Raw genomic sequence first — 55,156 nt, forward strand, 5'->3', positions numbered from 1 at the left:
GCGCAATGATGGTGTACGAGCCGGTGCCGATGTCGGTCATGTCGGTCTCCACCGTGACCACGCCGCGGTTGTCGAGCCGCACGCGCGCGGCCGACTTCGTGAGCAGGTTGTTGCGGAAGGCCGCCGCGACACCCATGCCCACGAGCCAGCGGCCGTCGCGCTGTTGCCCCGGCGACGCGTTGCGCCGGTTCCAGCCGAAGCGCTCGGCGCCGGTGCGCAGGCACTCGATCAGGCTGCGCTGCGAGTACGGGCGCTCGGGCTTCTCGGGATCGACCTGGGTGTCGTTGAGCACGCGGAACGCGATCGGATCGATTCCGAGCTTCTCGGCCATCTCGTCCATCGCGACCTCGAGCGCCATCAGGCCCGGCGCCTCGCCGGGCGCGCGCATCGCGTTGCCCTCGGGCAGGTCGAGCACCGCGAGCCGCGTGGCCGTGAGCCGGTTCGCGCCGGCATACAGCAGCCGGGTCTGGTTGACCGCCGTCTCGGGCTGCCCACCTTCGAGGTCGCCCGACCAGCCCTCGTGCGCGATGGCCGTGATGCGGCCGTCGCGCCCGGCGCCGATGCGGATGCGCTGCACGGTCGCGGGCCGGTGCGTGGTGTTGTTGATCATCAGCGGCCGCGTCAGCGCCACCTTCACGGGCCGGCGCGCGGCGCGCGCGCCCAGCGCGGCGAGCAGCGCATCGGCGCGCACGAACAGCTTGCCGCCGAAGCCGCCGCCGATGAAGGGCGAGACCAGGCGCACGTTCTCCTTCGGGATGCCCAGCGTCTTGGCGACGTCGCCGACGCCCCAGGCGATCATCTGGTTGGCGGTCCAGATCGTCAGCCGGTCGCCCTGCCACTGCGCGATGGAGGCATGTGGTTCCATCATCGCGTGCGACTCGTCGGGTGTGCTGTAGGTCGCGTCGAGCTGCACCGGCGCCGCGGCGAAGGCACCGGCGAAATCGCCGACCCTGGTCTCCGGCTCGCCCGACATCGGGCTGGCCTTGGGCGGCTTGGCCGACGCCATCTCGGCCGCGAGGTCGAAGCGGCCGGCCGCGCGCGTGTACTCGATGCGCACCAGCTGCGCCGCGGCGCGCGCCTGCTCGAAGCTCTGGGCCACGACCACGGCCACCGCCTGGTGGTAGTGGTCGATCTCGGGCCCGGCCAGCAGCTTGGCCGTGTTGAAGTCGCCCTTGGCGAGCTTGCCGGCATTGCGCGCGGTGACGATCGCCAGCACGCCCGGCGCGGCCTGCGCGGCGCGCAGGTCCATCGAGGCGATGCGGCCCTTGGCGATGCCGGCGCCGATCACGTAGCCGTAGGCCGCGCCGGGCACTTCGGCATGGCGTTCGTAGGCATAGCGCGCGCTGCCGGTGGTCTTGACCGGGCCGTCGATGCGGTCGGTCGGGCGGCCGATGACCTTGAGCTGGTCGATCGCGTTGGTGGTCGCGGGGGTGTCGAATTTCATGATGTTCAGCTCCTCGCCTGCACCAGGGCCGCCGCGAGCGCGCGTTCGGCCAATGGCAACTTGAATGCGTTCTCGTGGTTCGGCCGCGCATCGGCCAGCAGCCGTGCGCTCACCGCGCGCGCGCCCTGCGGCATCGCGGCCTCGGCGGCCTCGATGCGCCACGGCTTGTGCGCCACGCCGCCGAGCGCCACGCGCCCCGTGCCGTCGCGCTGCACGATGGCCGCCACCGACACCAGCGCGAAGGCATAGGAAGCGCGGTCGCGCACCTTGCGGTAGATCTGCGTGCCGCCCACGGGCCGCGGCAAGGTCACGCCGGTGATCAGTTCGTCGCGCTCGAGCGCGGTCTCGATATGCGGCGTGTCGCCGGGCAGCCGGTGGAAGTCGGCGATCGGGATCACGCGCGTGCGCCCGTCGGGCTTCACGGTCTCGACGGCCGCGTCGAGCACGCGCATCGCCACTGCCATGTCGCTCGGATGGGTCGCGATGCAGGCCTGGCTGGCGCCGATCACCGCGAGTTGCCGCGTCACGCCGCCGATCGCGCTGCAGCCGCTGCCGGGGCGGCGCTTGTTGCAGGGCTGGTCGGTGTCGTAGAAGTAGGGACAACGCGTGCGCTGCAGCAGGTTGCCGGCGGTGGTCGCCTTGTTGCGCAACTGGCCCGAGGCGCCGGCCAGCAGCGCGCGCGACAGCACGCCATAGTCGCGGCGCACGCGCTCGTCGGCCGCCAGGTCGGTGTTGCGCACCAGCGCGCCGATGCGCAGGCCGCCGTCGGTGGTCGCCTCGATGCGGTCGAGCTTCAGTGTGTTCACGTCGACCAGGTGCACCGGCGCCTCGATCTGCAGCTTCATCAGGTCGAGCAGGTTGGTGCCGCCCGCGATGAACTTGGCGCCGGGATGGCCGGCCACGGCCGCCGCGGCCTGCGCGGGCGTCTGCGCGCGTTCGTAGGTGAAGGGCTTCATGCGCGGCTCCCTGCCACCTCGGTGATGGCATCGACGATGTTCGAGTAGGCGCCGCATCGACAGATGTTGCCGCTCATGCGCTCGCGCAGTTCGTCGGCCGACAGCAGCGGCCGCGCCGTGAGATCGGCGCTCACGTGGCTGGGCACGCCGCGGCGCACCTCGTCGATGACGCCGACCGCCGAACAGATCTGGCCCGGCGTGCAGTAGCCGCACTGGTAGCCGTCGTGCTTGACGAAGGCGGCCTGCAGCGGATGCATGGCCTGCGGCGTGCCGAGCCCTTCGATGGTCGTGACCTGCGCGCCCTCGTGCATGACCGCGAGCGTGAGGCAGGAATTGATGCGGCGCCCGTCGAGCAGCACGGTGCAGGCGCCGCACTGCCCATGGTCGCAGCCCTTCTTGGTGCCGGTCAGGTGCAGGTGTTCGCGCAGTGCGTCGAGCAGGGTCGTGCGCGTGTCGAGCTCGAGCGCATGCGACTGGCCGTTGACCTGCAGCGAGAGTCTGGTGGGAGGCATGTTCGTGGGCGGTGGTGATGCCGCGGCCGGCGCGGCCGCGGCGGGCAGGTGGGACGAGACCGCGGCGGCGGTGGCGGCGGTCGCGATGAGCGCGTCGCGCCGGGTGATCGATGTCGTGGGGCTTTCCATGGGGACTCCTGTTGTTCGAGGGTCGGGTGCGCGTGGGAACACTCTGATAGCGCGAGCCACCGGGCTTCGCAGTAGGAGAAGGGATGTTGTTGAGTCCCGTGGTGGGCTCGTCGCGCGAGGACGCCGGCGTGGCGAAGCACCATTCTTGGGAACGGCCCGTGGGATCGATTGCGCGTTTCGCGCGTTTTCTTGCCTGATCCAACGAGCTTGCGCCGCTTTGCGGCCGCGCGATGGTGCGCGTGTAAGAAGGCGGCCTTACAGCTTCGGCGCGAGTACGCCGGGCGCCCTACACCGGATCGCGCACGGCCTGCGCATGGCCGAGGAAGGCACGAAGCTGCGAGGGCCGCACCGGCTTGACGATGACCGGCAGGCCCGCCGCCCGTGCCGCGCTCAGGTAGTCGCCGCCCACGTCGCCGGTGACGATCAGCGCGGGCAGTGCCGCTTCGTTCAGCGACGAACGCAATGCCTCGATGGCCTGGATGCCGCCAGCCTGCGAACCCAGGCGCAGGTCGACCACCAGCGCGTTCGGGCGGAAGCCCGCCCGCAGCACCTCCAGCGCGTCCGCGATGCCGCTCGCGGAGCGCACGTCCATGCCCCACGACACGAGCAACCCGCGCAGGGCCTGCAGCGAATCGCGATCGTCGTCGACCACGAGCACGCGAGCCGCCAAGGCGGTCGGCGACGCTGGCACGGGCCGTCCTGCGTCACCCATGCCGTCGCTCGCTCCGGCATCGACCAGCGGCAGATGCAGTTCGAACACGCTGCCCTGCCCGGCCGAGGAACGAACGGCCACGCGAAGATCGAGCAGGTCGCTCAGTCGCTTCACGGTGGCCAGGCCCAGGCCATAGCCCAGCCGCCGGTCGCGCGCGGGATTTCCGGCCTGGTAGAACTCGTCGAAGATCTGCGGCAGGTGCTCGGCGGCGATGCCGATGCCCGTGTCCTCGATGCGCAGCCGCAGCCGGCCGTCGTCGATGCGGCCGTCGACACGCACCTGGCCCGCGTGCGTGTAGCGGATGGCATTCGCCAGCAGGTTGGTGAGTACGCGCGCCAGCAGGGCGCGGTCGCTGTGCACCATGCAGGGCTCGATCGCCGTCTCGAAACGCAGGCCCTTGGCCGCGGCCATCGCCTGGTGCGGGCGGCAGCATTCGCGCACCAATTCGTCGATGGCCAGCGGCGCCCATTGCGGGCTGGCCGAGCCGGCATCGGCGCGCGTGATGTCGAGCAGGTCGTCCACCACGTCGGTCATGCCGTCGGCGCAGGCCACCAGTTGCTCCGACATCTCCTTGACCGCGCGCTCGGTGCTCACCGTGTGCACCGTCTGCGCGAGCAGCGCCATCGCATTGAGCGGTTGGCGCAGGTCATGGTTGGCCGAGGCGAAGAAGCGCATGCGCGCGGCGACCGCTTCCTCGGCCGTGCGCCGCGCCGCGCTGCTGCGCTCGTTCTCGGCGCGCAGTGCGATCACCAGCTCCGCATTGCGCCGGCGCTGCGCCTGGATCTCGTGCAGCGCGGACGACAGCTCCCTGGAACTCAGCAGCGTGTAGACCCCGATCAGCGTCACGATCAGCGCCATCGCGAGGTGGTAGCTGCCGCCGAACCAGATGTCGCGCAGCACCAGCGGCCCGAGGATCAGCACCACGTAGGCGATGGCCGCGCGCCCCATCGTCGAGAGCCGGATCGCGCCGCCCAGCGCCACCGTGACCATCGCGATGTGAAGGATGGCCTCGGCCTGCGCCGGCCCCTCGTGGTGCAGCAGCACGCTGAGCACGCCCCAGGACAACGCCAGCACCTGGTTGCTGGCCATGATCGGCAGCACCATGGCCTGCGGGTTCGCGCGCATGCCGGGCCGCAGCGCCCAGGCGATCCAGAGGCCCAGCCGCACCGCGACGATGCCGCCATAGACGACGAACCAGGCCTGCACGCGCGCGCCGTCGGGCCCCGCCGCGTACTCGAGGTAGCACAGCAGCCCGCCCACCGCCGCCAGCAGCCACGACCAGACCGTGGAGCGGATCATCTGCTCCAGCTGCTGCAGCTGGAGGTCCGAGAAGGCCAGGCGTGCGCCGAGCGCGGGCTTCACCGCTGCTCCAGCAGCAGGCCGGCGCGGCGCGCCTGCACCAGCAGGTGCGTGCGGTTGCGCGCATCCATGGTGTCGAGCAGCGCCGTGATGTGCAGCTTGACCGTGCGCTCCGCGATCTCGAGCTCGGCCGCGATCTGCTTGTTCTGCCGTCCTTGCGCCACCAGCAGCAGCACCTCGAGCTGGCGCGGCGTCAGGCTCGCGGCCGGCAGGCCCGCCTGCGCCTGCAGCAGGTCGAAGGACTCGCCGCCCGCGGCCACCTCGTCGAGCGCGCGCGCGATGCGCGCCACCGGTTGCGACTTGCCGATGAAGCCGGCCGCGCCCGCCGCGCGTGCGCGCGCCGCGAGCACCGGTTCCTCGTCGCCCGAGATCATCAGGCGCGACACCAGCGGATGCCGGGCACCGAACAGGCGCAGGCCTTCGAGCCCGTCCTCGCCACCCAGGCGGTAGTCGATCAGCACGATGTCGGGCGCGCATTGCGCGGCGCGTTCCACGCCCTGCGCCAGCGACAGCGCCGTCTGCACCTCGAAGTCGGGACGGGCGTGCGTCAGCGCATGCGCAAAGCCGATGCCGAAGAGCGGGTGATCGTCGACGAGCAGGAGTTTCATGGTGCCGTGATCCTCGGGGCGGGATCCGCCCGCGCCCTCTCCTCGTGGGCCGCATTGTCCATGCCGGCAGCCTACAGGCGCGCGGCGCAAGGGCCAACAGCACCTTCGGGCAGGTGCCCGAAGGTGCTATGGGCGCGGGCCGGTCCCGTCCCTACGATCCGCCCCTCTTTACGAGCGAGGACTGCGAGATGACGAAGACGAGCGGCTATGGACGATGGATCGTGTGCGCGGGAGCCCTGGCCCTGCTGGCGGCCTGCGGAGGCGGAGGTTCGGGCGGCGGCGCGTTGCCGCCCCTCGGCATCGTGCCGCCCCCACCCGCGCCGATCGCCGTGCGCCACACGCTCGAGGTCGGCATCGCCGGCGCGGGCCGTGTCGCATCGCAACCCGCGGGCATCGACTGCACCGACCGCTGCGACGCCGATTTCGACACCGGCACCGAGGTACTCCTCAGCGCTTCCCCGGCCGCGGGCCAGGTTCTCGGCGGCTGGAGCGGCGCCTGCAGCGGCAACGCCAGCACCTGCCGCGTGCGCATGGATGCCGCACGCAGCGTCAGCGCCGCCTTCGTCGCCGCGCCGCCCACCGTGGGCTGGAGCGATGCGATCGCGCTCTCGGCCGCCGGCGCCAGCCTGCCCAAGGTCGCGATCGATGCGCAGGGCCGCGCGCTGGTCGTGTGGCGCCAGATCGAGGGCAACCCGCAGGCGGACCGCCTCTGGGGCAGCCGCTACCTGCCCGGCAGCGGCTGGACCGCCCCGCAGCGCCTGGAGGCCAACGCGGGATCGGTGCGCGACATCCGCGTCGCCATCGACAAGCCCAGCGGCCGCGCCGTCGTGCTGTGGACCCAGCTGAGTTCCGCGACCGGCCACGACCTGTGGGCACTGCCGGTCTATCCCGCCACCGGCTGGGGCAGCCCCGCGCTGCTGGAGACCGGCAGCGGCACCGTCGGCAACGCCAACATCGGCATCGACGCCCATGGCAACGCCGTGGCGGTCTGGTCGCAGATCGGCCCGGCCACGCGCTTCAGCATCTACGCCAACCGCTTCACGCAGGCCGGTGGCTGGGGCACGGCTGCGTTGATCGAGACCGACGAGACCGTGGGCGTCGTGAACGGCGATCCCGCGGTGGTGATGGCGGGATCGGGCGAAGCGCTGGCCGTCTGGAAGCGTTCGACCGGCAGCAGCGCCTCGCTATGGACCAACCGCGCCAATGCGGGCGGTACCTGGGGCACGGCGGCCGAGCTCGTGCCGGATGCGGGCACCGCGCAGTCGATCGGTGCGCATGACCTCGCGATCGACGCAGGCGGCAACGCGCTGCTGGCCTGGGGCCAGGCCGACCTGCCCGGCGGCAGCAATCAATGGGAGAGCGCGGTGTGGTTCAAGCGCTTCTCGGCGGGTGCTTGGCGAGGCAGCACCGCGCGCGTGGGCGTCCCGTTCACATCGACGCAGGCCTTTCTCAGCACGCCCGTGCTGCGCATGAACGCGGCCGGTGCGGCTGTGTTGAGCTGGGGGCGGCTCGACAACGCGCTCATGGCTTCGACGGCTGCGCCGGGTGCTGCGTTCGGTACGGGGAGCGTGGTGCGGGCGGCGGCCTCGCGGGCTTTGAGCAGCCTGCCTGCGTTGGGGATCGACGATGCGAGCAATGCTTTCGTTGCTTGGGCGCAGGCGAATGACCTGGGGACGGCGGACCTCTATGCGACACGACATGCCCTGGGTGGGGGCTGGGGAACGCCTTCGCTGCAGGAGAGCACGGACGAGGCGGCGGCTGCGCCCGATCTGGGGATGAACGAGCTGGGGAATGCGGTGCTGGCTTGGCAGCAGTTCGAGGCGGGCAGCGGGACGCGGGTGATGGTTCGGCGGTATGGGTCGGGGAGGTAGGGTCTACGTCCCGCTTCGATCCTTCGCCAGGAGCGCCCGCGTCCGCGTGAATTCGCGACAGCGGGCGAGGCCGGGCCAGACGACTAGCGAGGCTTTCTTGTGGGCCCCGAAGCCGGGCGCCAGCGCCAGCACTTCGGCGTGCAGACCCGGATAGGGGCCGGGACCCGGGCGGAGCAAGGCATCGAGTCGGCCAGCGAGAAGATCGGCCACGTTGTCGGTCGCCACCGCGCGCACGTAGTCGGGCGGTCGCTTCGTGCCGGCGAGGCGGGCCAGCAGGCGCTCGGGCTCGTCGCTCAGGGCCGGCGAGATGCCGAGGCGAAGCGGCTTCGTCTTCAGGGCCTTCGCGACCGTGTCGCTGGCCTCGGACAGGCGTTTGAAGGCCTCTCCCACTTCCGGCAACAAGGCCTCGCCCTGCGCGGTGAGGATCAAGCTGCGATGCAGGCGCTGGAACAGCGGCACGCCGAGCGCCTGTTCCAGCTGCTTGACCTGCTGGCTGACGGCACCGGGCGTGACGGAGAGCTCCATCGCGGCGGACTTGAAACTCAGGTGGCGCCCGGCTGCCTCGAAGGCGCGCAATCCATTCAGAGGAGGCAGGCGATGGCTCATGGGTACGGATCCGGACTTGAAGGCGAGGAATTCGGAATAGAAAAACTCTTCCAGGCGGCCAGAAAGAATCGGTTGAGCGGTGCCCGGGCACGATGAAGAATGCAAGCACCGATTGCGCGATCAGGAAGACCATCATGCCGCAGCGCAATGCCCATGCCAAACCTGCTCTTCGGCCCACCTTGCTCTGGAGATGTGCCCTATGGCCGAGATCATCCATCCCTTCTACGAGTCGCATCGCGATGCCATGGAAACCACCATGCGCCATCGTCTCGACCTTGCCGAAACGATGCTGCGCGAGCAAGCGCATCTGTCCGACATGGATGAAATTCGACAGCAGGCGTTGAGCGAATTCCAGATCGTGCTCACCCAGATGCCCTACGTCGGAGGCACGGCAAGTCGCATGAGCGATTTCTTCATGCGCCTCATGGGCTTCGTGGCCATCAGCCGTGTGCTCCGGCGGCGCGGCGTTTCACTGGCCTTGATCGGCGAGATCGAGCGAGAAACCTACAAGATGCAACTGCTCGCCGAGCCCGAAGCGGAGCGCCTCGCGTCAGGGCGTCAATTCATGTCGCAGGAGAATCGGGCCTTGCTGCGCAAGCAGGCCCTGAAGAGCACCACGGAAAGCCATCAGCAGGAATTTCCGGACGATTTCGTCTACGACTTCGTCGAGCCTGGCCCTGGTGACAGTTTCGAGTTCGGCATCGACTACAAGGCTTGCGGCTTCTGCAAATTCGCGGCTCGGCATGGAGATCAGGAAATCCTGCCGAACATCTGCGGACTCGATTTCGACGCCTATGCAACGCGAGGCATCCGTCTGGAAAGGACGCAAACGCTGGCTGGCGGCGCGGACCACTGCAATTTTCGATTTGCGCGGCTTTCGTCGGACCAGGACGACTGCGAATAGTGCTTCGGGTCATCCGCGTCGCGTTGGCATGCCGAGCGCCGCAGGAAGGCATCAATGCTGGCGGAGAGTGTGAGATTCGAACTCACGGACGGTCGCCCGTCGGCAGTTTTCAAGACTGCTGGTTTAAACCACTCACCCAACTCTCCGGAGCCCGCGATTCTATGCCGAGCCCGGCCCGTGCTCAGTCCTCGGGCAGGAACAGGGTCTGCAGGTCGCTGAGGAAATCGAGCCCGCGCTCGGTGGGCCATACGCGGCTCAGGTCGCGTTCGACGAGACCCTTGCGCTCGGCCTCCTCCAGGCCGCGCTGGATCGCGGTGAAGGCCAGGCCGGTGCGCTCGCCGAACTGCATCAGCGTGAAGCCGGCCTTCAGGCGCATGGCGTTCAGCATGAACTCGAACGGCAGGTCGGCCAGCGCGACCTCGTCGCTCTGCGCGACGGCGGTGCCGGCGCGGGCGTTGTCCATGTAAAGGCGCGGCTCGCGAAAACGCACCTGGCGCACGATGCGATGCGCGAAGCTGAGCTTGCTGTGGGCACCGGCGCCGATGCCGAGGTAGTCGCCGAACTGCCAGTAGTTGAGGTTGTGCGCGCAGGTGTGACCGGGCCGCGCATAGGCCGAGACCTCGTAGCGCGACATGCCGATGGCCCCGGTGCGCTCGGTGATGCGGTCGAGCATCGCGTAGGCGATGTCGTCCTCGGGCAGCTGCGGCGGGAACTTGGCGAACCAGGTGTTCGGCTCGATGGTGAGGTGATAGACCGACAGGTGCGGCGGCGCGAGCGCGAGCGCCTGCGTGAGGTCGGCGTCGAGCTGCTCGAGCGACTGGCCCGGCAGCGCGTACATGAGGTCGAGGTTGAAGGTGTCGAACGAGGCGGCGGCCTCCTCGGCGGCGGCGATCGCCTGGGCGCGATCGTGCACGCGGCCCAGCGCCTTCAGGTGCTCGTCGTTGAAGCTCTGCACGCCCAGCGACAGCCGGGTGACGCCGGCCGAGCGGTAGGCGCGGAAGCGGTCGCGCTCGAAGGTGCCGGGGTTGGCCTCGAGCGTGATCTCGCAGTCGGGCGTGAGCTTCAAGCGCGCGCGCACGTCGCCCAGCAGGCGGTCGATGGCCTGGGGCGAGAACAGGCTCGGGGTGCCGCCGCCGATGAAGATGGCTTGCACGCCACGGCCCCAGATCAACGGCAGCGCGGCGTCGAGGTCGGCAATGAGCGCGTCGATGTACGCGGACTCGGGCATGCCGTCGGCCTCGGCGGTGCTCGTGGCGCGCCACTCGTGGGAATTGAAGTCGCAGTACGGGCACTTGCGCAGGCACCACGGCAGGTGGATGTACAGCGTGAGCGGCGGCAGCGCCGTCAGCTGCAGCGGGCCGGGGCGCATCCAGTGCAGCACGTCGTTGGCATGCGGCGCGCCGACCGGCGCCGCGGGCTGGATGGGAACGACGGACGAGGGACCGGTCACAGCCATCGCTCGCGCATCAGCGCCAGCATGGCGCGCGCGGCCTGACCGCGGTGGCTGTGAGCGTTCTTCACCTCGGGCGTGAGCTGGGCGAAGGTCTTGCCGAAGGCAGGCAGGTACATCACGGGATCGAAGCCGAAGCCGTTGTCGCCGACCGGCGCCGGCGCGATCTCGCCGGCCACGCGGCCCACCGCGATCAGCGGCTCGGGGTCGTCGTGGCGGCGCAGCGCGACCAGGGTGCTGACGAGCGCGGCGCGGCGGTTGGCCTGTCCGGCCAGTTGATCGAGCAGGGCCTTCACGTTGTTGGCATCGCCCTTGGGGTAGCCGAACTGGGTGGCGTAGTAGGCGGTGTCGACGCCCGGCAGGCCGCCGAAGGCATCGACGCACAGGCCGGCGTCGTCGGCGATGGCGGGCAGGCCGGTGGCGGCGCTGGCGTGGCGCGCCTTGGTCAGGGCGTTCTCGACGAAGGTGCGGAACGGCTCCTCGGCTTCGCCCACGCCGAGCTCCGACTGCCGCACGAGCGTGACGTCGAGTTCGGCGAAGAGCTGCTGCAGTTCGGCCAGTTTGCCGGCGTTGTTGGAAGCCAGGACGAGTTTCATACGTGGAAAGGAATAACTGCGGCGGCCTTCTGCGGGCCGCGGTTCATGGCTGCTACTTCGACTGCAGGGCCTGCTGCTGCAGGACGACGAGTTCGCCGATGCCCTTTTCGGCCAGGCCCAGCAGCAGGTTCATCTCTTCGCGCGTGAAGGCCACGCCCTCGGCGGTGCCCTGCACTTCGACGAAGTGGCCGGCGCCGGTCATGACGACGTTCATGTCGGTGTCGCAGGCGGAGTCCTCGGTGTACTCGAGGTCGAGCAGCGGCGTGCCGCCGACGATGCCCACCGAGATGGCGGCGACATGGCCCTTGATCGGCGAAGCGGACAGCGTGCCGGCGGCGATCAGCTTGTTGACGGCATCCTGCGCGGCGACGAAGGCGCCGGTGATGGCGGCGGTGCGGGTGCCGCCGTCGGCCTGCAGCACGTCGCAGTCGAGGTGGATGGTGCGTTCGCCGAGCGCGGCGAGGTCGAACACGGCGCGCATCGAGCGGCCGATGAGGCGCTGGATTTCCTGCGTGCGGCCGGTCTGCTTGCCCTTGGCGGCCTCGCGGCTGCTGCGGGTGTGGGTGGCGCGCGGCAGCATGCCGTATTCGGCCGTGACCCAGCCTTCGCCGCTGCCCTTCTTGTGCGGCGGCACCTTCTCCTCGACCGAGGCGGTGCACAGCACACGGGTCTGGCCGAACTCGATCAGCACCGAGCCCTCGGCGTGGATGGTGAAGCCGCGCGTGATGCGCACGGGGCGCAACTGGTCGGCGGCGCGGCCGCCGCTACGGGTGAAAGCTGTCATGGTCTGATGAAGAAAAAGGAAGGGAAAAACACGGGCGCGCCCTCGAACGGGAAGGCGCGGAACGATTCAGGTCTTGCGGGCCGCCGAACGCCGGATGGCTTCGTTGATCTCGGCGATGGAACGCTCGATGGCGTCCTCGTCGAGGTCCTCGATCTCGTCGTCGGCGAGCATGCCGGCCTGGATGGTCGAGGCGAACACGCCATCGCTGATGCTGTCGGTGGAGATGCCGGGCTCCTCGCCGGGCGCGTCGGGCATTTCCCACTCGAGCGCGATCAGCGTCACGTTGTCGCTGTGCGAACCGCCCTTGCGCAGCGCCATCTCGGCGAGGTCGGGCGCGGCATCGGACACGGGCTTGCCGGACGACAGGGTGTGCACGATCAGCGCATCGTCGAGCACGCCCCAGACGCCGTCGGAGCACAGCATGATGCGGTCGCCGCGCTGCAGCGCGAGCGGGGCCGACACGTCGAACAGCGGCGTGGTGGGCGAGCCCAGGCAGGTGAGCAGCAGGTTGCGGTTGGCGGGCGAGGACTCGGACACGCCGCGGTGGCGCGGGCGCTCGGCATGCGAATGGTCGAGCGTGCGCACCAGCAGCCGGCCGTCGCGCACGACGTACAGGCGCGAGTCGCCGCAATGCATCCAGGTGGCCATGCCGGCCTGCAGCACGGCCGCGACGACGGTGGTGCGCGGCGTGTCGAGCATGGCCTTGCTGCTGGCGTAGCGCATGATCTGCTGGTGCGCGGCCATCGCCGATTCGGCGAGGAAGGCCTTGGGGTCCTTCACCATCGGGCGCGCCTCGCGCTGGTAGAGCGCGGCCACGGTCTGCAGCGCGATCTGCGCGGCCACCTCGCCCTCGGGATGGCCGCCCATGCCGTCGGCCAGCACGAACAGGCCCGATTCGCGCGTGTAGCAGTAGCCCATGCGGTCTTCGTTCTTGAGACGGCCGCCCTTGCGGCTGACCTGGAAGACGGAGAACTTCATGGCCGCGCCTCCAGGCGGGCAAGGATCGAGGAGGCGATGCGCTGCGTCGTCATGCCGGACGGGTCGTCGGTGCCGCCGCGCGGGGCGCGCTCTTCTTGTCGAAGGAGCGGATGTTGTCGATCGAGAGGCGGACCTTCTCGCCCACCGTGAGCTTGGTGTAGCGGCGCTCGCCCTCGCGGCTGAGCTCCTTCTGCAGCGCGAACACGGACTGCGGGCGCGAGAGCGGATCGAGCGACATGCACCACTCGACCACCTCGATGAGGTTGTCGGAATAGACGCCGCGCAGGCGCGACAGCGAGAGGCTCAGGCGGTCCTTCTCGATGCGGCGCGGCGCGTCGTTGGGCGGGTAGCCCTGCATGCAGGCGTAGATGCAGGCGCCGATCGCGTAGATGTCGGTCCAGGGGCCCATCGAGGAATCGCGGCGGTACATCTCGGGCGCGGCGAAGCCGGGCGTGTACATCGGGCGGATGAAGATGCCTTCCTTGCTGAGCACTTCGCGCGCGGCGCCGAAGTCGATCAGCACGGCCCGGTCGTCGTCGGTGACGAAGATGTTGGCGGGCTTGATGTCGAGGTGCAGCATCTTGTACTGGTGCACGATGCGCAGGCCGCGCAGGATCTCGTCGAACAGCGAGCGGATGGTCGATTCGCGGAACACCTTCTGCCGCTTGAGGTCGCGCGCGGTGACCACGAAGTCCTGCAGGGTCGCGCCCTCCAGGTAGTTCATGACCATGTAGACGGTCTCGTTCTCGCGGAAGAAGTTGAGCACGCTGACCACCGAGGCATGCGAGATCTGCGCGAGCGAGCGGCCTTCCTCGAAGAAGCTCTTGAGGCCGAGGCGGTACAGCGAGAGCTTCTCGGCCGGCACCTGCGGGGCGAGTTCGCCGGGGCCGCGGGTGGCGAGCGAAGAAGGGAGATACTCCTTGACCGCGACCTGCTGGCCGCTGGGGTCGATGGCCAGGTACACCACCCCGAAACCGCCCGCCGACAACCTGCGAACGATGCGGTAGCCACCGATGATCGTATCGGGCAGCAGAGGTGACGGCTTGACCTTTGACATAATCCGGGAGTTTCGCCCGAAGGCGATGGTGCGGCAAGCGAACGCCGTGCCGGTGCCTCGGTGAATGCAAGCAGAACCACAGAGAGGCGCAATGCCAGTTTACAGCATGACCGGCTATGCCAGCGGCCAGAACGGCCCCTCGGGCAGCCACGCCGAAACCGACGCGCGGCCCTTGGCCGCGGGCCGGCTCGGGGTCGAAATCCGCTCGGTCAACAGCCGCTTTCTCGACCTCACCTTCAAGCTCCCCGAAGAGCTGCGCCAGCACGAGACCGCCCTGCGCGAACTGCTGACCGGCCGCCTCAAGCGCGGCAAGGTCGAACTGCGCGCGGCCATCGAAACCAATGCCCAGGGCGGCGTGGCGGAGCCTTCCGTCAAGCTGCTGCAACGGCTCAACGGCGTGCAGGACGGCATCAAGGCCTGGCTGCCCGGCGCGCGCGAACTCAGCGTGGCCGACGTGCTGCGGCTGGCCGGCAGCGACAGCGCGCCGCGCGGCGACTGGGGCGCCGACCTGCTCGAGGTGGGCGCCAAGGCGCTCGAGGCGCTGGTGTCGGCCCGCCAGCGCGAAGGCGCGCGGCTGGCCAAGATGCTCGAGGCGCACCTGGGACAGCTGCGCGAACTGGTCGCGCAGGCCGGACCGCTGGTGCCGCAACTGGTCGAACAGCAGCGCACCCGTTTCCTCGAGCGCTGGCAGGAGGCCATGGGCCTGGGCGCCAACGGCGGCGGCACGCTGCCCGAGGCGGCGCAGGACCGTGCGCTGACCGAGGCGACCGCGTTCGCGATCCGCATCGACGTGGCCGAGGAGCTGACGCGGCTGAACTCGCACCTCGACGAGATCGAGCGACTGCTCAAGAAGGGCGGCGAGATCGGCAAGCGGCTCGACTTCCTGATCCAGGAGCTGCATCGCGAGGCCAACACGCTGGGCTCCAAGTCGGCGGCGCTGGAACTCACGCGCATCGGCGTGGACATGAAGGTGCTGATCGAGCAGATGCGCGAGCAGGTCCAGAACATCGAGTGAGCGAGCGAGTGAAGGAAAGCATGGACTATCCCGGCAACATCTTCGTGGTTGCGGCACCGAGCGGGGCCGGCAAGTCGAGCCTCGTGAAGGCCCTGATGGAGCTCGACTCGGCGGTGCAGCCCTCCGTGTCGCACACGACCCGCTCGCCGCGCGGGCAGGAAAAGCACGGGCGCGAATACTTCTTCGCCTCGACCTCGGAGTTCGACGCCATGGTGGCTTCGGACGCCTTCGTCGAATGGGCCCACGTGCACGGGCAGCGCTACGGCACCTCCAAGAAGGCGATCGAGGAACGCATCGCCCAGGGTGCCGACGTGATCCTCGAGATCGACTTCCAGGGTGCCCTGCAGATCCGCAAGGCCTTCGCGAACGCGGTGATGATCTTCATCCTGCCGCCGAGCTGGGAAGAGCTGCGCTCGCGGCTGGAACGCCGGGGCGAGGACAGCGCCGCGGTCATCGAACTGCGGCTGCAGAACGCCGCCGAAGAGATGGCGCAGGCCGGGAAATTCGATTTCGTTATAATCAACGAGTTATTTGAGCGCGCACTGTTCGATCTCAAGGCGATCGTCCACGCTCAGCGGCTCCGGTATTCCGCGCAGCGACGCGCGCGTGCCGACACTTTCGCCGCCTTGAACATCCCCTGATTCCACGCTCACCGACCGAAAGATTCCATCATGGCCCGCATCACCGTCGAAGACTGCCTGCAGCAGATCCCCAACCGCTTCCAGCTCGTGCTCGCCGCGACCTACCGCGCGCGCATGCTGAGCCAGGGCCATGCCCCGAAGATCGAAAGCAAGAACAAGCCGGCCGTGACCGCGCTGCGCGAGATCGCCGAAGGCAAGATCGGCCTGGAAATGCTCAAGAAGGTTCCCGGCTGATCGCTGACGCAGGCTTGCAACGGAAAAGCACCGCGACGCGGTGCTTTTTTTACGCCTGATCACGTCCACACAGCGGTCACGCTAAAGTGATAGCCATGAGCGCGGTCGCAAAATCTCAGTCCCATGCCCCTGCGGGCACGCCGAAGCCGAGCCCGGCGGCGCTGAATGCGGCCGCCGCCAGCTTCGCGGCCCTGACGGCGCGGCTCGACTACCTGAGCCCCGAAGACACCGAACTGGTCCGCCGCGCCTACCGTTTCGCCGACGAGGCCCACCTGGGCCAGCTGCGCAACAGCGGCGAGCCCTACATCACCCACCCGATCGCCGTGGCGGCGCAATGCGCCGAATGGAAGCTCGACGCGCAGGCCCTGATGGCCGCCCTGCTGCACGACGCCATCGAGGACTGCGGCGTCACCAAGCCCGAGCTGATCGAGCGCTTCGGCGCGCCGGTGGCCGAACTGGTCGACGGCCTCACCAAGCTCGACAAGCTGCAGTTCAACACGCGCGAAGAGAACCAGGCCGAGTCCTTCCGCAAGATGCTGCTGGCGATGGCGCGCGACGTGCGCGTCATCCTGGTCAAGCTGGCCGACCGCACCCACAACATGCGCACGCTGGCCGACGCGCCGCGCGAGAAATGGGCCCGGATCTCGCGCGAAACGCTCGACATCTATGCGCCCATCGCGCACCGGCTCGGCCTCAACCAGACGTACCGCGAGTTACAGGAACTGTCGTTCCGGCACCTCAAACCATGGCGCTATGCCACGCTGGCCAAGGCCGTGGCCAAGGCGCGGGGCCGCCGGCGCGACCTGATCCAGAAGGTGCAGCGCGAGGTCGAGACCGCCTTCGCCGCCGCCAACATGACGCTGCGGATCGCGGGGCGCGAGAAGACGCTCTATTCGATCTACCGCAAGATGGAGGAAAAGCACCTGAGCTTCGCCCAGGTGACCGACATCTACGGCTTCCGGCTGATCGTGCCGAACGTGATCGCCTGCTACACCGGCCTGGGCATCCTGCACCAGATGTACAAGCCGCTGCCGGGCAAGTTCAAGGACCACATCGCGATCGCCAAGCTCAACGGCTACCAGTCGCTGCATACCACGCTGGTGGGCCCGGCGGGCGTCAGCGTCGAGTTCCAGCTGCGCACCGACGCCATGCACGTGGTGGCCGAATCGGGCGTGGCGGCGCACTGGCTCTACAAGGCCGCCGACCCGAGCACGGCCAGCAACGACCGCCTGGGCACCAAGTGGCTGCAGTCGCTGCTCGACATCCAGGACGAGACGCGTGACGCCGCGGAGTTCTGGGACCACGTCAAGGTCGACCTGTTCCCCGACGCCGTCTACGTCTTCACGCCCAAGAGCCAGATCATGGCGCTGCCGCGCGGCGCGACCGTGGTCGATTTCGCCTACGCGATCCACAGCAACATCGGCGACCACACCTCGGCCGCGCGCATCAACGGCGACCAGGTGCCGCTGCGCACCGAGCTCAAGAACGGCGACGTGGTCGAGGTGATCACCGCGCCTGTGTCCACGCCCAACCCGGCCTGGCTCGGCTTCGTGCGGACCGGCCGTGCGCGCTCGAAGATCCGCCACTACCTCAAGACCCTGGCCCACGCCGAATCCGAAGGCCTGGGCGAGAAGCTGCTGGCGCAGGCCCTGCGCGCAGAAGGCCTGAGCAAGCTGCCCGAGGACGATGCGGAGCACCAGCCGCTGTGGGAAAAGCTGCTGCGCTTCACCGGCAACCGCACGCGCGCCGAGCTGCTGACCGACATCGGCCTGGGCAAGCGCATCGCGAGCATCGTGGCCAAGCGGCTGATGGCGCTCATGGCCGAGCTCGGCGAACGCCCCGACGCGCTGCTGCTGAGCAGGGAGCGCTTCATCTCGCACGAAACCATCTCGCAGGGCGCCGTCACGCTCGACGGCAGCGAGAACTCCTCGGTGCGCTTCGCGCTGTGCTGCCGCCCGATCCCGGGCGACCCGATCGTGGGTTACCTCGGCCACGGCGAAGGCCTGGTGGTGCACACCGAGGCCTGCGGCGTGGGCCAGCGCCTGCGCCACAAGGACAGCGAACGCTTCTTCGCGGTCGAGTGGGCCGACGAACCGACGCGCGCCTTCGAGACCGGCGTGATCATCACCGTGCGCAATGACAAGGGCGTGCTGGCGCGCGTGGCCGCGACGCTGGCCGATGCCGAAGCCGACATCACCCACGTCGAGATGGCCGACGAGACGCCGCAGGATTCGACCGATCTGCGCTTCGTGATCGCGGTGCGCGACCGCTCGCATCTGGACGCGGTGCTGCGCTCGGTGCGCCGGACCACCTCGGTGCTGTCCGCGGCGCGCACCGTTCCCGCGTCCTGAGTCCGCGCCGCGGCTGCGGCGCAGCCTCTATGCGGCGCCCGGCCCCGGCGCCGGGTAGACGACCGACAGCAGCTCGACCTCGTGCGTGCCGCCCGGCGTGACGAGCTTGACCACGTCGCCCTCCCGCGCCTTCAGCAGCGCCCGCGCGATCGGCGAGATCCAGCTGACCTGCGACTGCGCGCTGTCGGCCTCGTCGATGCCGAGGATCGTCACGCTGCGCTCGTCGCCGTTCTCGTCCGCGTAGCGCACCGTGGCGCCGAAGAAGACCTGGTCGCTGCCGTGATGCACCGAGGGATCGGTCACCTCGGCGATCTCGAGGCGCTTGGTGAGGAAGCGGATGCGGCGGTCGATCTCGCGCAGCCGCTTCTTGCCGTAGAGGTAGTCGCCGTTCTCCGAGCGATCGCCATTCTTGGCGGCCCAGTGCACGGCCTCGACCACCTTGGGCCGCTCCTCGTCCATCAGCTGCAGCAGCTCGGTGCGCAGCCGCGCATAGCCGGCGGGGGTGATGTAGTTCTTGCCGCCCGCGGGCAGCGGCGGCATCGCGCCGTCCGCACCGTCGTCGTCCGCGTCGGAATCCGTTTCCTTGGTGAATGCCTTGTTCAAGCGACGCCTCCGGAGATCGAAAGAGAAGCGTGGCGTCCGCCGCGCGGACGAGCCTCGTACCAAAAAGAAAAGGGTCAACTCGTTTCCGAGTTGACCCTTGAAGAGTGGTGCGGCTGGCAGGAATTGAACCCACGACCCCTTGGTTCGTAGCCAAGTACTCTATCCAACTGAGCTACAGCCGCACAGCTTGCTATCATAGCATGTATTTTTGAGGCCCTTTCGATCCGTCGAAACAAATCTCAAAAATACGGGTGGTAGGCCGTGATGGGCTTGAACCATCGACCAACGGATTATGAGTCCGCTGCTCTAACCAACTGAGCTAACGGCCCACGTGGGCTCGATTCTATTCGCGCCGAAAAGGCGCCCTGCTACTTGCGGTGGCTCAGCGCGTTGCTGACCAGCTTGGAAGTGATGTCGACGATCTGGATCATGCGCTCGTAGGGCATGCGCGTCGGGCCGATCACGCCCAGCGTGCCCACGACCTGGCCGTCTACCTCGTAGTTGGCGCTGACGATGGACAGTTCCTCGACCGGCACCACCTGGCTCTCGCCGCCGATGAAGATGCGCACGCCCTCGGCCTTGCTCGACACGTCGAGCAGCCGCATCAGCTGCGCCTTCTGCTCGAACAGCTCGAAGGCGCGGCGCAGTTGCCCCATGTCGCTCGAGAAGTCGCTGACCGCGAGCAGGTTGCGCTCGCCCGAGATCACGACGTCGTCTTCCTGCGATTCGCTCAGCACGTCAGAACTGACCTTCACGGCCGCCTGCATCAGCGCCGCGATCTCGCCGCGCAGCGTGTCGACCTCGGACTGCAGCCGGTCGCGCACCTGCTCGATCGTCAGGCCCGCGTAGTGGGCGTTGATGTAGTTCGCGGCCTCGACCAGCTGCGACTGCGAGTAGTCGGCCTCCGGAAAGATCACGCGGTTCTGCACGTCGCCTTCGGGCGAGACGATGATCACCAGCAGCCGGCGGTCCGACAGGCGCAGGAACTCGATCTGCTTGAACACCGACGAACGCCGTGGCGCCATCACCACGCCGACGAACTGCGAGAGGTTCGACAGCAGGTGCGCCGCGTTGGCGATCACGCGCTGCGGCTGGTCGGGCGCGAGGCTCGGCGCGGCCAGGTGCTCGCGCTGCGCGGTGAGCATGGTGTCGACGAAAAGCCTGTAGCCGCGCGCCGTGGGCACGCGGCCGGCCGAGGTGTGCGGACTGGCGATCAGTCCGAGCGACTCGAGGTCCGACATCACGTTGCGGATGGTCGCGGGCGAGAGGTCCAGGCCCGAGGAACGCGAGAGCGTTCGCGAGCCGACAGGCTGGCCTTCGGCGATGTAGCGCTCGACGAGCGTCTTGAGCAGCAACTTGGCGCGGTCGTCCAGCATTGCAAGATTTTAGTGTTGTAATTTGTAGCCATGACCTCTCCCTTTCGTCACGTCGCGCTGATCGGCAAATACCAGGCTTCCGGAGCCCGGTGCGGCGAGCGCGACAGCGTGATGGAAGGCATCGCGAGTTTTCTCGAATCCCGGGGCTGCAAGGTCTACGTCGAACAGCCGCGCGGCGACGACGAACCGGCCCAGGCCCTGCCCACCGGCGACCGCTACGAGGCCCTCACGGTCGAGCAGATCGGCCAGCAGTGCGACCTCGGCCTGGTGGTCGGCGGCGACGGCACCATGCTCGGCATCGGCCGGCAGCTCGCGGCCTTCGGCATCCCGCTGATCGGCATCAACCGGGGCCGGCTCGGCTTCATCACCGACATCCCGCTCGACAACTTCCAGGCCACGCTGATCCCGATGCTGGCCGGCGAATACGAGGAAGACCACCGCAGCCTGATGCACGCGCAGGTGATGCGCGACGGCGCCGTGGTGTTCGATGCGCTCGCGATGAACGACGTGGTGGTCAACCGCGGCGCGACCTCGGGCATGGTCGAGCTGCGGGTGTCGGTGGGCAAGCATTTCGTGGCCAACCAGCGCGCCGACGGCCTGATCATCGCGTCGCCCACGGGTTCGACGGCCTATGCGCTGTCGGCCGGCGGGCCGCTGCTGCATCCGGCGGTGCCGGGCTGGGTGCTGGTGCCGATCGCGCCGCACACGCTGTCGAACCGCCCGGTGCTGCTGCCCGATGCCGACGAGATCGTGATCGAGCTCGTGGGCGGGCGCGATGCCAGCGCGAATTTCGACATGCAATCGCTGGCCTCGCTCGCGATCGGCGACCGCGTGGTGGTGCGCCGCTCCGATTTCCGGGTGCGCTTCCTGCACCCGCGCGGCTGGAGCTATTTCGACACCCTGCGCAAGAAACTGCATTGGAACGAAGGAGGTTCCTGAGATGGCGCTCAGACGCATCGCACTGCGCGATTTCGTGATCGTGCGATCCCTGGAGATCGACCTGTCCGACGGCTTCACGGTGCTGACCGGCGAAACCGGCGCGGGCAAATCCATCCTGATCGACGCGCTGCAGCTCGCGCTCGGCAATCGCGCCGATGCGGGCGCGGTGCGCGAAGGCGCCGAGCGGCTCGACGTGAGCGCGGAGTTCGACAACGACCCGGCCTTCGTGGCCTGGCTCGACGAAGGCGGCTTCGAGGCGGGCGATGCCCTGCTGCTGCGCCGCACCGTCGACCTGCAGGGCCGCAGCCGCGGCTGGATCAACGGCAGCCCCGCCACCGCGACGCAGCTGCGCGACATCGGCGACCGGCTGCTCGACATCCATGGCCAGCACGCCTGGCAGAGCCTCACGCGGCCCGACGCGGTGCGCGGCCTGCTCGATGCCTACGCCGGCGTGCGCACCGATGCGCTCGACGCCGCCTGGCAGGGCTGGCGCCAGGCGCTGTCCGCGCTCGAGCGTGCGCGCGGCACGCAGGATTCGCTGCAGCGCGAGCGCGAACGGCTGCAGTGGCAGATCTCGGAGGTCGCGAAGCTCGCGCCCGGCGCCGACGAATGGGAAGAACTGTCGGGAAGCCACACGCGCATCTCGAACGCGCAGGCGCTGATCGACGCCGCCCAGGGCGCCAGCCACGCGCTCGAGGACGAGGACAACGGCGCGCTGGCCGCGCTCTCGCGCGCGGTCACGCTGCTGCAGAACTGCGAACACATCGAGCCCGAGTTTCGCGCGCTCGGCGAGGTGCTGTCCTCCAGCATCGCGCAGGCCGCCGATGCCGCGCACTCGCTGCACGGCTACCTGCGCGACGCCGACACCGACCCGCAGCGTCTGGCCGAACTCGACGAACGCATGAGCCTGTGGATGTCGCTGGCGCGCCGCTACAAGCGCCCGCCGGTCGAGCTGCCGGCGCTGCTGGCCGGCTGGCAGGCCGAGCTGCAGGCCCTCGACGCACAAAGCGACCTCGAAGGCCTGGAACGCGCCGAGCAGACGGCGCAACAGGCTTACCTGAAGGAGGCCCGCGCGCTCGGCAAGCTGCGCAAGCAGGCCGCGCCCAAGCTGGCCCAGGCGGTCACGCAGGCGATGCAGGGCCTGGGCATGCAGGGCGGCCGCTTCGAGGTCGATCTGCAGCCGCTGGCCCAGCCGGGCAAGGCCGGTCTCGAGGAGATCGCCTTCCTGGTCGCCGGCCACACCGGCAGCACGCCGCGGCCGATCGGCAAGGTGGCCTCGGGCGGCGAACTCTCGCGCATCGCGCTCGCGATCGCGGTCACCACCAGCCAGCTCGGCGCCGCCCAGACACTGATCTTCGACGAGGTCGATTCGGGCGTCGGCGGCGCGGTCGCCGAGACCGTGGGCCGGCTCATGAAGCAGCTGGGCCGCGACCGCCAGGTGCTCGCGGTCACCCACCTGCCCCAGGTGGCGGCCTGCGCCGACCACCACCTCGTGGTCGCCAAGCGGCAGACCGCGGGAACCACCGGCAAGGATGGTCCGCGCACCGAGAGCGGCGTGTCGCTGCTCGACGACGACAGCCGCGCGAACGAGATCGCCCGCATGCTGGGCGGCGAGAAGGTCTCGCAGACCTCGCTCGCCCACGCGCGCGAGATGCTGGGCCACAAGACACCGGCGGCCACCTCATGAAGGCGGCGCGCCAAGACCACGGGGCTGCGCGATGAGCCTCGACCTGGTGCTCATCACCGGCATGTCGGGCTCCGGCAAGTCGGTCGCGCTGCATGCGCTCGAGGACGCGGGCTACTACTGCGTCGACAACCTGCCGCCCGAGCTGCTCACGCCCTTCATCGCGCTGCAGCACGCGCAGAACGCGCAGCGCGTGGCGATCGCGATGGACGTGCGCAGCGGCGTCTCGCTGCCGATCGTTCCGCAGCAGCTCGAGGCGCTGCGCAACGACGGCGTGTCGCTGCGCTCGCTGTTCCTCGACGCGACCACCGACGCGCTGCTGCGCCGCTATTCGGAAACCCGGCGCCGCCATCCGCTGTCGAGCCAGGAAGGCCGCACCGACGTGCCCGACCAGCAGCGCGTGCTGGTGCAGGCCATCGAGCTCGAGCGCGAGCTGCTGGCCGACCTGCGCGAAGGCGCCGACGTGATCGACACCAGCCTGATCCGGCCGGCGCAGCTGCAGAGCTACGTCAAGTCGCTGATCTCGGCGCCGCAGAGCCGCCTGACGCTGGTCTTCGAGTCCTTCGCATTCAAGCGCGGCGTGCCGCTCGATGCCGATTTCGTGTTCGACGTGCGCATGCTGCCCAACCCGCACTACGTGCCCACGCTGCGGCCGCTGACCGGCCGCGACGCGCCAGTGGCCGACTGGCTGCGCGAGCACGACGACGTGGCGCGCATGTACGAGGACATCGAGCAGTTCCTCACGCGCTGGCTCGATGCGCTCGCGCGCGACCACCGCAGCTACGTGACGGTGGCGATCGGCTGCACCGGCGGGCAGCACCGCTCGGTGTTCCTGGTCGAGCAGCTGGCGCGCAGCTTCGGCGCGCGCTGGGGCGCGCTCAAGCGGCACCGCGAACTCGACGCGAGCTGAAGAAAAAAAGGGCGAGGGGCCGAGGGCCTCAGCCCCCGGTGTTCTCGAGCAGCTTGCGCACCGGCGCGGGCAGCCCCAGGCCCAGCCATTCCGAGGCCTCGACCCAGCGCGCCGCATCGCCCTGCGGCGTTCCGCCATCGATGCGCACCGGATGCAGGTGCAGGTCCTTGTGGGTCAGCACATGCACGAAGGGCGCGAGGTCCTCGCAGCGATCGCGTTCGACCGCGGGCAGCGCGGCCAGCAGTTCGTCGCGCGAATCGAACACCGGCAGGCAATGCAGGCCGGCCCAGATGCCCTTGGCGGGCCGCTTCTCGAGCCACACGCGCCCGCTCGCATCGCGCGCCAGCAGCACCCACAGCGACTGCGCCGTGCGCCGCAACTTGCGCGTCTTGACCGGATAGCGCTCGGGCGAACCTTCGCGCCGCGCCACGCAGCTGTCGTTGACCGGGCACAGCATGCAGCTCGGCTTGCGCGGCAGGCAGACGGTGGCGCCGAGGTCCATCTGCCCCTGCGTGTAGCTCGTGATCGCCTCGCGGTCGTCGGCCGGCGGCAGCAGCCGCGTCGCATGCTCCCAGAGCAGGCGCTCGCTGGCCGAGGAGGACAGGTCCTCGCCGAAGCCCAGCACCCGCGTCAGCACGCGCTTCACGTTGCCGTCGAGGATGGCGACGCGCTCGCCGAAGCAGAAGGCCGCGACGGCCGCGGCGGTGGAACGGCCGATGCCCGGCAAGGTCGCCAGTTCGGCGGCCGTCTGCGGGAAGCTGCCGCCAAAGCGCGCCATCACCTCCTGCGCGCAGCGGTGCATGTTGCGCGCGCGGCTGTAGTAGCCGAGGCCGCTCCAGAGCCCGAAGACCTCGTCCTCGGTGCCTTCGGCCAGCGCCCGCACGTCGGGAAAGCGCTCGAGGAAGCGCGCGAAGTAGCCGAGCACGGTCGTGACCTGCGTCTGCTGCAGCATCACCTCGGACAGCCACACGCGGTAGGGATCGCGCGTGTTCTGCCACGGCAGCTCGCTGCGGCCATGGCTGCGCTGCCAGGCGACCACGCGCTCGGCGAAGTGCGCCGGGAGTTTCAAGGCGGCGGGCGCGGCAGCCTCGGGGCTGCGCTTGCGCGTGCGCGCGGCAACGGTCGCCGGCACGCCGTGCTCAGGCCGCGGCACGCAGCTCGCCGGCCGCGGCCGCCGTGGCGGACGGCTTGCCCTGCTGCGCGATCAGCGCGGTGAATTCGCTCAGGCGCTGCTGCAGCCCGGCCAGCGCGCTCTCCTGCGCCGCCAGTTCGAGCAGCCGCTCGTCGAGGCTGCCGGCCGCGTTCTGGATGCGCTCGATCGCCTCGATGCGCTTGCTGAAGTTGCGACGGCGCTCCTTGAGCTGCGCATCGATCTGCGCGCTGGCTCCCTTGCTCCAGCGCTCGACCTCGGTCATGGCGGCCTCGTTCACCAGCCGCAGCCGGCTCGCGAGCGCGCGCACCAGCTTGTCGCAGAAGTCGGCCTGCGCGAGCTTGAGCATGTTGCCCACGCCCAGGTAGTGGATGTGGCTGCGCTCGATCTGGCTGAGCTCCTGCTCGAAGCCGCTGAGGTCGGGCTCGGCCGGCGCCTGCAGGGTGAAACCCTGCTCGGCATTGAGCTGGCGGAAGGTGGCATGCAGCATCGACTGGATCTCGGCCGTGGTCGCCTGCACCTCGCGCAGGTTGTTGCGCAGCGAGTCGAAGGTCTCGCCGTACACCTTGCGCACGTTGAACTTGACGCCGGGGCGCTTGAGCGCGGCCGACAGCCGCACCATGTCGGCCTTGAGCGCCGTGCGGCCCAGCACCGCGTAGACCTCGCGCAGCAGCTTGCCCTGCACCGAGCGCAGCGCCAGGATGCGCGCGTTGCTGCCCTCGAACTCGTTCTGTTCCTGGTCGATGCGCGCGCGCATGTGCCGGATCACCGACACGTTCTTGCCGCGCAGCCCCTGCAGCTCGAGCGCCTGCTCGGCCAGGTCGCGCTGGCGCACCTTGAGGATGCGCTCGGCCTCGGTCCGCAGCGCGGCCATGCCGGCATCGACGGCCAGCCGCAGCATGGTCTCGCGCTTGCCGAGCACGCCCTGGCCCAGCAGGGCCTCGAGCGCGGGCAGGCGGCTGGCCTCGAGCAGCCGCGCGTCGCGGTGCACCTTGGCCTGCAGGCCCTTCTGCGCCGACACCGGCAGCACCTGCGCGAGCGGCACGTCGAGGTGCTTGGCGGCGACCTGGCGCTGCTGCTCGATCTGCTGCTCGATCTGCGCGTGGGTGCTCAGCGTGTCCCACAGGGTGTCGATCTTGTTGAGCACCACGAAGCGGGTGTCGCTGCCTTCGTTCTCGGTCACGAGGTGCTCGCGCCAGATCGACAGGTCGGAGCGGGTGACGCCGGTTTCGGCGCCGAGGATGAAGACCACCGCATGCGCCTGCGGGATCAGGCTCACCGTCAGCTCGGGCTCGGCGCCGATCGCGTTGAGGCCCGGGGTGTCGAGGATCACCAGCCCCTGCTCGAGCAGCGGATGCGGCATGTTCAGCACGGCATGGCGCCAACGCGGGATCTCGACCCGGCCCTCGGCGTCCTGCACCGGGTTGTCGTCGGGCGTCTCCTCGTTCCAGAAGCCCAGCGCGCGTGCCTCGTCCTGCGAGACCCAGCGCACCTCGGCCACCTTGGCCATGGCCTGGGCCAGCCGCTCGGCATCGCCGACATCGATCGCGATCTCGGTCCAGCGCGCGGGCTGGTCGCGCCAGTAGGCGAGCGAATGCGGTTCGAGACGGGTTTCGATCGGCAGCAGGCGCAGCTTGGGTGCCAGCATGGCGTCGTAGCCGAGCTCGGTCGGGCACATGGTGGTGCGGCCCGCGCTCGCCGGCATGATGCGCCGCCCGTAGCCGGCGAAGAAGATCGCGTTGATCAGTTCCGACTTGCCGCGCGAGAACTCGGCGACGAAGGCCACCATGACCTTGCTGGTGCGGATCTGCGATTCGAGCCCGCGCAGCCGCTCGGCCACCGCCTGGTCGAGCAGCTCGTTCTCGGTCAGCCAGCGGGACAGCCACTGCAAGCGGTGGGCGAAATTGCTCCGCCACGCACCGTGCTGGTCGAGTTGTTGGTTGAAGGAGCGGCTCAAGGTGGAAATGTAAAAACTTTCTTACAAATATAACATCGCAATCTGAAAACCGGGTGACCGGTACGCATTGACCTCCGGCCGTGCTGCGGCACTGCGACCGATCATCGGACTACTTCTGGCACACCGGACAGAAATAGGTCGAGCGCTGCCCCTGACGCAACAGCCGGATCGGCGTGCCGCAGACCCTGCATGGTTCGCCAGCACGGCCGTAGACCGTGGCCTCGAGCTGGAAGTAGCCGTTCTGGCCGTCGATGGAAAAGTCGCGCAAGGTGCTGCCGCCCTTCTCGACCGCCCGCGCCAGGATCTCCTTGACCGCGGCATGCAGCCGCGCGGCGCGCGGCCGGCTGATGCGCGCGGCCGACAGCGTGGGACGGATGCCGGCCTGGAACAGTGCCTCCGAAGCGTAGATGTTGCCCACGCCCACCACCACGTCGCCCGCGAGCAGCACCTGCTTGATCGCGGTGCGGCGCTTGCGCAGGCCGGCATGGAAGGCATCGAGGTCGAAGGCCTCGCCCAGCGGCTCCATGCCGAGCCCGCCGAGCAGCTTGATCGCCCAGGGCGCGGCCTCGTCGTCGACGTAGACCACGGCGCCGAAGCGGCGCGGATCGTTGAGCCGCAGCGTGCCGCGGTCGGTGACCAGGTCGAAGTGATCGTGCACGCCGGGCTCGGGCAGGGCGGCATCGAAACGCAGGCTGCCCGACATGCCCAGGTGCAGCAGCAGCAGGCCCACGTCGAGATCGATCAGGAGGTATTTGCCGCGCCGGCGCACCTCGCGCACGCGGCGACCCACGAGCAGCTCGGGCGCCACCATCAGCGCCCAGCGCAACGGCTTGCCGATGCGCACCGCATCGATGCGCGCGCCAGCGATGCGGTCCGCGATTCCGCGCCGCGTGACTTCGACTTCGGGTAGCTCAGGCATGGGGCTCCAACAACTGCAGGACACGAAGCCCCACGCGGTGCTCGTTCAAATGCATGGATTATTATGGTTCGATGATTCCATCGCCCCGCCGACACCGCCTTGCGGCGGCCGCGTCACTCGTGCTCCTGGCCTGCGCCGCCCACGTTCACGCGCAGTCCTCCGACCCCGCCGCGCCGGACAGCCCGGCTCCCATCATCGAACGCAGCGCGCCGCCCAAGCCGGCAACGCCCGCGAGCCCGCAGCCCGCCAAGCCGCCCGCGCGCACGGCGCCCGCAAAGCCCGCTGCAGCGGCCGCCGCGGCCGATCCCGCGCCGCAGCCTTCGGCCCTGAGCGCCGACATGTTCTACGAGATCCTCATGGGCGAGCTCAGCGCGCGCTCGGGCGATCCCGGTTCGGGCTACCAGTACGTGCTCGATGCGGCGCGCAGGCTGCGCGACGGCAAGCTGTTCCAGCGCGCGATCGAGATCGCGCTGCAATCGCGCTCGGGCGACGCGGCCCTCGCCGCGGCACGCGCCTGGCAGGACACGGTGCCCAACTCGCGCGACGCGCGCCGCTTCGAGCTGCAGATCCTGATCCTGCTCAACCGCATCGGCGACACGACCGAACTGCTGCGCGCCGAGATCGCGGCCAGCCCGCAGGTCGAGCGGCCGCTGCTGATGGCCGTGATCGCGCGCAACTACTCGCGCGCCACCGACAAGAAGCTCGCCGCCTCGGTGGTCGAGCAGGCGCTGGTCGACGAATTCAAGAATCCCGCGACGGCGGGCATGGCCTGGGCCACGGTGGGCCGGCTGCGCCTCAATGCCGGCGACAACTCGGGTGCGCTCGAGGCCGCGCGCAAGGGCCAGCAGGCCGACCCGGCCTCCGATGCGCCCCCGGCGCTCGCGCTCGAGCTCATCGATCCGGGCCAGCCGCTGGCCGAACCGATCGTCACGCGCTACCTGGCCGGCAACCCGAAGGCTTCGCCCGAGCTGCGCGTGGCCTATTCGCGCGTGCTGGTCGAGAACCGCCGCTACGCCGAAGCCTCGAGCCAGCTGCAATCGCTGACCGTCGCGCGCCCCGAGCTCGCCGAACCCTGGCTGCTGCTCGGCAGCCTGCAGGCCCAGGCACGTCAGGACGCCGCGGCCGAGACCTCGCTCAAGCGCTACCTCGAGCTGGCCAGCAGCCAGCCGGCCGCCGCCGCGCAGGCCGAGGCCGGCGACCGCAACCGCGGCGTGACGCAGGCCTACCTGCTGCTGTCGCAACTGGCCGAGCGGCGCAAGGACTTCACCGGCGCCGAGCGCTGGCTCGCGCGCATCGACAACACCGACGACCTGGTGATCGCGCAGACGCGCCGCGCCGGCCTGCTGGCGCGCCAGGGCAAGCTGCCGCAGGCACGCGAACTCGTGCGCGGCCTGCCCGAGCGCACGCCCGAGGACAAGAAGCAGAAGTTCCTGGCCGAGGTGCAGCTGCTGCGCGACGCCAAGCAGTTCCAGGCCGCCTACGACATGCTGGCCCAGGCCTCGGCCGCCGCGCCCGACGACACCGACCTCGTCTACGACCAGGCCATGATGGCCGAGAAGCTCGACCGCCTCGACGAGATGGAGCGGCTACTGCGCCGGCTGATGCAGCTCAAGCCCGAGAACCAGAACGCCTACAACGCGCTCGGCTACTCGTTCGCCGATCGCAAGATCCGGCTCGAGGAAGCCCGCACGCTGATCCAGAAGGCCGTGCAGCTCGCGCCCGAAGACCCGTTCATCGCCGACAGCCTGGGCTGGGTCGAGTTCAGGCTCGGCAACACCGCCGAGGCCATCCGCATCCTCGAGGCCGCCTACAAGACGCGCCCCGATCCGGAGATCGGCGCCCACTTCGGCGAAGTGCTGTGGAGCATCGGCCAGAAGGACCGCGCGGTCACGATCTGGAAGGAAGCGCTGCTGAGCGACGCCGACAACGAAACCCTGCAGGAAACGCTCAAGCGCCTGCGGGTCAAGCCCTGAGATGGCGGCGCTCGTGGCCTCCGGCGGCGCGCGGCCCGATGGCGGCCGGCGTCTGCTGCTGACGGCAATCGCTACTTTTTCCATAGCGGGATGCGCGCAGTTGACGGGCGGCTCGAAGGCCTCCGTGCCGCGCGCGACGAATGCCTGGAGCGGCCGCATGTCGCTGCGCGTGGACAGCGAACCGGTGCAGACCTTCTCGGCGCTGTTCGAGCTGCGTGGCTCGCCCGAGACCGGCGAGCTCTCGCTCACCACGCCGATCGGCAGCACGCTGGCCCAGTTGCACTGGTCGCCCGGCGAAGCCCTGCTGAAGAACGGCAGCGACACGCGGCGCTACGCCTCGCTCGACGCGCTGATCGAGGCCGCCACCGGCGCCGCGATCCCGGTCGCCGCGCTGTTCGGCTGGCTCGAGGGCCGCAACGACCCCGTGCCCGGCTGGCGAGCCGACCTCGGCCAGCTCGCGAGCGGCCGGCTGCAGGCGCTGCGCGAGACACCGGCGCCGCAGGCCGACCTGCGCATCGTGTTCGAGCGCATGCCGGCGTCATGAAGGCGATCTACGACCTTCCCGCTCCGGCCAAGCTCAACCTCTTCCTCCACGTCACCGGCCGGCGCGACGACGGCTACCACCTGCTGCAGTCGGTCTTCATGCTGATCGACTGGTGCGACACGCTCCACGTCGAACTGCGTGGCGACGGCCAGTTGAGCCGCGAGGACCTGACCGTGCCGCTGCCGGCCGACGACCTCGTGCTGCGCGCCGCGCGCGCGCTGCAGGCCCACGCGGCGCCGGGCCAGGGCGCGCACATCGGCGTCGCGAAGCACGTGCCCTCGCAGGCCGGCATGGGCGGCGGCTCTTCCGATGCCGCGACCTGCCTGCTGGCGCTCAACCGGCTCTGGAACCTGCGGCTGCCGCTCGCGGAGCTCTCGCGCATCGGCCTGTCGCTGGGCGCCGACGTGCCGTTCTTCCTCTCGGGCCACAACGCCTGGGTCGAAGGCATCGGCGAGAAAATTCGCCCGATCGAACTGCCGTCGGCACGCTTCGTTGTGGTCAAACCACCCGAAGGACTCGATACCCGTTTAATTTTTTCTGCAGATGATCTGCAACGGGCAAGTCCTGTTGCTATAATCACGGGCTTTGCTGCAGTACGCGAACAGCACGCAGATCAAAACCCCTTACGCCTCGGCGAGGAAGTTTTCGATTTCGGCCACAACGACCTGCAGCCGGTTGCCCAACGGCTCTGTCCCGCGATCACCGACGCCATCAATTGGCTCGGCGCCCAGGGATTCGATGCCAGGATGACCGGCTCCGGAAGTTCGGTGTTCGCCAGAATGCAGCAGGAACCGCAGAACGCGGAACTGCTTTCGGGCCCCACGGGCTGGCAGGTTCGCCAATGCGACAATCTGGCCGCTCATCCACTTCGAGGTTGGGCAGCCTGAAAAACTGATCGGAGCGCCCAGGCGTTTCGATGCGACATATATCGGTAGGCGGTGCAAACCGTCGACCTGTGTAGGGGAGTCGCCAAGCTGGTTAAGGCACTGGATTTTGATTCCAGCATGCAAAGGTTCGAATCCTTTCTCCCCTGCCAAACCTTTCAGAAACTACGGCCCGCGGGCCGTAGTTTCTTTTTGAAGCCGCGGTCCCTGGACCCGGCACTTCGTTTGCGGCCGACCCGCTGCAATAATCGGCGGCCCCAGGGTCGCCAAGACTCGTAACTCTTTGGCGGCTTTCCCAAGCCAAATCGCTCAGCCGGGACGCGCTCATGCAGGCTCACCATCCTGATTTCATGGTTTTCACCGGCAATGCCAATCCGGGCCTTGCTGCAGAAATCGCGAGCAACCTGGGCACCACCCTCGGTGCCGCCCGCGTCGGTCGCTTCTCCGACGGTGAAGTCACCGTCGAGATCAACCAGAACGTGCGGGCACGCGATGTGTTCGTGGTGCAGTCCACCTGCGCCCCGACCAACGAGAACCTGATGGAACTGCTGATCATGGTCGACGCGCTCAAGCGCGCTTCGGCCGAACGCATCAGCGCCGTGATTCCCTATTTCGGCTATGCCCGCCAGGACCGCCGCCCGCGCTCGAGCCGCGTGCCGATCTCGGCCAAGGTCGTGGCCAACCTGCTGGAAACCGTGGGCGTCGAGCGCGTGCTCACGATGGACCTGCACGCCGACCAGATCCAGGGCTTCTTCGACATCCCGGTCGACAACATCTACGCCTCGCCCGTGCTGCTGGGCGACCTGCGCGCCAAGAACTACGAAGACCTGATCGTGGTCTCGCCCGACGTCGGCGGCGTGGTCCGTGCCCGCGCGCTGGCCAAGCAACTGAACTGCGACCTCGCCATCATCGACAAGCGCCGCCCCAAGGCCAACGTCAGCGAAGTCATGAACGTGATCGGCGAGATCGACGGCCGCAACTGCGTGATCATGGACGACATGATCGACACCGCCGGCACGCTGGTCAAAGCGGCCGAAGTGCTGAAGGAACGCGGCGCCAAGAGCGTCTACGCCTATTGCACGCACCCGATCTTCTCGGGTCCCGCGATCGAGCGCCTCAGCAAGGGCACGGCCCTCGACGAAGTGGTCGTGACCAACACCATTCCCCTTTCCGACAGCGCCAACGGCTGCGGAAAGATCCGCCAGCTCTCCGTGGCACCGCTGATCGCCGAGACGATCCAGCGCATTGCCAAGGGCGAGTCGGTGATGAGTTTGTTCTCGGACCAGGACAATCTCTTCTGAGATTGCGCTCCTGCCGTTCGGGCAAAAAGCCGGCTTCCCTGATCGGGAAGTCATTTTGAAACCGGCGCCGCACTGGTCGCGGTCGGCGCTCAAGAAGCGAAATGGCCGTCGTGCCTTCGCTCCAAGGAGTTAACTATGAAATTCGTCGCTTTCGAGCGCGCCAAGCAGGGCACGGGTGCGAGCCGCCGTCTCCGCATCTCGGGCAAGACGCCCGGCATCGTCTACGGTGGCGAAGGCCAGCCGCAACTGATCGAGCTCGATCACAACGCGCTGTGGCACGCCCTCAAGAAGGAAGCCTTCCACGCCTCCGTCCTCGAGATGGAACTCGGCGGCAGCGTGAGCAAGGTGCTGCTGCGCGACGTGCAGTACCACCCGTTCCGCCAGCTGGTCCAGCACATCGACTTCCAACGCGTCGATGCCAAGACCCGCCTGCACATGAAGGTGCCGCTGCACTTCAAGGGCGAGGAAGAGTCCGATGCCGTCAAGCTCGACCACAACCTCGTGAACCACGTGCTGACCGAACTCGAAGTGAGCTGCCTGCCCAGCGACCTGCCCGAGTTCATCGAGATCGACCTCTCGGGTCTGAAGAAGAACGCCACGCTGCACGTCAACGACATCAAGCTGCCCAAGGGCGTGAAGTTCGTGAGCCACGGCAAGACCAACCCGGTCGTGGTCTCGGCCGTGCCGCCGCTGGTCGCCGAAGAGCCGGCACCCGCTGCCGAAGGCGCTGCCGAAGCTGCACCCGCAGCGGCTCCCGCCAAGAAGTCCGGCAAGAAGTAATTCTTCTCGGCTTCGCGCTGCAAACCAAAGGCCCGCCTCGCGCGGGCCTTTTGCATTGCGCGACCGCCCGATAATCCCGCCCCATGATCAAACTGTTCGTCGGCCTCGGCAATCCCGGGCCTGAATACGAAGCCACGCGGCACAACGCCGGCTTCTGGTGGATCGACGCCCTCGCGCGCGACTGGAAGCTCAACCTCGTGCCCGAGCGCAGCTACCACGGCCTCGCGGCGCGCGCGAACATCGGCGGCCAGAGCATCTGGCTGCTCGAGCCGCAGACCTTCATGAACCTCTCGGGCAAGTCGGTCGCCGCGCTCGCGCGCTTCTTCAAGATCGCGCCCGAAGAAATCCTCGTGGCCCACGACGAGCTCGACGTGGTGCCCGGCCAGGCCAAGCTCAAGTTCGGCGGCAGCCATGCGGGCCACAACGGCCTGCGCGACATCCATGCGCAGCTCGGCACCGGCGACTACTGGCGGCTGCGCCTGGGCATCGGCCATCCCGGCGTGAAGTCGGAGGTGATCAACTGGGTGCTCAAGAAGCCGCTGAAGGAACAGCGCGATGCGATCGACGACGCGATCGTGCGCAGCCTGCATGCCCTGCCCGCGCTGCTCGCGGGCGAAATGGAAAAGGCCACGGCCACCATCCACACGAGCAAACCGCCCCGGCCCAAACCGCCGCGGCGCGAGCCTGGCGACGGCAGCGCGCCCGCCGCACCCTAGCCAGCGTTCATCGCGGGAAGCGCCGACAGAGCGCGAAGCAAGAGGGAGAGAAGAACGATGTCGACAACGAGGGAGAGAACGAGAAGAACGCACGGCATGCGCCGGACCATCGTCGCGAGCGCGATGGCCATCGGCGCCTGCGCGCTGACGAGCGCATTCGCGCAGCAGCCGGGCACGTCGACCTGGCGCTGCGGCAACAGCTACAGCGACCGCCCCTGCGCGGGCGGAACGACGGTGAAGGTGGACGACGCGCGCAGCGACGACGACCGCCAGGCCGCCGACGAAGCCACGCGGCGCAACGCGAAGCTCGCCGACCGGCTCGAGCGCACGCGGTTGTCCGAGGAGAAGCAGGCGCATCAGCGCGACCAACGCGCCGCGCAGGAGGCCCATCGCGCTGCCCTCGCGCAACGCAGGCTCGAAGCCCAGGAGCGCCTGGAGAAGGCCCGCGCCGCCAGGCTCGCGGCCGAGCCGCGCAAGGCCACGGCCAGCTACGGAGAAAGACCGGGATCGAAGCCCGGGGAGGAAGGCGGCGCGAAGAAGAAGCGCCGCAAGCCCGCGGCCTCAGACGCCGGTTGAGGGTGGGGACGGAGGCTGCGGTAGCGCGGCCTTCGTTGCCGTGAGACGCTGGTACTTCTGCAGCAGCGTCTCGCGGCTTTCCACGTGGTCCGGATGGATCGGGATGCAGGCCACGGGGCAGATCTGCACGCACTGCGGCTCATCGAAGTGGCCCACGCATTCGGTGCACTTGTGCGGATCGATCTCGTAGATCGCCTCGCCCATGTAGATCGCATCGTTCGGGCACTCCGGCTCGCAGACATCGCAGTTGATGCATTCGTCGGTGATCATGAGGGCCATGCCGCGATTATCCCAGGCGGCGGAGTCCCCGGCGGCAACGTGGGAGAGCCATCCCCTCGGGGATCCAGTGCTACGGCATGTTTGTTGCAGTTGTCGGGTTATGCTGCGCCCCGCCCCATGAGCCTCTTCTTAATCAAGCGCCTTGCCACGCTGATCGGCACGCTGATCGGCGCCTCCATCATCGTCTTCCTGGTCCTGGAGATCCTGCCCGGCAACGCCGCGCAGATGCTCATGGGCCCGGATGCCGCCCCCGAAGCCGTCGCCGCCCTGGCCACCAAGCTCGGCCTCGACCAACCCGCCTGGACCCGCTACTGGCACTGGATCGCGGGCCTGCTCACCGGCGACCTCGGCGACTCCTACGCCTACAGCTCCCCCGTGCTCGACCTCATCCTCGAGCGCCTCGCACTCACCGTCCCCCTGGCCCTGCTGGCCATGGCCTTCACCACCGTGCTCGCCCTGCTCGTGGGCGTCACCGCCGCCGCGCGCCACAACAAGCTCGGCGACGTCGGCCTCATGGGCCTCACCCAGGTCGGCATCGCCATCCCCAACTTCTGGTTCGCCATCCTGCTGATCCTCGTTTTCTCCGTGCAGCTGCAGTGGTTCTCCGCCGGCGGCTTCGACGGCTGGGGCGAAGGCGTCTACGCCGGTTTGAAGTCGCTGCTGCTGCCCGCCCTGTCCCTGGCCGTCGTGCAGGCCGCCATCCTCGCGCGCATCACCCGCTCGGCCGTGCTCGAGGTCATGCGCGAGGACTTCGTGCGCACCGCGCGCGCCAAGGGCGTGACCCAACGCGCCGTGCTGTGGACCCACGTGCTGCGCAACGCCCTGATCCCCGTCATCACCGTCATGGGCATGCAGTTCTCAGAGCTGCTGGCCGGCACCATCGTGGTGGAGAACGTGTTCTACCTCCCGGGCCTGGGCCGCCTGATCTTCCAGGCCATCAGCAACCGCGACCTCATCGTCGTGCGCAACTGCGTCATGCTGCTCGCAGCCATGGTCGTCATCGTCAACTTCGTGGTCGACGTGCTCTATGCCGTCATCGACCCGCGCATCAAGGCGAGCGACATATGAGCGCCATTGCATCGGTTACCCCCAGCGCCGCCGCCCTCAAGCTGCCCGGCTTCTGGCAGCGCGCGCGCCACCACCGCAGCTTCGTCATCGGCGGCGTGCTCGCCGCCCTGCTCTTGCTCGCGGCCCTGGTCTCCTACCTCTGGACGCCCTACTCGCCCTACGCCATGGACATGGCCAACAAGATGCAGGCGCCCTCGGCCAGCCACTGGCTGGGCACCGACGCCTTCGGGCGCGACGTGGCCTCGCTGCTGCTGGTGGGCGCCCGTGCTTCCATCCTCGTGGGCGTCATCGCGGTCGGCATCGGCCTGGTCGTAGGCACCGCCCTGGGCCTGCTGGCCGCGGCCAGGCGGGGCTGGGTGGAAGAAGCCATCATGCGTTTCTCCGACTTCTCGCTGGCCTTCCCCGCCATCCTCTCGGCCATCATGATGACGGCCGTCTTCGGCGCGGGCATCGTCAACGCCATCATCGCCATCGGCATCTACAACATCCCCACCTTCGCGCGCATCACGCGAGCATCGGCCAACGCCATCTGGTCGCGCGAGTACGTGGCGGCGGCCCGTGCCTGCGGCAAGGGAAGCTTCGCCATCACCATGCAGCACGTGCTGCCCAACATCTCGGCGGTGCTGATCGTGCAGATCACCATCCGCTTCGCCATCGCGATCCTGGCCGAGGCTGCTCTGTCCTATCTCGGCCTGGGCACGCAGCCGCCGCAACCCTCTTGGGGCCGAATGCTCAGCGAGGCGCAGACCCTGATGTTCCAGCAGCCGCTGCTGGCCGTCTTCCCGGGCATGGCCATCGCGCTGGCGGTGCTGGGCCTGAACCTGCTGGGCGATGGCCTGCGCGACCTGCTCGATCCGCGCCTGGCGCGCGCGAGGTGAGCGACATGGCAACCACCAGCACCGTGGCCAACCCCATGCCCCTCCTCGAAGTCGACAACCTCCACATCGGCCTGCAGACCCAGCGCGGCCCCGCCCAGGCCGTGCGCGGCGTCTCCTTCTCGCTCGAGCGCGGCCAGACCCTCGGCATCGTGGGCGAGTCGGGCTGCGGCAAGTCCATCACGGTCATGTCCCTCATGGGCCTGCTGCCCGCCACCGCCAAGGTCACGGGCAGCATCCGCCTGGACGGCCAGGAGCTCATCGGGCAGCCCGAGTCGGCCCTGTGCCGGATCCGCGGCAACCGCATCGGCATGATCTTCCAGGAGCCGATGACGGCCCTGAACCCGGTCCACACCATCGCGCGCCAGGTCGGCGAGCCGCTGCGGCTGCACCGAGGCCTCACCGCCAAGCAGGCCCGCGCCGAGGCGCTGAACCTGCTGCAACGCGTGGGCATTCCCGACGCGGCCTCGCGCCTGGATGCCTATCCGCACCAGTTCTCGGGCGGCCAGAGGCAGCGCATCGGCATCGCCATGGCGCTGGCCTGCGGGCCCGACCTGCTGATCGCCGACGAGCCCACCACGGCCCTGGACGTGACCATCCAGAAGCAGGTGCTCGACCTGATCCAGAGCCTGGTGGCCGAGATGGGCATGGCGCTGATCCTGATCTCGCACGACCTGGGCGTGATCGCCAACAGCGTGCAGCGCATGCTCGTGATGTATGGCGGCAGCGTGGTGGAGAGCGGGCCGACGCGCGCGCTCTTCGCGAACCGGGCGCATCCGTACACCAAGGGGCTGTTTGCGGCGCGGCCGGTGATCGGCGCGCCCAAGGGGCAGCGGCTGGCGACCATCCGGGGCAGCGTGCCCGAACTGGTGGACCTGCCCGCGGGCTGTCCGTTCGCGGGGCGCTGCAGCTACACGGTCGATGCCTGCCAGTCGACGCGACCGCCGGCGGTGATGCTGCCCGATGACCATGCGGTGCGCTGCATCCGGCTCGACGAGATCGAAGCGGAGGCCGTGGCATGAGCACTACCACCACCAACACACCGCTGTTGCAAGTCACCGACCTCGTTCGCCACTACGCGCTGCCGCGCGAGAAGCTGCTGGGCCCACCGCCCACGGTCAAGGCCCTCAATGGCGTGAGCTTCGAGGTGCAGGCCGGGCGCAGCGTGGGGATCGTCGGCGAGTCCGGTTCGGGCAAGTCGACCATCGCACGCCTCGTGATGGCGCTGGACAAGCCCACCTCGGGCAGCGTGAAGCTCGAGGGGCGCGAGTTGCATGCATTGAGCAAGGACGAACTTCGCACGGCCCGGCGCGACTTCCAGATGGTGTTCCAGGACCCCTACGGCTCCCTCGACCCGCGCCAGACCGTCGCGCGCATCGTCGCCGAGCCTCTGGAGGCGCTAGCCCAGGTCTCGAAGAAGGAACAACGCGAGCGCGCCGCCGAATCCCTGGCAGCCGTGGGCCTGCGCCCCACCGACCTCGACAAGTACCCGCACGAGTTCTCGGGCGGCCAGCGCCAGCGCATCGCGATCGCGCGGGCCCTCATCACGCGCCCCAAGCTCATCGTCGCCGACGAGCCCGTGAGCGCCCTGGACGTCTCCGTGCAGGCCCAGGTGCTCAACCTCATGCAGGACCTGCAGCAGCAGTTCGGCATCAGCTACCTGCTCATCAGCCATGACCTCGCCGTCGTCAACCACCTGTGCGACGAAGTCTGCGTGGTCTTCAAGGGGCAGATCGTCGAGCGAGGCACGCCGCAGGAGCTGTTCGCCAACGCCCAGCATCCCTACACGCGCACGCTGCTCGGCGCGGTGCTGCAGGCACCGGGGCACTGAGCGCGCCCGTCATGCAACCAGGGCATAAGCATCTGGTTGCGCACCGGGCCTCTCCTCGCGGATGATGCGGCGCGCCCGGAGGGCGCATGCCCTCGCCACCGCTCAAAGGACCGCCCGCCCATGCTTCACAGACGCACCCTCCTCGCCACCGGCGCCGCCGCGCTCGCGCCCCTCGTGCTGCCGGCCGGTGCCCTCGCGCAGGCACGCCGCAAGGACACGCTGGTGCTCGGCCTCACGCTCGAACCCACGGGCCTCGATCCCACGGCCAAGGCCGGCGCCGAGATCGCCGAGGTGGTGCTCTACAACGTGTTCGAGACGCTGACCAAGATCAACTCCGATGGCAGCGTCACGCCGCTTCTGGCCGAGAGCTGGGAGGTCTCGCCCGACCTGCGCACCTACACCTTCAAGCTCAGGCGCGGCGTGAAGTTCCAGAACGGCGAGGCCTTCGACGCGAACACGGTCAAGTTCTCGTTCGACCGCGCCTCGGCCGCCAACAGCACCAACAAGGACAAGCGCTTCTTCGCCAACTTCACGACCCAGGCGCTCGATGCGAACACGGTGGTGCTGATCGCCAAGGAGATCGAGCCCGACCTGCTGTTCCAGCTCGGCCAGGCCTCGGCGATCGTGGTCGAGCCCAAGTCGGCCGAGGGCAATGCCACCAAGCCCGTGGGCACCGGCCCCTACCGGCTCGAGAACTGGGCCAAGGGCTCGTCGATCGTGCTCGCGAAGTGGGACGGCTACCGCCATGCCGACGCGGTGCAGATCCGCCGCGCGAGCTTCCGCTTCGTCTCGGAGCCGGCCGCGCAGACCACCGCGCTGCTGTCGAACGACATCGACCTGTTCCCGCATGCCTCGGTCTCGCGCAGCCTCTCGCAGTTCCAGAACGACAAGCGCTTCCAGATCCTGTTCAACGCCTCGCGCGGCAAGTCGATCCTCGCGATCAACAACCGGCGCAAGCCGCTCGACGACGTGCGCGTGCGCCGCGCGATCGCGGCCGCGATCGACCGCAAGGCGGTGATCGACGCAGCCATGGACGGCCGCGGCATCCCGATCGGCAGCCACTACGTGCCGACCGCGCCGGGCTACGTCGACACCACCGGCATCAACCCCTATGACCCCGCGAAGGCCAAGCGCCTGCTGGCCGAGGCCGGCGTGAAGCTGCCGCTGCAGCTCGACCTGGTGCTGCCGCCCCCGCCCTATGCGCGCCAGGGCGGCGAGCTGATCGCCGCACAGCTCGCGCAGGTCGGCATCGTCGCGAAGATCCAGAACGTGGAGTGGGCGCAGTGGATCAGCGGCACCTACGGCAACAAGAACTACGACCTGTCGGTGATCCTGCATGTCGAGCCCTTCGACCTCGTGAACTACACGCGCCCCGAGTACTACTGGGGCTACCAGTCGGCGAAGTTCAACGAGGTGTTCGAGAAGTCGCGCAACGCACCGCGCGAGGCCGACCGCCTGCGCCTGCTGGGCGAGGCGCAGCGCATCCTGGCCGAGGACTCGGCCAACGTGTTCCTCTACCAGCCGCAGCTCATCACCATCGCCGCGCGCGGGCTGCGCGGCCTGTGGAAGGACGCGCCGATCTTCGCCAACGACATCGCCGCGATGTCCTGGGCGTGAGTGGCCGCTGACCTTTCGCGGCGCCCCGCATCCGGGAACCTCCCGAGGAAAAAGCGCCGCGCCGCGGCATCGGCGGCGAGCGCGCTGCGCGAGAATGCTTTTGGCTGCACGGCGTGGCATCTTTCCTGCTGCGCCGAGGGTCTCTCGCGGCGCCGCGCCTTGATTCGGGGCGCGCCGTCCCCTCACCCTCGCGAGGCAGCCCTTTGCCTTCTCAGACGTTTTTCCGGAGATCACCACGTATGTTGAACCGTCGCACCCTCCTCACCACCGCTGGCGCCACCGTGGCCCTGGCCACACCGCTGGCCGGCATGGCCCAGGGACGGAAGGACGCCATCGTGATCGGCATGGCGCTCGAGCCGCCGGGCCTCGATCCGACCGCGGGCGCCGCGGCCGCGATCGCCGAGGTGGTGCAGTACAACATCCTCGAGACGCTGACCAAGATCAATGCCGACGGCAGCGTCACGCCGCTCTTGGCCGAGAGCTGGGAAGTCTCGCCCGACCTCAAGACCTACACCTTCAAGCTGCGCCGCGGCGTGAAGTTCCAGAACGGCGAGCCCTTCAACGCGGCCACGGTCAAGTTCTCGTTCGACCGCGCGGGTTCGGACAAGAGCACGAACAAGGACAAGCGCACCTTCGCCAACCTCAGCACGCAAGCGACCGACGACTACACGGTGGTCGTGATCAACAAGGAGATCGACCCCGACCTGCCCTTCGTGCTGGGCCAGGCCACCGCGGTGATCGTCGAGCCCAAGAGCGCCGACGGCAACGCCACCAAGCCCGTGGGCACCGGCCCCTACAAGCTCGACAACTGGGTCAAGGGTTCCTCGATCACGCTGAGCAAGTGGGACGGCTTCCGCAACCCCGGCAACGCGAAGATCAACAAGGCGACCTTCCGCTTCATCTCCGACACCGCGGCCCAGGCCGCGGCCATGCTCTCGGGCGACGTCGACATGTTCCCGCGCATCGGCACGCGCGTGGTGCCGCAGTTCAAGGCCAACCCGCAGTTCCAGACCATCCTGGCCGGCTCGCGCGCCAAGACCATCCTGTCGATCAACAACCGCAAGAAGCCGCTCGACGACGTGCGCGTGCGCCGCGCGATCCTCGCGGCCATCGACCGCAAGGCCGTCATCGAGGGCGCGGCCGACGGCTTCGGCGTGCCGATCGGCAGCCACTACGTGCCCGGCGCGGCCGGCTATGTCGACACCACCGGCCTCAACCCCTTCGACATCGAGAAGGCCAAGAAGCTGCTGGCCGAGGCCGGCGTGAAGACCCCGCTCGAGCTCAAGCTGACCCTGCCCCCGCCGCCGTACGCGCGCCAGGGCGGCGAGGTGATCGTGGCCCAGCTCGCCAAGATCGGCATCGTGGCGAAGGTGCAGAACGTCGAGTGGGCGCAATGGCTCAGCGGCACCTACGGCAACAAGGACTACGACCTGTCGATCGTCTCGCACGTCGAGCCCTTCGACCTCGGCAACTATGCCAAGTCGGACTACTACTGGGGCTACCAGTCGAAGGCCTTCGACGCGCTGTTCGACAAGATCAAGACCACCGCCAACACCGCCGAGCGCAACAAGCTGCTGGGCGACGCGCAGAAGATGCTGGCCAACGACGCGGCCAACGGCTTCCTCTACCAGCCGCAGTTCCCCACCGTGGCGAAGAAGAACGTCAAGGGCATCTGGAAGGAAAACCCGATCTTCGTGAACGACCTGTCGGCCCTGTCCTGGGGTTAAGGAACGAGCCCTCCAAACGCGCGGCGGTGGAACCCGCCGCGCAACGCAACGCCCCTCGTGCACGGGGCGTCGGGTACTCCCCGCAGCGAAATCAAGGAGGAGGCCGAAGGCCGGGGGACATTCGCGGAGGGGAGTACCCGGCGTCCCGTGCACGCGCCCCCGACGCCTCAAGAAACTAGGCCAGCTGCACAGCCAGCATCTCCCGCGCCCGAGCAACGAATTCCGTCTCTCCCCTGCGTCCCGGCAGGAACTGGAAGGCCACGCGCGGCAACGCCGGCAACCCATGCGGCGGCGCGAGCCGCGCCACCCCTTCGCCGATCGCCGACTCGTTGAGGCAGGCCACGCCGAGCCCCGCCGCCAATGCCGACTGCAGCCCCGCCACGCCCGAGGCCACGTGCGCGAGCACGTAGGGCACATGCCGGCGCCGCAGCAACGCCACCGTGAACTGATGCAGCGAGCAGGTGTCGGGTAGCACCAGCAGCCGCACCGGCTCGCCGCGCACCACCCGCATGCCGGCCGCGCCCAGCCAGGCCAGTGACTCGCGCCGCAGCACCGCCGGGCTGCCCGGCGGCGGCGTCGACACGCCCGCGATGTGCATCGCCAGCGCCACGTCGAAATCGCCGCGCGCGTAGGCCGCGCGCAACTCGTCGCTCTTGAGGATGCTCACGTGCAGCCGCACGCGCGGATGGCCCTGCGCGAGCCGCGCCAGCAGCTGCGTCAGGTCGCCCGGACGGAAGTAGTCGGTGACCGCGAGCCGCAGCTCGCCCGCCAGCGTCTCGCCATGCAGGTCGCGAAAGGCCTCGTCGCTGAGCGCCAGGATGCGCCGCGCATGGACCAGCAGCCGCGCGCCGGCCTCGGTCGGCGACACCCCGGCCTTGCTGCGCGTGAGCAGTGACTGGCCCGCGCGCTCCTCGAGCTTGCGCATCTGCTCGCTGACCGAGGACTGCGAGAGGAAGACCCGCGGCGCCGCGGCCGTGAGGCTGCCCGCATCGACCACCGCCACCAGCGTGCGCAGCTGTTCCAGATCGAATCCCTGCATGGCTTATCCATCCGATATTTCGATGGCTTCCATCATATCTTCCCGCTTTTCCGATGACGAAGCGCTGCCCACAATCACCCCATCGACTACCCATCCACCAAGGAGTCCGCCATGCCCCACATCGTCGTCCACCTCTCCGGCCAACCCGATGCCGACCTCACGCGCCAGACCGTCGACGCCGTCGCCGAGCTCACCCAGAGCGTGCTCGGCAAGCAATTGCCGGTGATCGCCATCACCGTGCAGTACATCGCCGCCGAGACCTGGTTCATCGGCGGCCAGTCGCTGGCCGCGCTCGGGAAGTCGGCCTTCCACCTCGACATCAGCATCACCGACGAGACCAACACCAAGGCCGAGAAGGCGCGCTATCTGCGCGAGGTCCATGCGGCCATGGCCAGGCTGCGGCCGAACCTGCACGAGGTCTCGTACATCCACGTGATCGACGCGCGCGGCGCGGCCTACGGCTACGGTGGCAAGACGCAGGAGTACCGGCATCAACAGGCCGGTGTCTGAGGCCGCGCGTTGAAGCCGCCGCGGGGGCATGGCACGATGCGCCATGCCTTCCGCCAGCCCCACGTCGAACACCGTCCGCCACGCCGACAGCCTCGGCAACCCCCTCACGCTCGACGACGCCGCCAGCCTGCCGCTGGTCGACGACTTCGTCATGGGCTTCATCTCGAGCGAGGCCCGCGCCGTCAACCTGCTCGCCGCCACCGAACACGACGCGAGCCCCATCGTGCAGGCCTACGGCGCCACGCTGCACCTGTTCGCCGAATCGCGCGAGGCCGTGGCCAATGCGCGCCCCTTCCTCGCCAGGGCGCGCGAGCAGGCCGCGCGCGCCACACCGCGCGAGCAGCGCTACATCGCCGCCATCGAGGCCTGGGCCGACGGCGACATCGCGCGCGCCATCGCGCTGCATGCCGAACAGGCGCGCGAGCATCCGCGCGACCTGGTGTCGCTCAAGCTCGGCCAGTACCACTGCTTCAACACCGGCGACTGCCCCGGCATGCTGCGGCTCGCGCTCGCCGTGCTGCCGCACGCGGCCGAGGTGCCCTACGTGCACGGCATGGCGGCCTTCGGCTACGAGCAGTGCCACCTGATGCGCGAGGCCGAGGCCAGCGCGCGCCATGCGATCGCCCTGTGCCGCAAGGAGCCCTGGGCCCACCATGCGCTCGCGCACGTGATGCTCACCGAGGGCCGGCTCGCCGAGGGCCTGGCCTTCATGGAGAGCGTGAGCGACACCTGGGTCGACCTCAACTCCTTCATGGTCACGCACAACTGGTGGCACGTGGCGCTGTTCCTCATCGACCTGGGCCGCGGCGACGAGGCGCTCGCGGTCTACGACCGCCATGCCTGGGGCGTGGTCAAGGAGTATTCGCAGGACCAGATCGGCGCCGTCTCGCTGCTCGCGCGGCTCGAGCTCGCGGGCGTCGACGTCGGCGATCGCTGGGACGACGTGGCAAAGCACCTGCTGCAGCGCCAGGCCGACCATGTGCTGCCCTTTCTCGACCTGCAGTACCTCTACGGCCTGGCGCGCGCGGGCCGGCCCGAGGCCGACACGCTGCTGGCCAACATCGAGGCCTTCGCGCCGCATGCGCCGGGCTCGACGCGCGCGGCCTGGCAGCGCGTGTGCGTGCCGGCCGCGCACGGCCTGCGCGCCCATGCGCGCGGCGACCTGGCCGCGGCGATCGACGGCCTCGGCACCGCGTTGCCGCGCATGATCGAGATCGGCGGCAGCCATGCACAGCGCGACCTGTTCGAGCAGGTCTACCTCGACGCGCTGGTGCGCAGCGGCACCGAGGCCACGCTGACCGGCGCGCAGGGCATCCTGCAGCAGCAGGTCAACGCCCAGCCCGAATCGCTGCGGCTGCACCGGCAGGCGGCCGAGGTCTACCGCCGACTGGGCCTGCCGGAGATCGCCGCGCGCTCATGAGTTCAGGACATGGGGCGTGCCGCAAAAGGAATTGGCGGCATGCGCGGGGCGACTTCACACTGGCCGGCGTTTCCACCCGTGCCCACATCGCCCCATGCAGACCTCGCTCATCGCCCTGGCCGCGCTCGCCTTCCTCGCACCCTCGCTCCACGCCCAACCGGCCGACGCACCGGTCGAACTCGACCTGCTGCTGCGCGGCGGCACCGTCTACACCGGCGACGATGACCGGCCCGTGGTCGGCGACGTCGGCATCGCGGGCGACCGCATCGTGTTCGCGGGCCGCGCGATGCCCGCGCAGTTCAAGGCGAAGCGCACCATCGACGCCACCGGCATGGTGGTGGCGCCGGGCTTCATCGACGCCCACACGCATGCCGACACCGACCTGCATTCGAACGACGCGCGCAAGCGCCTCAACATCCCGTTCCTGACCCAGGGCGTGACCACCGCCGTGATCGGCAACGACGGCTTCGGCGGCTGGGACATCGCGGCCCAGGCGCAGCGGCTGCGCGCCGTGCCGGTGGGCACCAACGTCGCGATGTACGTCGGCTTCGGGCCGGTGCGCACCAGCCAGCTCGGCGAGGCCAACCGTCAGCCCACGCCCGAGCAGCTCGAGGCCATGGGCCGCCACGTGAGCCAGGCCATGTGCGAGGGCGCGCTGGGCCTGTCGACCGGGCTGTTCTATCCGCCGCAGAACTTCTCGAAGACCGAGGAGGTGATCGCGCTCGCGAAGGTGGCGGCGCGCCATGGCGGGCTCTACGACAGCCACATCCGCGACGAGTCCATGTACAACATCGGGCTCAAGGGCTCGATCGACGAGGTGATCCGCATCGGCCACGAGGCGAAGCTGCCGGTGCACGTGGCGCACATCAAGGCGCTCGGCGTCGACGTGCAGGGCCAGAGCGGCGACATCATCGAGCGCATCGAACGCGAGCGCGCAAAAGGCCTGGACATCACGGCCGACCACTATCCGTGGACCGCCTCGAGCACCCGCTTCTCGGCCGCGCTGATCCCGCCCTGGGCCATCGATGGCGGCCGCGCCGCGCTGCTGCAGCGCTTCGACGATGCCGCGGTGCAGGAGCGGCTGCGCGGCGGCATGCGCGAGAACCTGCGGCTGCGCGGCGGACCCGACGCGATCCTGTTCTCGGCCGGCAGCATGAAGTACGTGGGCAAGACGCTCGCGCAGGTCGCGAAGGACACGAACGCCGACCCGGTCGACGCCGCCATCGCGGTGCTGCGCGACGGCGACCTGATGATCGCCTCGTTCAACCAGAGCGACGACGACGTGCGCGCCTTCATGAAGCGGCCCTGGGTGATGACCTCGTCGGATTCCTCGCAGGGCCATCCGCGCGCCTACGGCACCTTCGCGCGCAAGTACGAGCAGTACGTGGTGAAGGAGCACGCGATCTCGCTCGCGCAGTTCGTCCGCAGCAGTTCCTCGCTCACGGCCGACACGCTGGGGCTGGTGCAACGCGGCCATCTGCGGCCCGGCTACTACGCCGACGTGGTGGTGTTCGATCCCGCGCGCTTCGCCGCGCGTGCCACCTACACGCAGCCGACGCTGCTGTCCGAGGGCGTGCGCACGGTGCTGGTGAACGGCCAGCTCGCGGTGGACCAGGGGCAGCCGACGGGCGTCGGCGCGGGCCGGCCGCTGCTGCGCACGCCGAAGGCCGGCAGCTGCGGCTGAGCCGCTTCAGTCCTTGCGCTGGAGGTGGCGCGTCTGGTCGTAGGTCGGCTGCGGCGGCAGGTCGGCCAGGTGCCGCGTGTCGGCCCACTCGACGATCTCGATCGCCTCGGGCGCCGCGGGATCGGCGATGCGGATGCGGTTGAAGCCGGCGTTGGGAATCTCGCTGCGGCGCGGACCGCTGAGGCTCAGGCCGTGCGCGGTGCGCCACACCATGTCGAGCACGCCGCCGTGCGTGACCACGATCAGGTGCTGCCCGCGGTGCGCGCTGGCGATGGTGCCGAGCGCCGCGACGATGCGCGCATGGAACTCGCGCGGCGTCTCGCCCTCGGGCATGGCGTGGTCCTCGCGGAACTCGAGCCACTCTTCCCAGGCGCGCGGATGCAGGGCCTGGATCTCGTCGGAGCGCATGCCCTCGACGATGCCGAAGAACTGCTCGCGCAGCGAGGCCGTGGTGGCGATCGGCAGCGAGAGCTGCGAGGCACCGGGCGCCGCCGTCTGCTGGGCCCGCAGCAGATCGCTGCTGATCACGTGCTGCACCGCGGTTTCCTGCGCCAGCCGCAGCCCGATGCGGCGCGCCTGCTCGTGGCCCATGTCGTTGAGCGGCACGTCGGCGTGGCCCTGGAAGCGCAGTTCGCGGTTCCAGGCGGTCTCGCCGTGGCGGATGAGGATGATGTCGGTGGTGGTGTCGGGTTTGGGCGTGGGCATCGACCGCCATTGTCCCACCACCGGCACCCGCGCAGGGTGCGCTTTCAGGCCAAGGCCAGCGGCAGTGCGCCCAGTCGCAGCGCCGGCGAAGGCGTGAGCAGCGAGAGCACCCACGCGATCGTGAAGCCGCCGACGATGGCGCAGACCACCACCACCGCGGTGTAGGGCAGCGCGCGGTCGGCCGGGCACTTCATCAGCACCGGCAGGCCGAGGTAGATCAGGTAGATGCCGTAGAGGCCGCACAGCGCACCCAGCACCGACAGCGAGGGCAGCAGGCTGAAGACGCCGCCGACCAGCGAGGCGGTGGAGGCATAGACCGCGAGCTTGAGCGCGGCGACCGGGCTCTGCACGCCGTCGAAGGTGGGCGCGAGCGCATCGACGATGAGGCCGACCACGAACACCACCACGAGCGACAGCACGTAGCCGACCACCATGTTGACCAGCCCCGCGAGCACCGGCACGCGGAAGCTGACGCCGAAGGCGCCCATGCCGATCACCGACAGGCCGATGAAGCCGGCCACGGCCGGGATCAGCGCGAGGATCATCAGGTAGTTCTTGTAGAGCGAGGCGGCGTCCTCGGGCTCGGCATCGATCAGGGCCCAGGTGGCCTTGGGCTTGAGCAGGATGTCCTGCACGCGTTGAACCAGGTTCATGGAAGTCGAAGGGAAAGGAGAAGGGGTGGCGGCGCGAGTATGTCGAGCCGCGGCGCGTCTGGCTGCTGGCCAGGAAGCCTATGCCGATGCGCCGGGATGGCCTCCTCGCGCAGAATCCCGGCATGCCTGCCACCCTCGTACTTCTTCCCGGCCTCGCGTGCGACGCGCGCCTGTGGGACGCCCAGCTCCCCGCCCTCCCCTCCTCGCTCTCGCCGCGCGTGAGCGACGTCCAGTTGCGCCACGCCACCATCGAGGGCATGGCCGCCGCCGTGCTGGCCGAGAACCCCGGCCCGCTGGTGCTGTGCGGCGCCTCGATGGGCGGCATGGTCGCGATGGAGGCTGCGCGCCAGGCGCCCGGCCGCATCGCGGGCCTGGCCCTGCTGGGCACCAGCGCGCGGCCCGAGACGCCCGACATGCGCGCGCTGCGCGAAGGCGCGATCGAGTACTTCGCGCGCGGCGAGCTGCGCGAGGTGATCGAGCCCAACGTGTTCTTCGCCTTCCATCCGGCCCAGGCCGCCGACCCGGTGCTGGTGCAGCGCTATCTCGACATGGTGCTGGGCGCCGGCGCCGAGCAGCTCACGCGCCAGAACCGCGCCGTGATGGCCCGGCCCGATGCGCGCACGCACCTCGCGTCGCTGCGCGCGCCCGTGCTGCTGATGTGCGGCGACGACGACCGCCTCGCGCCGCCCGAATGCACGCGCGAACTGGCGGCGCTGCTGCCGCAGGCGGAAGTGGTATGGGTGCCGCAGTGCGGCCACATGCTGACGATGGAAAAGCCGGCCCTGGTCAACGACGCGCTCGACGGCTGGCTCGCGAAACTGTTCGCGGCCTGAGCGCCGAGCCGAGCCCGGCCCGCCTCAGTGCAACAGGCCGCCGGTCTCGGCGATGTCGCGCTCGACCTCGAGCGCGGTGCGCACCGCGATGCGCAGCGCCTCGACCAGGGTCGCGAGCGCCATGCTCGGCGCGCCCGGAAAGTTCGCCGCCTGCTCGGGCAGGTAGGGGATGTGGATGAAGCCACCGCGTGCGCCCTGCACGCCCTGCTGCGCGCGCTGCGCGAGCTGGTGCATCAGGCCATAGAAGATGTGGTTGCACACGAAGGTGCCGGCCGTGTTCGACACCGAGGCCGGCACGCCCGCGGCGCGCAGGTCGCGCACCATGGCCTTGATCGGCAGCGTCGAGAAATAGGCTGCGGGGCCCTCGGGCGCCACCGGCACGTCGACCGGCTGCTGCCCGGCGTTGTCGGCGATGCGGCCATCGTCGACGTTGATCGCCACGCGCTCGGGCGTGACCTCGGCGCGGCCGCCGGCCTGGCCGATGCACAGCACCAGCCGCGGCTTCAGTTCGTCCATCGCCTCGGCCAGCGACTCGATGGCCGCGCCGAAGACGCAGGGCATCTGGCGCGCATGCACCACCGCGCCGGCATGCTTCCAGCCGTCGAGCGCGCGCACCGCTTCCCATGAAGGATTGATGGCCTCGCCGCCGAAGGGCTCGAAGCCGGTCAGCAGCACGGACGAAGGTGGCGGTTTTTTCGGCGATGGCATGGCGGCGGCGCTCGGGACGGGACCGCGAGGGTACCGCAGGCCCGCGCGCCGCGTGCCCCTATCGCTGGGGCTTGGGCGCCAGGTCGAGCGGGCTGGCCGGCAGGTCGGTGCGCGCGGGCGCCGGTTTTTCCTCGACCTTGCAGTCCTGATCCTTGTAGGGGCCGGCCTGCTTCACCCAGTCGGGGCTGATCGGGTTCTGCGAGCAGACCTGCTTGCCGCTGACCGTGCTGCGGTAGAGATGGAAGCCGCCGCTGGGCTGCGCGAGGACCGGGCCGCCCGCGAACAGCAGGGCCAGGGCGAACGGAAGAAGCTTGGATGTCATGGCAGTGTTCCGTGAGCGTCAGGGGGCGGGCGGCGACACGAGGCTCCTGGCCACCGCGAACACGAGATTGCGGGCCTGGGCCACGATCGAATCGCGGTAGCCCTCGAAGGTGGCATCGGTGATCTTGCCGTCGCTGCCCGTGCCGAAGTAAGTCATGACCGGCGTGTGGATGTGGCCGGCCGGGATGGCGAGGCCGAAGGTGTCGCGCATCAAGGTGTTGCGGTAGGCGCTGGCGTTGGAGAGGTAGTTTCCGCCGCCGCCCTCGCTGGCGCAATTGGTTTCGAGCGGGCTCGGTGGCGTCAGCTTGCTGAATGCGTCGTTGGCGGCCAGGTATTTCTGGAGCAGGGCATTCATGTCGGCGCCCGGCGTCTGGAAGCCGGCGAAGTAGTCGGCCAACGCCTTGTCGACCGCGGCCTTCGCTGCATCGTAGGCGGCGCTCGTATCGCTCGCGGCCTTGGTGCAGGCCATCACGCCGTAGCTGTCGCGGCGCACCACGCTCCAGCCGCCGGTCGCGCCGGTGTCGCGGTTGACGATGCCCTCGCCGGTCTTGGCATCGATCATCTGCTGGAACGGCAGGCTCGCCTGGGTGAACTGCGGCGGCGCATCGCGGCGCCAGGGCTTGGCCGCGAAGCCGAGCCAGCGCTCGGGCGGCGAGATGTCGCAATCGAGCACGGCGGGAAAGCCGCCTCCTTCGCTGCATGGCGGATTCAGGTTGTCGTTGCCCGGGAACGCCGCGTAGTGGTAGCGGCCGTTGTAGTGCTCGAGGTGGAAGGCGCCGCCGCCCTGGCTCATGCTGATCGAGGCATCGACGCGCTTCGGGCCGGACTTGAACCACGGTCCGAGCGTGTCCTCCTGCATGCCGTCGATGAACGGCCCGTAGTTGACCGGCAGGATGAAGGTCCGGATCACGGCCGTGCTGCCGTCGGGCAGCGCCACCGTATTGCCGTCGAGGGACAGGATCGTGGCGCCCGAGGGATTGCCGATGCGGATGTTGGGGTTGCCGTTCTGGCCGGCGCCCCCGAGCGTGAACGGATCGAAGCCGCTGACGAGGACCCGCCTGGAACCGGCGCCCTCGGGAAAGTCGATCGAGAGCTGGCCGCGCGACGCCCGCTCGAACTCTTTCTGCAGCCCGGCGCGCTGCTCGTCCGTCAGCGCGAACTCGGGCTTCCACTGGCGCAGCGCGAGCGTCATCGTCAGCCGCGCCCAATAGAGCATGCGGTCGTCGCTCTTCGGCAGCGTGCCCTGGACCGACCGGCCCTGCACGCGATCGAGCGCCGCCTGCCAGAGCTTGCGGCCCTCGGCGTGCAGCAGCGCCACCGCCTCGTCGTAGCTCGAGGCGCCCGCGAGGCCGTCGCTGCAGAGCTTCGCGGCGAAATCGGGGCCGAAACGGTCGAATCCGCTGGCCTGCAGCAACTGCTGCGAGAAGCTCAGCGCATCGCTGGGCGAGAGCTTGTTGGGCAGCCGCTGTTCCTCGTAGGCGGCCTCCACGCCGCGGTCCATCGTGCACTTGGCCCGCACGGCCGGTGGCGGTGGCGGCGCGGGCGGCGGTGGCGCGGGCGGTGGCGTACTCCCGGCGGCGGCCATCGCCGCCAGCACGGCCGGGTCGATGCCGCCACCCCCGCCTCCGCCGCCGCAGCCGGCGACCGCCAGCGCGCAGGCGCCGAGGGTGGCGCCGATCCGGAGGCGCCGCTTCGCTTTCGATCCCTTCATTCGATCTCTCCCTGGCCTGTGCCTGACAGCAATGAAAACAAAAGGTGAACCCGTTGGCACGACTTCTGCAGCGATCGGTGTGGGAACCAAGCTGCCGCCGGGGGCGGGTTGCACCGCTTACGTGTGCGACAACTTGATGAAAACATGATCGATTGATCGAGTCGAACGAGTTTTTGTTAAACAATCCGATAACAAAAGTTCAACGATGCTCGGTCCAGGGAGATGCAGAAGATGAACACCCGATTCCTCGAAACGCTGGTCATGCTCGACCGGCTCAAGAGCTTCCGCGAGACGGCGCAGATGCTCTGCGCCACCCAGGCCGCGGTGTCCAAGCGCATCGAGGCGCTGGAAGAAGAGCTCGGCGTGCAGCTGGTCGACCGTTCGCAGCGCTCGCTGCGGCTCACGCGCATCGGCGAGCAGGTGGTGTCGCAGGCCGAGCAGATCCTCGCGCTCGAGAAACAGCTCAAGCGCTCGGTGCAGCCCGATGCGCCGCCCTCGGGGCGCGTACGCATCGGCGTGATCGAGACGGTGGTCCACACCTGGCTCACGCCGCTGATCCACCTGCTGAGCGAGCGGCTGCCCGCGGTCGAGCCCGACATCACGGTCGACACGGCGCACAACCTGCGCGAGCAGTTCCGGCAGCGCAAGTTCGACCTGCTGATCCAGAACGACGACGTCTCCGAGCTCGCGCGCAGCGGCGAGTCGGTGCTGCTGCCGCTGTGCAGCTTCCCGATGCGCTGGGTGGCGCGCCCGACCTTGCTGCCGCACGCGCGCACCTTGCGGCTCGAGGACCTCGAGCGGGTGCCGCTTCTGACCTTCTCGCGCACCTCGGGCCCGCGCGCGCACGTGAAGGCGCTGTTCGCGGGGCGTGCCGCGGAACCGCGCGTGTGCAGCTTTCCATCGGTGCAATCGATCATCCAGCTGACCAAGGGCGGCTTCGGCGTGGCCGCGATCCCGCCGGTGTTCGTGCGCCAGGAACTGGCGGCCGGCGAGCTGGAGGTGCGCGACGGCCCCGCGCTGCCGCCGATGGCGATCAGCCTCGCGCATGCCGAGGGCACGGCGCCCGCGGTCCAGGCGGTGGCGCGGCTCACGCGCACCGTGGTGGCCGACTACTGCGAGGAGATCGGGCCGCGCTGGGTGAGTGCGCTGGCCTGCGAGGAAGCACTGCCCGCCTGAGCGGCGGATGCGCCGTCGCGCGGCTTCGTCAGTCCGCGCGCACCTCGATGCCTTCGGACAGCAGCCGCTCGCGGATGCGGCGCGCGAAGGCCAGCGCATGCGCGCCGTCGCCATGCAGGCAGACGGTCTGCGCATTGACCGGCACGATGCTGCCGTCGATGGCCTTGACCTGGCGCTCGCGCACGAAGGCCAGGGTCTGGGCGATGGCCTGCGCGTCGTCCTCGATCAGCGCGCCGGGCTGGCTGCGCGGCACCAGGCTGCCGTCGGGCATGTAGCCGCGGTCGGCGAACACTTCCTCCACCGGCACGAGGCCGGCGCGGCGCGCGGCGTCGATCATGCCGCTGCCCGCGAGGCCGAAGAACTTCAGCGCAGGATCGAAGCGGCGCACGGCCTCGCACAGCGCGTCGGCGAGCTCGGGCTCCTTCACCGCCTGGTTGTAGAGCTGGCCGTGCGCCTTCACGTGCGCGAGCCGGCCGCCCTCGGCCTTGACGATGGCCGCGAGCGCGCCGACCTGGTAGAGCACGTTGGAGACGATCTCGTCGGGCGGCAGGTGCATGGTGCTGCGGCCGAAGTTCTCGCGGTCTGGAAAGCTGGGATGCGCCCCGATCGACACACCCTGCGCGACGGCCCAGCGCACGCACTGGTGCATGGTCTTCGGGTCGCCCGCATGCCAGCCGCAGGCGATGTTGGCTGAGCTCACAAGCCCGAGCAGCGCTTCGTCGCTGCCGGCGCCTTCGCCGAGGTCCGCGTTGAGGTCGATGTGCATGGTGAGGACTCCTGGAGCGATGCGGCGAATAGAAAACCGCAGTCTATGCCGGGGTCGGCCAGCCCGCCGCCGCGAGGCCTTGCGCCATCTGCGCGACGTAGCGCTGCTGCGCGGCCCAGGCCTCCAGCGCGGTGGCGGCATCGACCGGCACCAGCCGCAGGCTGCCGTCGAGCGGCGCCTGCGCGAGCTTCCAGAGATCGGCGCGGATCACCACGCCGATGCGCGGATAGCCGCCGGTGGTCTGGGCGTCGCCCATCAGGATGATCGGCTGGCCCGAGGGCGGCACCTGGATCGTGCCGGGGATCACGCCCGAGGACAGCATGTCGGTGCCGCGCTTGCGCCGCAGCTCGGCGCCGCTCGCGCTCGCGAGCCGGCTGCCCATGCGGTTGCTCTGCGGCGTGATGCGCCAGCGCTCGCCCCAGAGCTGGTCGCGCGAGGCGACGGTGAACTGCTCGAACTCGGGGCCGGGCAGCACGCGCAAGGCGATGGCGCCGTCGGCCGCGGCATCGCGCTCCCAGTCGGGACCGCGCACCCCGAAGGCGCGCCGCGCGCGCTGCGCTTCGGCCAGCGCCGACTCGCCCAATGGCAGCCGGTCGCCCTTGCGCAGCGCACGGCCCTCGTGGCCGCCGAAGCCGGCCTTGAGGTCGGTGCTGCGCGAGCCGAGCACGTGCGGCACGTCGATGCCGCCCGCCACCGCGAGCCAGCTGCGCAGGCCGGCCTTGCCGCCGCCCGCATTGACGCTCGCATTCGCGCTAGCAAGCCGCAGCGTCTGCCCGGCCGCGACCGGCACGCTCCAGCACGGCCACAGCGGCTGGCCGTCGAGCGTGGCGCCGAAGTCGTCGCCCACCAGCGCGATGCGCGTGTCGGTCTCGAAGCGCAGCACGCTGCCGCCCAGCGTCAGCTCGAGCCCGGCCGCGCCGGTGGCGTTGCCCACCAGCCGGTTGGCGATCGCCAGCGCCAGCGTGTCGAGTGCGCCGCCCGGGCAGATGCCGAGCTGGCGATGGCCGTGGCGCCCGAGGTCCTGCACCGACGCCAGCGGGCCGGGCTTCTCGATCAGGAGCGTCATGGCTGCAGGCTTTCGACGACGAAGCGCACGCGATCGCCGGGCCGCAGCAGGGTCGGCGACGCGGCCAGCGGATCGAAGAGCGCGACCTCGGTGCGCCCGATCAGCTGCCAGCCGCCCGGCGAGCGCAGCGGATAGATGCCGGTCTGCTCGCCGCCGATGCCGACCGAGCCCGGGGGCACGGCCGTGCGCGGTTCGGCGCGACGCGGCGTGGCGAGCGCGGCCGGCAGTCCGCCGAGGAAGGCGAAGCCCGGCAGGAAGCCCAGCAGGTAGACCACGTACTCGGCCGCGGCATGGCGGCGCACCACCTCGGTGGTCGACAGGCCGGTGTGGGCCGCCACGTCCGCGAGGTCGGGACCGTGCTCGCCGCCATAGGCCACGGGAATCTCGATGTCGCGACCCTCGATGCCGCCGGCCTCGAGCCGCGGCCATGCCTCGAGCACGCGCGCGCTCAGCGCCTCGAGGTCGACCGCGGTCGGATCGAAGGTCAGCGTGAGGTTGTTCATGCCCGGCAGCACTTCGCCGACGCCGCTCCAGCGACCGGCCTCGCGCGCCAGCGCCCAGATCTTCTGCTGCTGGACGAACGTGGCGGGACCGGGCAGGTCGCACAGCAGCGCCGCGTCGCCCAACAGGTGCAAACGGGGCGCCAGC

General features: G+C 69.4%; 53 protein-coding genes and 4 tRNA genes (2 of these 57 cut by a window edge). 28 read left to right on the plus strand and 29 right to left on the minus strand.

What is annotated here, in order from left to right; genetic code table 11:
- The 5 genes from paoC to R0232_RS29140 form a co-directional block, all read right to left on the minus strand.
- A protein-coding gene (paoC, locus tag R0232_RS29120; protein WP_431510321.1) for an aldehyde oxidoreductase molybdenum-binding subunit PaoC crosses the window boundary here: on the minus strand, positions 1 to 1,444 show its 5' portion. Its footprint begins 767 nt before the window's first position; 1,444 of the gene's 2,211 nt are visible here — the first part of the coding sequence; its start codon is at positions 1,442 to 1,444; its stop codon lies off the left edge, out of view.
- 5 nt (positions 1,445 to 1,449) lie between these two features.
- The gene (locus R0232_RS29125; RefSeq protein ID WP_431510322.1) at positions 1,450 to 2,400 is read right to left on the minus strand and encodes an FAD binding domain-containing protein; all 951 of its coding nucleotides are present in this window, start codon (positions 2,398 to 2,400) and stop codon (positions 1,450 to 1,452) included.
- The gene (gene paoA / locus R0232_RS29130; protein ID WP_296785343.1) at positions 2,397 to 3,041 is read right to left on the minus strand and encodes an aldehyde dehydrogenase iron-sulfur subunit PaoA; all 645 of its coding nucleotides are present in this window, start codon (positions 3,039 to 3,041) and stop codon (positions 2,397 to 2,399) included. Before paoA ends, R0232_RS29125 begins: the two co-directional genes overlap by 4 nt.
- Positions 3,042 to 3,327: 286 nt before the next feature.
- On the minus strand, positions 3,328 to 5,115 hold the full coding sequence (locus tag R0232_RS29135; RefSeq protein WP_431510323.1) for an ATP-binding protein: 1,788 nt from the start codon (positions 5,113 to 5,115) through the stop codon (positions 3,328 to 3,330).
- Positions 5,112 to 5,720 (minus strand): response regulator transcription factor, encoded by a 609-nt coding sequence (locus R0232_RS29140; RefSeq protein ID WP_093341129.1) that lies wholly within the window; start codon positions 5,718 to 5,720, stop codon positions 5,112 to 5,114. Before R0232_RS29140 ends, R0232_RS29135 begins: the two co-directional genes overlap by 4 nt.
- Positions 5,721 to 5,908: 188 nt before the next feature.
- On the opposite strand from R0232_RS29140, the gene R0232_RS29145 reads away from it, so the two are divergent.
- Complete coding sequence (locus R0232_RS29145; RefSeq protein ID WP_431510324.1) at positions 5,909 to 7,591, plus strand: InlB B-repeat-containing protein; 1,683 nt, start codon at positions 5,909 to 5,911, stop codon at positions 7,589 to 7,591.
- Between the two features lie 3 nt (positions 7,592 to 7,594).
- Here the strand turns inward: R0232_RS29145 and R0232_RS29150 are convergent, their stop codons facing one another.
- Positions 7,595 to 8,197 (minus strand): LysR family transcriptional regulator, encoded by a 603-nt coding sequence (locus tag R0232_RS29150; protein WP_431510325.1) that lies wholly within the window; start codon positions 8,195 to 8,197, stop codon positions 7,595 to 7,597.
- A gap of 199 nt (positions 8,198 to 8,396) precedes the next feature.
- Between R0232_RS29150 and R0232_RS29155 the strand changes: the two genes are divergently transcribed.
- The gene (locus R0232_RS29155; protein WP_431510326.1) at positions 8,397 to 9,101 is read left to right on the plus strand and encodes an L-2-amino-thiazoline-4-carboxylic acid hydrolase; all 705 of its coding nucleotides are present in this window, start codon (positions 8,397 to 8,399) and stop codon (positions 9,099 to 9,101) included.
- 58 nt (positions 9,102 to 9,159) lie between these two features.
- On the opposite strand, the gene R0232_RS29160 is transcribed toward R0232_RS29155, so the two are convergent.
- From R0232_RS29160 to R0232_RS29185, 6 genes are all read right to left on the minus strand, one after another.
- Positions 9,160 to 9,247: transfer RNA gene (locus tag R0232_RS29160), tRNA-Ser, on the minus strand.
- A gap of 35 nt (positions 9,248 to 9,282) precedes the next feature.
- Positions 9,283 to 10,557, minus strand: coding sequence for a radical SAM family heme chaperone HemW (hemW, locus tag R0232_RS29165; protein WP_431510327.1), 1,275 nt, complete (start codon positions 10,555 to 10,557; stop codon positions 9,283 to 9,285).
- The gene (gene rdgB, locus R0232_RS29170; protein ID WP_431510328.1) at positions 10,548 to 11,147 is read right to left on the minus strand and encodes an RdgB/HAM1 family non-canonical purine NTP pyrophosphatase; all 600 of its coding nucleotides are present in this window, start codon (positions 11,145 to 11,147) and stop codon (positions 10,548 to 10,550) included. Before rdgB ends, hemW begins: the two co-directional genes overlap by 10 nt.
- Positions 11,148 to 11,199: 52 nt before the next feature.
- On the minus strand, positions 11,200 to 11,931 hold the full coding sequence (gene rph / locus R0232_RS29175) for a ribonuclease PH (protein ID WP_431510329.1): 732 nt from the start codon (positions 11,929 to 11,931) through the stop codon (positions 11,200 to 11,202).
- Positions 11,932 to 11,997: 66 nt separating this feature from the next.
- Positions 11,998 to 12,909, minus strand: coding sequence for a PP2C family protein-serine/threonine phosphatase (locus R0232_RS29180; RefSeq protein ID WP_093341139.1), 912 nt, complete (start codon positions 12,907 to 12,909; stop codon positions 11,998 to 12,000).
- 49 nt (positions 12,910 to 12,958) lie between these two features.
- Entirely contained in the window at positions 12,959 to 13,966 is a 1,008-nt protein-coding gene (locus tag R0232_RS29185; RefSeq protein ID WP_093341141.1) for a serine/threonine protein kinase, read from the minus strand.
- A 91-nt stretch (positions 13,967 to 14,057) separates the two neighbouring features.
- On the opposite strand from R0232_RS29185, the gene R0232_RS29190 reads away from it, so the two are divergent.
- From R0232_RS29190 to R0232_RS29205, 4 genes are all read left to right on the plus strand, one after another.
- Positions 14,058 to 14,981 (plus strand): YicC/YloC family endoribonuclease, encoded by a 924-nt coding sequence (locus R0232_RS29190; RefSeq protein ID WP_208513151.1) that lies wholly within the window; start codon positions 14,058 to 14,060, stop codon positions 14,979 to 14,981.
- 20 nt (positions 14,982 to 15,001) lie between these two features.
- The gene (gene gmk, locus R0232_RS29195) at positions 15,002 to 15,622 is read left to right on the plus strand and encodes a guanylate kinase (protein ID WP_057595158.1); all 621 of its coding nucleotides are present in this window, start codon (positions 15,002 to 15,004) and stop codon (positions 15,620 to 15,622) included.
- Between the two features lie 30 nt (positions 15,623 to 15,652).
- The gene (rpoZ, locus tag R0232_RS29200) at positions 15,653 to 15,856 is read left to right on the plus strand and encodes a DNA-directed RNA polymerase subunit omega (protein ID WP_057595157.1); all 204 of its coding nucleotides are present in this window, start codon (positions 15,653 to 15,655) and stop codon (positions 15,854 to 15,856) included.
- A 95-nt stretch (positions 15,857 to 15,951) separates the two neighbouring features.
- A complete protein-coding gene (locus R0232_RS29205) occupies positions 15,952 to 18,207 on the plus strand; it encodes a RelA/SpoT family protein (protein ID WP_208513150.1) in 2,256 nt (751 codons plus the stop codon).
- A 27-nt stretch (positions 18,208 to 18,234) separates the two neighbouring features.
- Here the strand turns inward: R0232_RS29205 and greB are convergent, their stop codons facing one another.
- From greB to hrcA, 4 genes are all read right to left on the minus strand, one after another.
- A complete protein-coding gene (gene greB, locus R0232_RS29210; RefSeq protein WP_431510330.1) occupies positions 18,235 to 18,810 on the minus strand; it encodes a transcription elongation factor GreB in 576 nt (191 codons plus the stop codon).
- Positions 18,811 to 18,915: 105 nt separating this feature from the next.
- A tRNA-Arg gene (locus tag R0232_RS29215) sits at positions 18,916 to 18,992 on the minus strand.
- 70 nt (positions 18,993 to 19,062) lie between these two features.
- Positions 19,063 to 19,139 (minus strand) — tRNA-Ile (locus R0232_RS29220).
- A gap of 39 nt (positions 19,140 to 19,178) precedes the next feature.
- Positions 19,179 to 20,186 carry a heat-inducible transcriptional repressor HrcA gene (hrcA, locus tag R0232_RS29225; protein ID WP_093341149.1) on the minus strand — a complete coding sequence of 336 codons (1,008 nt, stop codon included), beginning with the start codon at positions 20,184 to 20,186 and terminating at the stop codon, positions 19,179 to 19,181.
- A gap of 30 nt (positions 20,187 to 20,216) precedes the next feature.
- Between hrcA and R0232_RS29230 the strand changes: the two genes are divergently transcribed.
- Genes R0232_RS29230 through rapZ form a run of 3 tightly spaced genes read left to right on the plus strand, consistent with a single transcriptional unit; the run spans position 20,217 to position 23,719 of the window.
- Complete coding sequence (locus R0232_RS29230) at positions 20,217 to 21,125, plus strand: NAD kinase (RefSeq protein WP_431510331.1); 909 nt, start codon at positions 20,217 to 20,219, stop codon at positions 21,123 to 21,125.
- A 1-nt stretch (position 21,126) separates the two neighbouring features.
- A complete protein-coding gene (gene recN, locus R0232_RS29235) occupies positions 21,127 to 22,812 on the plus strand; it encodes a DNA repair protein RecN (protein ID WP_431510332.1) in 1,686 nt (561 codons plus the stop codon).
- 31 nt (positions 22,813 to 22,843) lie between these two features.
- On the plus strand, positions 22,844 to 23,719 hold the full coding sequence (gene rapZ, locus R0232_RS29240) for an RNase adapter RapZ (RefSeq protein ID WP_057595151.1): 876 nt from the start codon (positions 22,844 to 22,846) through the stop codon (positions 23,717 to 23,719).
- A gap of 28 nt (positions 23,720 to 23,747) precedes the next feature.
- On the opposite strand, the gene mutY is transcribed toward rapZ, so the two are convergent.
- The 3 genes from mutY to mutM form a co-directional block, all read right to left on the minus strand.
- Positions 23,748 to 24,788 (minus strand): A/G-specific adenine glycosylase, encoded by a 1,041-nt coding sequence (gene mutY / locus R0232_RS29245; RefSeq protein ID WP_431512934.1) that lies wholly within the window; start codon positions 24,786 to 24,788, stop codon positions 23,748 to 23,750.
- Positions 24,789 to 24,858: 70 nt separating this feature from the next.
- On the minus strand, positions 24,859 to 26,826 hold the full coding sequence (locus R0232_RS29250; RefSeq protein WP_431510333.1) for a dynamin family protein: 1,968 nt from the start codon (positions 26,824 to 26,826) through the stop codon (positions 24,859 to 24,861).
- 109 nt (positions 26,827 to 26,935) lie between these two features.
- Positions 26,936 to 27,745: a bifunctional DNA-formamidopyrimidine glycosylase/DNA-(apurinic or apyrimidinic site) lyase gene (gene mutM, locus R0232_RS29255; protein WP_093341156.1), complete on the minus strand. Its 810-nt coding sequence runs from the start codon at positions 27,743 to 27,745 to the stop codon at positions 26,936 to 26,938.
- A gap of 71 nt (positions 27,746 to 27,816) precedes the next feature.
- Here mutM and R0232_RS29260 point away from each other — a divergent pair, with 71 nt between their 5' ends.
- From R0232_RS29260 to R0232_RS29295, 8 genes are all read left to right on the plus strand, one after another.
- Positions 27,817 to 29,718, plus strand: coding sequence for a tetratricopeptide repeat protein (locus tag R0232_RS29260; RefSeq protein ID WP_431510334.1), 1,902 nt, complete (start codon positions 27,817 to 27,819; stop codon positions 29,716 to 29,718).
- Positions 29,719 to 29,842: 124 nt separating this feature from the next.
- Complete coding sequence (locus tag R0232_RS29265) at positions 29,843 to 30,262, plus strand: lipoprotein insertase outer membrane protein LolB (protein ID WP_296791239.1); 420 nt, start codon at positions 29,843 to 29,845, stop codon at positions 30,260 to 30,262.
- The gene (ispE, locus tag R0232_RS29270; RefSeq protein ID WP_431510335.1) at positions 30,259 to 31,149 is read left to right on the plus strand and encodes a 4-(cytidine 5'-diphospho)-2-C-methyl-D-erythritol kinase; all 891 of its coding nucleotides are present in this window, start codon (positions 30,259 to 30,261) and stop codon (positions 31,147 to 31,149) included. Before R0232_RS29265 ends, ispE begins: the two co-directional genes overlap by 4 nt.
- Before the next feature lie 72 nt (positions 31,150 to 31,221).
- A tRNA-Gln gene (locus R0232_RS29275) sits at positions 31,222 to 31,298 on the plus strand.
- A 174-nt stretch (positions 31,299 to 31,472) separates the two neighbouring features.
- Entirely contained in the window at positions 31,473 to 32,447 is a 975-nt protein-coding gene (locus R0232_RS29280; protein ID WP_093341162.1) for a ribose-phosphate pyrophosphokinase, read from the plus strand.
- A gap of 135 nt (positions 32,448 to 32,582) precedes the next feature.
- Positions 32,583 to 33,227: a 50S ribosomal protein L25/general stress protein Ctc gene (locus R0232_RS29285; RefSeq protein ID WP_208510420.1), complete on the plus strand. Its 645-nt coding sequence runs from the start codon at positions 32,583 to 32,585 to the stop codon at positions 33,225 to 33,227.
- 83 nt (positions 33,228 to 33,310) lie between these two features.
- Complete coding sequence (pth, locus tag R0232_RS29290; RefSeq protein ID WP_057595144.1) at positions 33,311 to 33,943, plus strand: aminoacyl-tRNA hydrolase; 633 nt, start codon at positions 33,311 to 33,313, stop codon at positions 33,941 to 33,943.
- A gap of 96 nt (positions 33,944 to 34,039) precedes the next feature.
- On the plus strand, positions 34,040 to 34,519 hold the full coding sequence (locus R0232_RS29295) for a hypothetical protein (RefSeq protein WP_431510336.1): 480 nt from the start codon (positions 34,040 to 34,042) through the stop codon (positions 34,517 to 34,519).
- Here R0232_RS29295 and R0232_RS29300 read toward each other — a convergent pair.
- Entirely contained in the window at positions 34,505 to 34,798 is a 294-nt protein-coding gene (locus tag R0232_RS29300) for a YfhL family 4Fe-4S dicluster ferredoxin (protein ID WP_208510418.1), read from the minus strand. The two genes, R0232_RS29295 and R0232_RS29300, sit on opposite strands and share 15 nt — an antisense overlap.
- Positions 34,799 to 34,915: 117 nt before the next feature.
- On the opposite strand from R0232_RS29300, the gene R0232_RS29305 reads away from it, so the two are divergent.
- The 6 genes from R0232_RS29305 (at position 34,916) to R0232_RS29330 (ending at position 41,916) form a co-directional block, all read left to right on the plus strand.
- Positions 34,916 to 35,866 (plus strand): ABC transporter permease, encoded by a 951-nt coding sequence (locus tag R0232_RS29305; RefSeq protein ID WP_431510337.1) that lies wholly within the window; start codon positions 34,916 to 34,918, stop codon positions 35,864 to 35,866.
- A complete protein-coding gene (locus R0232_RS29310) occupies positions 35,863 to 36,744 on the plus strand; it encodes an ABC transporter permease (protein WP_057598410.1) in 882 nt (293 codons plus the stop codon). The genes R0232_RS29305 and R0232_RS29310 overlap by 4 nt, the downstream gene beginning before the upstream one ends.
- 35 nt (positions 36,745 to 36,779) lie before the next feature.
- Entirely contained in the window at positions 36,780 to 37,763 is a 984-nt protein-coding gene (locus R0232_RS29315) for an ABC transporter ATP-binding protein (protein ID WP_431512935.1), read from the plus strand.
- Positions 37,760 to 38,572, plus strand: a complete 813-nt coding sequence (locus R0232_RS29320; RefSeq protein WP_431510338.1) for an ATP-binding cassette domain-containing protein — start codon at positions 37,760 to 37,762, stop codon at positions 38,570 to 38,572. Before R0232_RS29315 ends, R0232_RS29320 begins: the two co-directional genes overlap by 4 nt.
- A gap of 120 nt (positions 38,573 to 38,692) precedes the next feature.
- On the plus strand, positions 38,693 to 40,189 hold the full coding sequence (locus R0232_RS29325) for an ABC transporter substrate-binding protein (protein WP_431510339.1): 1,497 nt from the start codon (positions 38,693 to 38,695) through the stop codon (positions 40,187 to 40,189).
- A 239-nt stretch (positions 40,190 to 40,428) separates the two neighbouring features.
- Positions 40,429 to 41,916 carry an ABC transporter substrate-binding protein gene (locus R0232_RS29330; RefSeq protein ID WP_431510340.1) on the plus strand — a complete coding sequence of 496 codons (1,488 nt, stop codon included), beginning with the start codon at positions 40,429 to 40,431 and terminating at the stop codon, positions 41,914 to 41,916.
- Positions 41,917 to 42,091: 175 nt separating this feature from the next.
- Here R0232_RS29330 and R0232_RS29335 read toward each other — a convergent pair whose 3' ends face one another.
- Positions 42,092 to 42,955 carry a LysR family transcriptional regulator gene (locus tag R0232_RS29335; protein WP_431510341.1) on the minus strand — a complete coding sequence of 288 codons (864 nt, stop codon included), beginning with the start codon at positions 42,953 to 42,955 and terminating at the stop codon, positions 42,092 to 42,094.
- Between the two features lie 111 nt (positions 42,956 to 43,066).
- Here R0232_RS29335 and R0232_RS29340 point away from each other — a divergent pair, with 111 nt between their 5' ends.
- The 3 genes from R0232_RS29340 to R0232_RS29350 all read left to right on the plus strand — a co-directional run bounded on the left by R0232_RS29340 (position 43,067) and on the right by R0232_RS29350 (position 46,569).
- Complete coding sequence (locus tag R0232_RS29340) at positions 43,067 to 43,465, plus strand: tautomerase family protein (RefSeq protein ID WP_208509943.1); 399 nt, start codon at positions 43,067 to 43,069, stop codon at positions 43,463 to 43,465.
- Positions 43,466 to 43,508: 43 nt separating this feature from the next.
- Positions 43,509 to 44,885 (plus strand): tetratricopeptide repeat protein, encoded by a 1,377-nt coding sequence (locus R0232_RS29345; protein ID WP_431510342.1) that lies wholly within the window; start codon positions 43,509 to 43,511, stop codon positions 44,883 to 44,885.
- Between the two features lie 94 nt (positions 44,886 to 44,979).
- Complete coding sequence (locus R0232_RS29350; RefSeq protein WP_431510343.1) at positions 44,980 to 46,569, plus strand: N-acyl-D-amino-acid deacylase family protein; 1,590 nt, start codon at positions 44,980 to 44,982, stop codon at positions 46,567 to 46,569.
- Between the two features lie 6 nt (positions 46,570 to 46,575).
- Here R0232_RS29350 and R0232_RS29355 read toward each other — a convergent pair whose 3' ends face one another.
- Positions 46,576 to 47,274, minus strand: coding sequence for a histidine phosphatase family protein (locus R0232_RS29355; RefSeq protein WP_093347366.1), 699 nt, complete (start codon positions 47,272 to 47,274; stop codon positions 46,576 to 46,578).
- Positions 47,275 to 47,318: 44 nt separating this feature from the next.
- Positions 47,319 to 47,927, minus strand: a complete 609-nt coding sequence (locus R0232_RS29360; RefSeq protein WP_208509946.1) for a Yip1 family protein — start codon at positions 47,925 to 47,927, stop codon at positions 47,319 to 47,321.
- Between the two features lie 122 nt (positions 47,928 to 48,049).
- Between R0232_RS29360 and R0232_RS29365 the strand changes: the two genes are divergently transcribed.
- Positions 48,050 to 48,760 (plus strand): alpha/beta fold hydrolase, encoded by a 711-nt coding sequence (locus tag R0232_RS29365; RefSeq protein ID WP_431510344.1) that lies wholly within the window; start codon positions 48,050 to 48,052, stop codon positions 48,758 to 48,760.
- A gap of 24 nt (positions 48,761 to 48,784) precedes the next feature.
- Here R0232_RS29365 and pcp read toward each other — a convergent pair whose 3' ends face one another.
- Genes pcp through R0232_RS29380 form a run of 3 tightly spaced genes read right to left on the minus strand, consistent with a single transcriptional unit; the run spans position 48,785 to position 51,500 of the window.
- A complete protein-coding gene (pcp, locus tag R0232_RS29370; protein WP_431510345.1) occupies positions 48,785 to 49,468 on the minus strand; it encodes a pyroglutamyl-peptidase I in 684 nt (227 codons plus the stop codon).
- A 58-nt stretch (positions 49,469 to 49,526) separates the two neighbouring features.
- Entirely contained in the window at positions 49,527 to 49,790 is a 264-nt protein-coding gene (locus R0232_RS29375) for a hypothetical protein (RefSeq protein WP_431510346.1), read from the minus strand.
- Positions 49,791 to 49,808: 18 nt separating this feature from the next.
- Positions 49,809 to 51,500 (minus strand): hypothetical protein, encoded by a 1,692-nt coding sequence (locus tag R0232_RS29380; RefSeq protein WP_431510347.1) that lies wholly within the window; start codon positions 51,498 to 51,500, stop codon positions 49,809 to 49,811.
- A 231-nt stretch (positions 51,501 to 51,731) separates the two neighbouring features.
- Here R0232_RS29380 and R0232_RS29385 point away from each other — a divergent pair, with 231 nt between their 5' ends.
- Positions 51,732 to 52,676, plus strand: a complete 945-nt coding sequence (locus R0232_RS29385) for a LysR family transcriptional regulator (protein ID WP_431510348.1) — start codon at positions 51,732 to 51,734, stop codon at positions 52,674 to 52,676.
- A gap of 28 nt (positions 52,677 to 52,704) precedes the next feature.
- Here the strand turns inward: R0232_RS29385 and pxpA are convergent, their stop codons facing one another.
- The 3 genes in view from pxpA to pxpB are tightly spaced (at most 43 nt apart) and all read right to left on the minus strand, a layout consistent with a single transcriptional unit that may run on beyond the window.
- Positions 52,705 to 53,442: a 5-oxoprolinase subunit PxpA gene (gene pxpA, locus R0232_RS29390; RefSeq protein ID WP_431510349.1), complete on the minus strand. Its 738-nt coding sequence runs from the start codon at positions 53,440 to 53,442 to the stop codon at positions 52,705 to 52,707.
- A 43-nt stretch (positions 53,443 to 53,485) separates the two neighbouring features.
- Positions 53,486 to 54,508, minus strand: coding sequence for a biotin-dependent carboxyltransferase family protein (locus tag R0232_RS29395; RefSeq protein WP_431510350.1), 1,023 nt, complete (start codon positions 54,506 to 54,508; stop codon positions 53,486 to 53,488).
- Positions 54,505 to 55,156 carry the 3' portion of a 5-oxoprolinase subunit PxpB gene (pxpB, locus tag R0232_RS29400; protein ID WP_208512591.1) on the minus strand. It continues 11 nt past the right edge of the window, so 652 of the gene's 663 nt are visible here — the last part of the coding sequence; its start codon lies off the right edge, out of view — the gene reads right to left on this strand; the stop codon is at positions 54,505 to 54,507. Before pxpB ends, R0232_RS29395 begins: the two co-directional genes overlap by 4 nt.

The sequence above is a fragment of the Variovorax sp. DAIF25 genome (assembly GCF_050711835.1).
Classification (GTDB): domain Bacteria; phylum Pseudomonadota; class Gammaproteobacteria; order Burkholderiales; family Burkholderiaceae_C; genus Variovorax.

Coding starts and splice junctions, on each gene's coding strand:
- R0232_RS29125 (WP_431510322.1), bottom strand. CDS start 2,400: ATGAAGCCCTTCACCTACGAACGCGCGCAGACGCCCGCGCAGGCCGCG.
- paoA (WP_296785343.1), bottom strand. CDS start 3,041: ATGGAAAGCCCCACGACATCGATCACCCGGCGCGACGCGCTCATCGCG.
- R0232_RS29140 (WP_093341129.1), bottom strand. CDS start 5,720: ATGAAACTCCTGCTCGTCGACGATCACCCGCTCTTCGGCATCGGCTTT.
- R0232_RS29145 (WP_431510324.1), top strand. CDS start 5,909: ATGACGAAGACGAGCGGCTATGGACGATGGATCGTGTGCGCGGGAGCC.
- R0232_RS29150 (WP_431510325.1), bottom strand. CDS start 8,197: ATGAGCCATCGCCTGCCTCCTCTGAATGGATTGCGCGCCTTCGAGGCA.
- R0232_RS29155 (WP_431510326.1), top strand. CDS start 8,397: ATGGCCGAGATCATCCATCCCTTCTACGAGTCGCATCGCGATGCCATG.
- hemW (WP_431510327.1), bottom strand. CDS start 10,557: ATGGCTGTGACCGGTCCCTCGTCCGTCGTTCCCATCCAGCCCGCGGCG.
- rdgB (WP_431510328.1), bottom strand. CDS start 11,147: ATGAAACTCGTCCTGGCTTCCAACAACGCCGGCAAACTGGCCGAACTG.
- rph (WP_431510329.1), bottom strand. CDS start 11,931: ATGACAGCTTTCACCCGTAGCGGCGGCCGCGCCGCCGACCAGTTGCGC.
- R0232_RS29180 (WP_093341139.1), bottom strand. CDS start 12,909: ATGAAGTTCTCCGTCTTCCAGGTCAGCCGCAAGGGCGGCCGTCTCAAG.
- R0232_RS29185 (WP_093341141.1), bottom strand. CDS start 13,966: ATGTCAAAGGTCAAGCCGTCACCTCTGCTGCCCGATACGATCATCGGT.
- R0232_RS29190 (WP_208513151.1), top strand. CDS start 14,058: ATGCCAGTTTACAGCATGACCGGCTATGCCAGCGGCCAGAACGGCCCC.
- gmk (WP_057595158.1), top strand. CDS start 15,002: ATGGACTATCCCGGCAACATCTTCGTGGTTGCGGCACCGAGCGGGGCC.
- rpoZ (WP_057595157.1), top strand. CDS start 15,653: ATGGCCCGCATCACCGTCGAAGACTGCCTGCAGCAGATCCCCAACCGC.
- R0232_RS29205 (WP_208513150.1), top strand. CDS start 15,952: ATGAGCGCGGTCGCAAAATCTCAGTCCCATGCCCCTGCGGGCACGCCG.
- hrcA (WP_093341149.1), bottom strand. CDS start 20,186: ATGCTGGACGACCGCGCCAAGTTGCTGCTCAAGACGCTCGTCGAGCGC.
- R0232_RS29230 (WP_431510331.1), top strand. CDS start 20,217: ATGACCTCTCCCTTTCGTCACGTCGCGCTGATCGGCAAATACCAGGCT.
- recN (WP_431510332.1), top strand. CDS start 21,127: ATGGCGCTCAGACGCATCGCACTGCGCGATTTCGTGATCGTGCGATCC.
- rapZ (WP_057595151.1), top strand. CDS start 22,844: ATGAGCCTCGACCTGGTGCTCATCACCGGCATGTCGGGCTCCGGCAAG.
- mutM (WP_093341156.1), bottom strand. CDS start 27,745: ATGCCTGAGCTACCCGAAGTCGAAGTCACGCGGCGCGGAATCGCGGAC.
- R0232_RS29260 (WP_431510334.1), top strand. CDS start 27,817: ATGATTCCATCGCCCCGCCGACACCGCCTTGCGGCGGCCGCGTCACTC.
- ispE (WP_431510335.1), top strand. CDS start 30,259: ATGAAGGCGATCTACGACCTTCCCGCTCCGGCCAAGCTCAACCTCTTC.
- R0232_RS29280 (WP_093341162.1), top strand. CDS start 31,473: ATGCAGGCTCACCATCCTGATTTCATGGTTTTCACCGGCAATGCCAAT.
- R0232_RS29285 (WP_208510420.1), top strand. CDS start 32,583: ATGAAATTCGTCGCTTTCGAGCGCGCCAAGCAGGGCACGGGTGCGAGC.
- pth (WP_057595144.1), top strand. CDS start 33,311: ATGATCAAACTGTTCGTCGGCCTCGGCAATCCCGGGCCTGAATACGAA.
- R0232_RS29295 (WP_431510336.1), top strand. CDS start 34,040: ATGCGCCGGACCATCGTCGCGAGCGCGATGGCCATCGGCGCCTGCGCG.
- R0232_RS29300 (WP_208510418.1), bottom strand. CDS start 34,798: ATGGCCCTCATGATCACCGACGAATGCATCAACTGCGATGTCTGCGAG.
- R0232_RS29305 (WP_431510337.1), top strand. CDS start 34,916: ATGAGCCTCTTCTTAATCAAGCGCCTTGCCACGCTGATCGGCACGCTG.
- R0232_RS29310 (WP_057598410.1), top strand. CDS start 35,863: ATGAGCGCCATTGCATCGGTTACCCCCAGCGCCGCCGCCCTCAAGCTG.
- R0232_RS29315 (WP_431512935.1), top strand. CDS start 36,780: ATGCCCCTCCTCGAAGTCGACAACCTCCACATCGGCCTGCAGACCCAG.
- R0232_RS29320 (WP_431510338.1), top strand. CDS start 37,760: ATGAGCACTACCACCACCAACACACCGCTGTTGCAAGTCACCGACCTC.
- R0232_RS29325 (WP_431510339.1), top strand. CDS start 38,693: ATGCTTCACAGACGCACCCTCCTCGCCACCGGCGCCGCCGCGCTCGCG.
- R0232_RS29330 (WP_431510340.1), top strand. CDS start 40,429: ATGTTGAACCGTCGCACCCTCCTCACCACCGCTGGCGCCACCGTGGCC.
- R0232_RS29335 (WP_431510341.1), bottom strand. CDS start 42,955: ATGCAGGGATTCGATCTGGAACAGCTGCGCACGCTGGTGGCGGTGGTC.
- R0232_RS29340 (WP_208509943.1), top strand. CDS start 43,067: ATGCCCCACATCGTCGTCCACCTCTCCGGCCAACCCGATGCCGACCTC.
- R0232_RS29345 (WP_431510342.1), top strand. CDS start 43,509: ATGCCTTCCGCCAGCCCCACGTCGAACACCGTCCGCCACGCCGACAGC.
- R0232_RS29350 (WP_431510343.1), top strand. CDS start 44,980: ATGCAGACCTCGCTCATCGCCCTGGCCGCGCTCGCCTTCCTCGCACCC.
- R0232_RS29355 (WP_093347366.1), bottom strand. CDS start 47,274: ATGCCCACGCCCAAACCCGACACCACCACCGACATCATCCTCATCCGC.
- R0232_RS29360 (WP_208509946.1), bottom strand. CDS start 47,927: ATGAACCTGGTTCAACGCGTGCAGGACATCCTGCTCAAGCCCAAGGCC.
- R0232_RS29365 (WP_431510344.1), top strand. CDS start 48,050: ATGCCTGCCACCCTCGTACTTCTTCCCGGCCTCGCGTGCGACGCGCGC.
- pcp (WP_431510345.1), bottom strand. CDS start 49,468: ATGCCATCGCCGAAAAAACCGCCACCTTCGTCCGTGCTGCTGACCGGC.
- R0232_RS29375 (WP_431510346.1), bottom strand. CDS start 49,790: ATGACATCCAAGCTTCTTCCGTTCGCCCTGGCCCTGCTGTTCGCGGGC.
- R0232_RS29380 (WP_431510347.1), bottom strand. CDS start 51,500: ATGAAGGGATCGAAAGCGAAGCGGCGCCTCCGGATCGGCGCCACCCTC.
- R0232_RS29385 (WP_431510348.1), top strand. CDS start 51,732: ATGAACACCCGATTCCTCGAAACGCTGGTCATGCTCGACCGGCTCAAG.
- pxpA (WP_431510349.1), bottom strand. CDS start 53,442: ATGCACATCGACCTCAACGCGGACCTCGGCGAAGGCGCCGGCAGCGAC.
- R0232_RS29395 (WP_431510350.1), bottom strand. CDS start 54,508: ATGACGCTCCTGATCGAGAAGCCCGGCCCGCTGGCGTCGGTGCAGGAC.